The organism is Streptomyces sp. NPDC046985 (assembly GCF_040644415.1).
Lineage (GTDB): Bacteria > Actinomycetota > Actinomycetes > Streptomycetales > Streptomycetaceae > Streptomyces.
The window spans coordinates 110,922-166,837 of the sequence record NZ_JBEYWK010000015.1 but is presented as its reverse complement, the minus strand read 5'-3'; the positions used below and the strand labels follow the sequence as shown (position 1 = coordinate 166,837).

52 protein-coding genes and 1 pseudogene (1 of these 53 only partly in view) are annotated in these 55,916 nt (G+C 74.1%); 33 read left to right on the top strand and 20 right to left on the bottom strand.

Going from position 1 to position 55,916, the window contains the following annotated elements:
- Positions 1-268 precede the first annotated feature (268 nt).
- Together ABZ861_RS20745 and ABZ861_RS20740 are read left to right on the top strand one after the other, a co-directional pair.
- A complete protein-coding gene (locus ABZ861_RS20745) occupies positions 269-1,498 on the top strand; it encodes a glycosyltransferase (RefSeq protein ID WP_361632205.1) in 1,230 nt (409 codons plus the stop codon).
- Between the two features lie 741 nt (positions 1,499-2,239).
- Positions 2,240-3,346, top strand: a complete 1,107-nt coding sequence (locus tag ABZ861_RS20740) for an XdhC/CoxI family protein (protein ID WP_361632102.1) — start codon at positions 2,240-2,242, stop codon at positions 3,344-3,346.
- Between the two features lie 443 nt (positions 3,347-3,789).
- On the opposite strand, the gene ABZ861_RS20735 is transcribed toward ABZ861_RS20740, so the two are convergent.
- Positions 3,790-4,299 carry a metallophosphoesterase gene (locus ABZ861_RS20735; RefSeq protein WP_361632100.1) on the bottom strand — a complete coding sequence of 170 codons (510 nt, stop codon included), beginning with the start codon at positions 4,297-4,299 and terminating at the stop codon, positions 3,790-3,792.
- A 247-nt stretch (positions 4,300-4,546) separates the two neighbouring features.
- On the opposite strand from ABZ861_RS20735, the gene ABZ861_RS20730 reads away from it, so the two are divergent.
- From ABZ861_RS20730 to ABZ861_RS20720, 3 genes are read left to right on the top strand one after another with little or no spacing between them, the layout of a single operon-like run.
- Positions 4,547-5,008 (top strand): MarR family transcriptional regulator, encoded by a 462-nt coding sequence (locus tag ABZ861_RS20730; RefSeq protein WP_361632098.1) that lies wholly within the window; start codon positions 4,547-4,549, stop codon positions 5,006-5,008.
- Complete coding sequence (locus ABZ861_RS20725; protein WP_361632096.1) at positions 5,005-6,417, top strand: MFS transporter; 1,413 nt, start codon at positions 5,005-5,007, stop codon at positions 6,415-6,417. Before ABZ861_RS20730 ends, ABZ861_RS20725 begins: the two co-directional genes overlap by 4 nt.
- 3 nt (positions 6,418-6,420) lie before the next feature.
- Positions 6,421-7,002: an isochorismatase family protein gene (locus ABZ861_RS20720; protein WP_361632094.1), complete on the top strand. Its 582-nt coding sequence runs from the start codon at positions 6,421-6,423 to the stop codon at positions 7,000-7,002.
- Positions 7,003-7,184: 182 nt separating this feature from the next.
- Here the strand turns inward: ABZ861_RS20720 and ABZ861_RS20715 are convergent, their stop codons facing one another.
- Complete coding sequence (locus ABZ861_RS20715; protein WP_361632092.1) at positions 7,185-7,370, bottom strand: hypothetical protein; 186 nt, start codon at positions 7,368-7,370, stop codon at positions 7,185-7,187.
- Between the two features lie 119 nt (positions 7,371-7,489).
- Entirely contained in the window at positions 7,490-7,825 is a 336-nt protein-coding gene (locus tag ABZ861_RS20710; RefSeq protein ID WP_361632090.1) for a DUF6479 family protein, read from the bottom strand.
- Positions 7,826-8,101: 276 nt separating this feature from the next.
- Between ABZ861_RS20710 and ABZ861_RS20705 the strand changes: the two genes are divergently transcribed.
- Positions 8,102-8,392, top strand: a complete 291-nt coding sequence (locus ABZ861_RS20705; RefSeq protein WP_361632088.1) for a hypothetical protein — start codon at positions 8,102-8,104, stop codon at positions 8,390-8,392.
- 48 nt (positions 8,393-8,440) lie between these two features.
- On the opposite strand, the gene ABZ861_RS20700 is transcribed toward ABZ861_RS20705, so the two are convergent.
- A complete protein-coding gene (locus ABZ861_RS20700) occupies positions 8,441-11,041 on the bottom strand; it encodes a SpoIIE family protein phosphatase (RefSeq protein WP_361632086.1) in 2,601 nt (866 codons plus the stop codon).
- A gap of 476 nt (positions 11,042-11,517) precedes the next feature.
- Positions 11,518-12,840: a S1 family peptidase gene (locus tag ABZ861_RS20695; RefSeq protein ID WP_361632084.1), complete on the bottom strand. Its 1,323-nt coding sequence runs from the start codon at positions 12,838-12,840 to the stop codon at positions 11,518-11,520.
- 608 nt (positions 12,841-13,448) lie between these two features.
- Between ABZ861_RS20695 and ABZ861_RS20690 the strand changes: the two genes are divergently transcribed.
- The 8 genes from ABZ861_RS20690 (at position 13,449) to ABZ861_RS20655 (ending at position 22,874) form a co-directional block, all read left to right on the top strand.
- Complete coding sequence (locus tag ABZ861_RS20690; protein ID WP_361632082.1) at positions 13,449-13,664, top strand: type A2 lantipeptide; 216 nt, start codon at positions 13,449-13,451, stop codon at positions 13,662-13,664.
- Between the two features lie 94 nt (positions 13,665-13,758).
- On the top strand, positions 13,759-14,565 hold the full coding sequence (locus ABZ861_RS20685) for an HlyD family efflux transporter periplasmic adaptor subunit (protein WP_361632080.1): 807 nt from the start codon (positions 13,759-13,761) through the stop codon (positions 14,563-14,565).
- On the top strand, positions 14,562-16,778 hold the full coding sequence (locus ABZ861_RS20680) for an NHLP family bacteriocin export ABC transporter peptidase/permease/ATPase subunit (RefSeq protein WP_361632078.1): 2,217 nt from the start codon (positions 14,562-14,564) through the stop codon (positions 16,776-16,778). Before ABZ861_RS20685 ends, ABZ861_RS20680 begins: the two co-directional genes overlap by 4 nt.
- Before the next feature lies 1 nt (position 16,779).
- Positions 16,780-19,596 (top strand): NHLP bacteriocin export ABC transporter permease/ATPase subunit, encoded by a 2,817-nt coding sequence (locus ABZ861_RS20675; RefSeq protein WP_361632076.1) that lies wholly within the window; start codon positions 16,780-16,782, stop codon positions 19,594-19,596.
- A gap of 88 nt (positions 19,597-19,684) precedes the next feature.
- Positions 19,685-20,695: a Ppx/GppA family phosphatase gene (locus ABZ861_RS20670; RefSeq protein WP_361632074.1), complete on the top strand. Its 1,011-nt coding sequence runs from the start codon at positions 19,685-19,687 to the stop codon at positions 20,693-20,695.
- Between the two features lie 266 nt (positions 20,696-20,961).
- Entirely contained in the window at positions 20,962-21,975 is a 1,014-nt protein-coding gene (locus tag ABZ861_RS20665) for an iron-containing redox enzyme family protein (protein ID WP_361632072.1), read from the top strand.
- 40 nt (positions 21,976-22,015) lie between these two features.
- Positions 22,016-22,669 carry a HemK2/MTQ2 family protein methyltransferase gene (locus ABZ861_RS20660; RefSeq protein ID WP_361632070.1) on the top strand — a complete coding sequence of 218 codons (654 nt, stop codon included), beginning with the start codon at positions 22,016-22,018 and terminating at the stop codon, positions 22,667-22,669.
- 46 nt (positions 22,670-22,715) lie between these two features.
- A complete protein-coding gene (locus ABZ861_RS20655; protein ID WP_361632068.1) occupies positions 22,716-22,874 on the top strand; it encodes a CDGSH iron-sulfur domain-containing protein in 159 nt (52 codons plus the stop codon).
- Between the two features lie 172 nt (positions 22,875-23,046).
- Here the strand turns inward: ABZ861_RS20655 and ABZ861_RS20650 are convergent, their stop codons facing one another.
- Positions 23,047-23,484 (bottom strand): subtilase-type protease inhibitor, encoded by a 438-nt coding sequence (locus ABZ861_RS20650; protein WP_361632066.1) that lies wholly within the window; start codon positions 23,482-23,484, stop codon positions 23,047-23,049.
- 476 nt (positions 23,485-23,960) lie between these two features.
- On the opposite strand from ABZ861_RS20650, the gene ABZ861_RS20645 reads away from it, so the two are divergent.
- Positions 23,961-25,139 (top strand): lactate 2-monooxygenase, encoded by a 1,179-nt coding sequence (locus ABZ861_RS20645; protein WP_361632064.1) that lies wholly within the window; start codon positions 23,961-23,963, stop codon positions 25,137-25,139.
- 148 nt (positions 25,140-25,287) lie between these two features.
- Here the strand turns inward: ABZ861_RS20645 and ABZ861_RS20640 are convergent, their stop codons facing one another.
- The 3 genes from ABZ861_RS20640 to ABZ861_RS20630 all read right to left on the bottom strand — a co-directional run bounded on the left by ABZ861_RS20640 (position 25,288) and on the right by ABZ861_RS20630 (position 26,600).
- Positions 25,288-25,665 (bottom strand): toxin Doc, encoded by a 378-nt coding sequence (locus tag ABZ861_RS20640; RefSeq protein ID WP_361632062.1) that lies wholly within the window; start codon positions 25,663-25,665, stop codon positions 25,288-25,290.
- 3 nt (positions 25,666-25,668) lie between these two features.
- On the bottom strand, positions 25,669-25,914 hold the full coding sequence (locus ABZ861_RS20635; RefSeq protein ID WP_361632060.1) for a hypothetical protein: 246 nt from the start codon (positions 25,912-25,914) through the stop codon (positions 25,669-25,671).
- Positions 25,915-26,048: 134 nt separating this feature from the next.
- On the bottom strand, positions 26,049-26,600 hold the full coding sequence (locus tag ABZ861_RS20630) for an RNA polymerase sigma factor (RefSeq protein WP_361632058.1): 552 nt from the start codon (positions 26,598-26,600) through the stop codon (positions 26,049-26,051).
- Between the two features lie 46 nt (positions 26,601-26,646).
- On the opposite strand from ABZ861_RS20630, the gene ABZ861_RS20625 reads away from it, so the two are divergent.
- From ABZ861_RS20625 to ABZ861_RS20610, 4 genes are all read left to right on the top strand, one after another.
- Complete coding sequence (locus ABZ861_RS20625; protein WP_361632056.1) at positions 26,647-28,011, top strand: serine/threonine-protein kinase; 1,365 nt, start codon at positions 26,647-26,649, stop codon at positions 28,009-28,011.
- Between the two features lie 169 nt (positions 28,012-28,180).
- Positions 28,181-28,918 carry a DUF4232 domain-containing protein gene (locus tag ABZ861_RS20620; RefSeq protein ID WP_361632054.1) on the top strand — a complete coding sequence of 246 codons (738 nt, stop codon included), beginning with the start codon at positions 28,181-28,183 and terminating at the stop codon, positions 28,916-28,918.
- Positions 28,919-29,060: 142 nt separating this feature from the next.
- Positions 29,061-30,311: an SLC13 family permease gene (locus ABZ861_RS20615; protein ID WP_361632203.1), complete on the top strand. Its 1,251-nt coding sequence runs from the start codon at positions 29,061-29,063 to the stop codon at positions 30,309-30,311.
- Between the two features lie 30 nt (positions 30,312-30,341).
- Positions 30,342-30,893: a universal stress protein gene (locus tag ABZ861_RS20610; RefSeq protein ID WP_361632052.1), complete on the top strand. Its 552-nt coding sequence runs from the start codon at positions 30,342-30,344 to the stop codon at positions 30,891-30,893.
- Positions 30,894-30,918: 25 nt separating this feature from the next.
- On the opposite strand, the gene ABZ861_RS20605 is transcribed toward ABZ861_RS20610, so the two are convergent.
- The 5 genes from ABZ861_RS20605 to ABZ861_RS20585 all read right to left on the bottom strand — a co-directional run bounded on the left by ABZ861_RS20605 (position 30,919) and on the right by ABZ861_RS20585 (position 36,383).
- Positions 30,919-32,940 (bottom strand): ricin-type beta-trefoil lectin domain protein, encoded by a 2,022-nt coding sequence (locus ABZ861_RS20605; protein ID WP_361632050.1) that lies wholly within the window; start codon positions 32,938-32,940, stop codon positions 30,919-30,921.
- A 217-nt stretch (positions 32,941-33,157) separates the two neighbouring features.
- Entirely contained in the window at positions 33,158-34,126 is a 969-nt protein-coding gene (locus tag ABZ861_RS20600; protein WP_361632048.1) for an aldo/keto reductase, read from the bottom strand.
- Between the two features lie 61 nt (positions 34,127-34,187).
- Positions 34,188-34,775, bottom strand: a complete 588-nt coding sequence (locus tag ABZ861_RS20595) for a flavoprotein (protein ID WP_361632046.1) — start codon at positions 34,773-34,775, stop codon at positions 34,188-34,190.
- A gap of 186 nt (positions 34,776-34,961) precedes the next feature.
- Entirely contained in the window at positions 34,962-35,162 is a 201-nt protein-coding gene (locus ABZ861_RS20590; RefSeq protein WP_361632044.1) for a ferredoxin, read from the bottom strand.
- Positions 35,163-35,174: 12 nt separating this feature from the next.
- Positions 35,175-36,383 carry a cytochrome P450 gene (locus tag ABZ861_RS20585; protein ID WP_361632201.1) on the bottom strand — a complete coding sequence of 403 codons (1,209 nt, stop codon included), beginning with the start codon at positions 36,381-36,383 and terminating at the stop codon, positions 35,175-35,177.
- A gap of 523 nt (positions 36,384-36,906) precedes the next feature.
- Here ABZ861_RS20585 and ABZ861_RS20580 point away from each other — a divergent pair.
- Positions 36,907-37,356, top strand: coding sequence for a nitroreductase family deazaflavin-dependent oxidoreductase (locus ABZ861_RS20580; RefSeq protein WP_361632199.1), 450 nt, complete (start codon positions 36,907-36,909; stop codon positions 37,354-37,356).
- A gap of 303 nt (positions 37,357-37,659) precedes the next feature.
- Here ABZ861_RS20580 and ABZ861_RS20575 read toward each other — a convergent pair whose 3' ends face one another.
- Positions 37,660-38,571 (bottom strand): cation diffusion facilitator family transporter, encoded by a 912-nt coding sequence (locus ABZ861_RS20575; RefSeq protein ID WP_361632197.1) that lies wholly within the window; start codon positions 38,569-38,571, stop codon positions 37,660-37,662.
- Between the two features lie 243 nt (positions 38,572-38,814).
- Between ABZ861_RS20575 and ABZ861_RS20570 the strand changes: the two genes are divergently transcribed.
- The 3 genes from ABZ861_RS20570 to ABZ861_RS20560 all read left to right on the top strand — a co-directional run bounded on the left by ABZ861_RS20570 (position 38,815) and on the right by ABZ861_RS20560 (position 40,998).
- Positions 38,815-39,834, top strand: coding sequence for a glutathione S-transferase C-terminal domain-containing protein (locus ABZ861_RS20570; RefSeq protein WP_361632042.1), 1,020 nt, complete (start codon positions 38,815-38,817; stop codon positions 39,832-39,834).
- A 108-nt stretch (positions 39,835-39,942) separates the two neighbouring features.
- Positions 39,943-40,242: a DUF4235 domain-containing protein gene (locus ABZ861_RS20565; RefSeq protein WP_361632040.1), complete on the top strand. Its 300-nt coding sequence runs from the start codon at positions 39,943-39,945 to the stop codon at positions 40,240-40,242.
- Positions 40,243-40,584: 342 nt separating this feature from the next.
- Entirely contained in the window at positions 40,585-40,998 is a 414-nt protein-coding gene (locus ABZ861_RS20560; protein WP_361632038.1) for an anti-sigma factor antagonist, read from the top strand.
- Positions 40,999-41,008: 10 nt separating this feature from the next.
- Here the strand turns inward: ABZ861_RS20560 and ABZ861_RS20555 are convergent, their stop codons facing one another.
- Positions 41,009-41,980 carry a ribose-phosphate pyrophosphokinase gene (locus ABZ861_RS20555; protein WP_361632036.1) on the bottom strand — a complete coding sequence of 324 codons (972 nt, stop codon included), beginning with the start codon at positions 41,978-41,980 and terminating at the stop codon, positions 41,009-41,011.
- Positions 41,981-42,263: 283 nt separating this feature from the next.
- Here ABZ861_RS20555 and ABZ861_RS20550 point away from each other — a divergent pair, with 283 nt between their 5' ends.
- The 3 genes from ABZ861_RS20550 (at position 42,264) to ABZ861_RS20540 (ending at position 45,914) form a co-directional block, all read left to right on the top strand.
- Positions 42,264-42,929, top strand: coding sequence for a DUF4230 domain-containing protein (locus ABZ861_RS20550; RefSeq protein WP_361632034.1), 666 nt, complete (start codon positions 42,264-42,266; stop codon positions 42,927-42,929).
- A 1,094-nt stretch (positions 42,930-44,023) separates the two neighbouring features.
- Positions 44,024-44,518: a VanZ family protein gene (locus ABZ861_RS20545; protein ID WP_361632195.1), complete on the top strand. Its 495-nt coding sequence runs from the start codon at positions 44,024-44,026 to the stop codon at positions 44,516-44,518.
- 148 nt (positions 44,519-44,666) lie between these two features.
- Complete coding sequence (locus tag ABZ861_RS20540) at positions 44,667-45,914, top strand: lectin (RefSeq protein ID WP_361632032.1); 1,248 nt, start codon at positions 44,667-44,669, stop codon at positions 45,912-45,914.
- 41 nt (positions 45,915-45,955) lie between these two features.
- Here the strand turns inward: ABZ861_RS20540 and ABZ861_RS20535 are convergent, their stop codons facing one another.
- A complete protein-coding gene (locus ABZ861_RS20535) occupies positions 45,956-46,198 on the bottom strand; it encodes a hypothetical protein (protein ID WP_361632030.1) in 243 nt (80 codons plus the stop codon).
- 274 nt (positions 46,199-46,472) lie between these two features.
- A complete protein-coding gene (locus tag ABZ861_RS20530) occupies positions 46,473-47,288 on the bottom strand; it encodes an SDR family oxidoreductase (RefSeq protein ID WP_361632028.1) in 816 nt (271 codons plus the stop codon).
- Positions 47,289-47,661: 373 nt separating this feature from the next.
- Here ABZ861_RS20530 and ABZ861_RS20525 point away from each other — a divergent pair, with 373 nt between their 5' ends.
- The 4 genes from ABZ861_RS20525 to ABZ861_RS20510 all read left to right on the top strand — a co-directional run bounded on the left by ABZ861_RS20525 (position 47,662) and on the right by ABZ861_RS20510 (position 51,808).
- Positions 47,662-48,699, top strand: a complete 1,038-nt coding sequence (locus ABZ861_RS20525; RefSeq protein ID WP_361632026.1) for a PHP domain-containing protein — start codon at positions 47,662-47,664, stop codon at positions 48,697-48,699.
- A gap of 46 nt (positions 48,700-48,745) precedes the next feature.
- A complete protein-coding gene (locus ABZ861_RS20520; protein ID WP_361632024.1) occupies positions 48,746-49,402 on the top strand; it encodes an HAD family hydrolase in 657 nt (218 codons plus the stop codon).
- 314 nt (positions 49,403-49,716) lie between these two features.
- Positions 49,717-50,697 (top strand): SDR family NAD(P)-dependent oxidoreductase, encoded by a 981-nt coding sequence (locus ABZ861_RS20515; RefSeq protein WP_361632022.1) that lies wholly within the window; start codon positions 49,717-49,719, stop codon positions 50,695-50,697.
- Positions 50,698-50,779: 82 nt separating this feature from the next.
- Positions 50,780-51,808, top strand: a complete 1,029-nt coding sequence (locus ABZ861_RS20510; protein WP_361632020.1) for an SDR family oxidoreductase — start codon at positions 50,780-50,782, stop codon at positions 51,806-51,808.
- 156 nt (positions 51,809-51,964) lie between these two features.
- Here ABZ861_RS20510 and ABZ861_RS20505 read toward each other — a convergent pair whose 3' ends face one another.
- Positions 51,965-52,219, bottom strand: a complete 255-nt coding sequence (locus ABZ861_RS20505; protein ID WP_361632018.1) for a hypothetical protein — start codon at positions 52,217-52,219, stop codon at positions 51,965-51,967.
- A gap of 531 nt (positions 52,220-52,750) precedes the next feature.
- Here ABZ861_RS20505 and ABZ861_RS20500 point away from each other — a divergent pair.
- Positions 52,751-53,337: pseudogene (locus tag ABZ861_RS20500) on the top strand (recombinase family protein); the annotation flags it as partial.
- A 31-nt stretch (positions 53,338-53,368) separates the two neighbouring features.
- On the opposite strand, the gene ABZ861_RS20495 reads toward ABZ861_RS20500, so the two are convergent.
- Positions 53,369-54,709, bottom strand: coding sequence for a tetratricopeptide repeat protein (locus tag ABZ861_RS20495; protein ID WP_361632016.1), 1,341 nt, complete (start codon positions 54,707-54,709; stop codon positions 53,369-53,371).
- A 141-nt stretch (positions 54,710-54,850) separates the two neighbouring features.
- On the opposite strand from ABZ861_RS20495, the gene ABZ861_RS20490 reads away from it, so the two are divergent.
- Both ABZ861_RS20490 and ABZ861_RS20485 read left to right on the top strand, forming a co-directional pair.
- The gene (locus ABZ861_RS20490; protein ID WP_361632014.1) at positions 54,851-55,399 is read left to right on the top strand and encodes a hypothetical protein; all 549 of its coding nucleotides are present in this window, start codon (positions 54,851-54,853) and stop codon (positions 55,397-55,399) included.
- Positions 55,400-55,490: 91 nt separating this feature from the next.
- A protein-coding gene (locus ABZ861_RS20485) for a hypothetical protein (protein ID WP_361632012.1) crosses the window boundary here: on the top strand, positions 55,491-55,916 show its 5' portion. It continues 147 nt past the right edge of the window; only the first 426 of its 573 coding nucleotides appear in the window; the start codon lies at positions 55,491-55,493; the stop codon falls past the right edge of the window.

Below are 55,916 nucleotides of genomic sequence, written 5' to 3'. Positions count from 1 at the left end.
GCCCCGGGGCAGGGGGCGGGGCGAGGCAGGGGGCGGGGCGGCCTCCGCGGCCGGAGCGGACCCGGAGCGGGCCCGGACCGGACCCGGGCGGCCCTCGCCCGCACGCCGGGCGCATCCACGGGTGGGGGGCGACTGGAGCCCGCCGCCCCCGGCCCTCGCCCGCGCGCCGGGCGCGCCCGCCTCGGGGTGACGGCGTCGAGGTCAGACGGGTCGTTCGCGGGCCGTGGCGAGCGGCGCGGCCATACTGGCCGACGTGCGCGTAGCGATCATGACGGCGGGGTCCCGAGGCGATGTGGCCCCCTTCACCGGACTGGGGCACGGCCTGGCCCGAGCGGGCCATGCCGTCACCTTGGTCACCCACGCGTGCTTCGAGCCGCTGGTCGCGGGGTCGGGCGTGGGGTTCGCTCCGTTGCCGGTGGATCCGCGGGCCGAGTTGGAGTCCGCGCGCGGGCGGGGGCTGCACCGCAGCGGGACCGGTGCGGGCAAGGTGCTGCGAGGCGTCGTCCTGGCGCGGGCGGCTCTGGCCCGGATGACGGACGACCTGATCGCGGCGGCGGAGAAGAGCGACATGCTGCTGCTGTCCGGCTCCCTGGGGCCGGTCGGACACGCCATGGCCGAGGCGCTGGGCCTGCCCAGCATGAGCGCCCATCTGCAACCGCTCTCCCCCACCGCGGAGTTCGCGCCCGCGCTGCTCGGCGGCGGCCACTGGGGGGCGACGGCGAACCGGGTGGCGGGGCATGGGGTGAACCTCGCCGTGGGGCGGGTCTTCTCGGCCGCGGTGCCCGGCGTCCGCGCGCGGCTGGGGCTGCCGCCCGGCCGCGGCGGCGTCGTCCGCCGGATCCGGACCAGGCCGCGGCTGCCGGTGCAGCACGGCTTCAGCCCGCTGGTGGTGCCCCGGCCGCGCGACTGGGGGGACGGTCTCCAGGTGTGCGGCTACTGGTGGCCGTTCGACCGTGACGTCCGGCTGCCGGAGGAGGTGCGCGCGTTCCTGAGCGCGGGGCCGCCGCCGGTCTTCGTCGGGCTCGGCAGCGCCACGGTGCCCGACCCGGTCCGGCTGAGCGCGACGATCGTCCGCGCGCTGCGCCGTGCGGGGCTGCGCGGGGTGGTGCAGCGGGGCTGGAGCGGTCTCGCGGCGGCGGGCGAGGACATGCTGACCGTGGACGAGGTGCCGCACTCCGCCCTGTTCCCGCACATGGCGGCCGTGGTGCATCACGCGGGGGCGGGCACGACGGCGGCCGGGCTGCGCGCCGGAGTGCCCGCCGTGCCGGTGCCGGTCCAGTTCGACGAGGGCTTCTGGGCGGAGCGGCTGGTCCGGCTCGGCGTGGCCCCGTGTGCGGTACCGCTGCGCGGGCTCACCTCCGACGCGCTCGCCGCGGCACTCGCCCGAGCCGCCCGGGGCGCCGTGCACCGCGAGCGGGCAGAGACCCTGGGCGCCCTGATCCGGGCGGAGGACGGCGTGGCGCCGGTGCTGGCGGCGGTGAACCGGGCAGCGGGCTGACGCCCCGCCGCCCCCGTAAGCCCTGCCTCCGCACCGCACCGCCCCGTCGACTTCCCGGGCCGGTCACCCCCGCTCGCTGCGTTCGCCGCACACACGCGCCGTGGACCGGGCCGGGCTGTGGGGTGGCCGTCCCCACCCGGGCCGCCGATGCCGGGGGCGCCCCCGCTGAGGGCCGCCGCGACCGGGTGGCGCTGTCTGAGGCGGTCGACGCCGACGCGGTGGAGCGGGCCGCCTGGGGCAGCGCGGGGCACCCGGCCGCTGTGGGCAGCCTAGGCCGTGTCCGAGTACCGGACGCACCTCGCGCGGGTGCTGGCCCAGCGGACTGTAAGCGGCGATCTGCGGGCGGCGCGCAGTGTGCCGCAGGCGCTACGCGGTGACCTGCGCGCCGCGCGCGGCGCGCTGTAGGCGGTACGCCACGTACCGCAGGCGGTGCGCGGAACGCTGCGGGCGGTCCGCGGCGACCCACAGGCGGTGCGTCATGTGCCGCAGGCTGTACACAATGCGCCGCAGGCGGTACGCGGCGACCCGTGGGCGGTGCGCCGTTCGCCGCGGGTGGTGCGCGAGGCGCCGCGGCCGGGTGGTCGCCGCGGGCTTCGGCCCGGCGGGAGCGGTGACGGGGCCCGGGGCGTCGTACCGTGCACACAGAGCGGGCGGCCAGAGCGGGCGGGCAGCGCGGGCGGGCAGGCGCCGGTAGCCGCGCGGATCACCGCCGGGCACGGTCCCGCAGGAGAGGAGCGGAGTGTGCGTGACATCCTTCCGGCGCTCGGGCGCTGGTACGCGGCGCGGGCGCCGTTCGGGCTCGCCACGGTCGTCTCGGTCAGTCGCAGCGCACCCCGCGACCCCGGCGCGGCGATGGCCGTCGGGCCGGGCGACGAGGTCGTGGGCAGCGTGTCCGGGGGATGCGTGGAAGGGGCGGTCTTCGAGCTGGCCCAGCAGGCCGTGGCGACCGGCGAGGCGCGCTGGGAGACGTTCGGCTTCAGCGACGAGGACGCGTTCGCGGTCGGCCTCACCTGCGGCGGTGAGATCGGTGTGCTGGTCAGGCCGGTGACGCCCGAGTCGGACGCCGCCTTCGGCGCGGTCGCCGCGTCGGTCGCGCGCGGCGAGCCGGTGACGGTGGCGACGGTGGTCGACGGCCCGGCGCCGCGCGGAGCGACCCTCGCGGTGTGGGCCCGGAAGGTGAGCGGCGCCCTGGGCGAGCCCGGCCTCGACGCGGCGGTCACCGCGGACGCCCGCGGCGAGCTGGCCCTGGGCGCCACGGGTCTGCGCCACTACGGGCCGCGCGGCGAGCGGCGCGAGGACGCCGTCACGGTGTTCCTGCACTCCTTCGCCCCGCCGCCGCGGATGCTGGTGTTCGGCGCGATCGACTACGCCGCCGCCGTGGCCCGGATCGGCGCCTTCCTCGGCTACCGGGTCACGGTGTGCGACGCCCGTCCGGTGTTCGCCACGCCGAAGCGGTTCCCGGACCCCGTGGAGGTCGTCGTGGACTGGCCGCACCGCTACCTGGCGGGCACGGACACCGACGAGCGCACGGTGATCTGCGTGCTCACCCACGACCCGAAGTTCGACGTGCCGCTGCTGGAGGAGGCGCTACGCCGGCCGGCCGCGTACATCGGGGCGATGGGCAGCCGCCGCACCCACCGCGACCGGCTGGAACGGCTGGTCGAGGCCGGTCTGGCGCCGTACGAGCTGTCCCGGCTGCGCTCGCCGGTCGGGCTCGACATCGGCGCCCGCACGCCGGAGGAGGTGGCCGTGTCCGTCGCGGCCGAGATCGTCTCGCTGCGCTGGGGCGGCACCGGAACGCCCCTGACCGAGACCGCCGGCGCCATCCACGCGACAGGTTCCGTCTAGCGGCGAACAGCCCGCCAGGGAACGGCCCCCACGATGTCAGGGTGGACGGGCGCGGTAGTGGAGGGACACGGCGGCAGAACAGCCCACGGGCCGAACTCCCCGGAGCACCGGCTCATAGCCTTCCCTGCCACCGGACCGGCGGATTTCCGCACGGCACAGATTCTCGCAATTCATCCGATGAGGGATGGTTGGGGCACCACCCACCGGGTATGCGGCCTGACATCGGAAGAGGCGCCTACGCCTCGACAGCACATGTGCTATACCACCTCGCTTCGGAAGGAGGTCCGTGACAGCGTCTTCTCGCAGCTCCCGGTCCGCTTCCGCGCACGGAGCGGCCCGGATCTCGCCGCGAAGTCGGCTCGAGAAAGGGAAGTGACCCCGGGGCGGCCCCCCTGACGGGACCGCCCCTCCTCCACGTCCGGGGAGTCGGCGCCCGCTTCCGTCTACGCCTCCGAGCGGCGGGGCAGCCGGTGCAGTTCCACCTCGGCGAGGCGGCCTCCGGTCAGCGTCGCGGTCATGTACGTGCAGTGGGGCTGGCGGCGCCGGTCGGTCGGCGAACCGGGATTGAGCAGGCGCAGCCCGGAGGGCGCGACGGTGTCCCAGGGGATGTGGCTGTGACCGAAGACCAGGACGTCGAGGTCGGGGAAGCGGGCGGCGCAGCGGGCCTCGCGCCCGGCGGCCGCACCGGTCTCGTGCACGACGCCGAACCGCAGCCCGTCCAGTTCGGCGCGCGCCACCTCCGGCAGGCGGGCCCGCAGTTCGGGACCGTCGTTGTTGCCGTACACGCCGATCAGCCGGCGGCTGCGGCTCTCCAGCAGGTCGAGGGTGTCGGCGTCGACCCAGTCGCCCGCGTGCACGACGACGTCGGCGCGCGGGACCTCGGCGAGCAGCCGCTCGGGCAGCTCCTTGGCGCGCTTGGGCAGATGGGTGTCGGTCATCAGCAGGAGACGCACGGCGCCAGCGTATCGCCGGGCGCCCGGCGCGGCGCGAGCGGCGGATCTTCAGCGCGAGCGACGGATGCTCGGGGCGGGCAGCGGATCTTCGGCGCGGACGGCGGATGCTCGGCGCGGACGGCGGATGCTCGGCGCGGACGGCGGATGCTCGGCGCGGGCGACGGATGCCCGGCGCGGGCGGCAGTTCTTCAGGCTGGGCTGCACAGGCAAACTGGACAGTTTCACTTGATGGTTTTATCGTGGCGCCATGACCGACCAGTCCGTCCCCGCGCCCGAGGGCGTCTCCGCATCCGCCGCCATAGCCGCGCGCGACCTGCGCGTGGTGTTCAGCAGGCTGCGCCGCCGCATCCGCGAGGTCGCGCAGGACGAGGACCTGACGCCGTCCCAGGTGTCGGCGCTCACCCTGGTCGGCAAGCACGGCGCGGCCACGGCCAGCGCGCTGGCCTCCGCCGAGGGGGTCAGGCCGCAGTCGATGGCCGCCACGCTCGCCGTGCTGGAGCGCCGACAGCTCATCCGGCGCGCCCCCGATCCCGACGACGGGCGGCGGCAACTGGTCACCCTCACCGACGGCGGCCGCGAGCGCATCGAGGGCAATCGGCAGGTCCGCCAGGAGTGGCTGCCCCGGGCCTTGCAGGAGCGGTACAGCGAGGACGAGCGGCAGACCCTGATCGAGGCGTTCGCCCTGCTGGAACGGCTGACCCGGTCGTGAAGCCGAGGCTCACCCGCAGCACCGGCACCGCCGAGGCCGGTAGCCCGGCCCCCGACGCCTTCGACCGACGGCTCATCCCGCCGATGATCCTCGGCTCCGTCCTCAACCCGATCAACTCCTCGATGATCGCGGTGGCTCTGGTGCCGATCGGCGCCGCCTTCGGAGCCCCGCCGTCGCAGACGGTCTGGCTGATCTCGGCGCTGTACCTGGCGACCGCCGTGGGCCAGCCGGTCATCGGGCGGCTCGTGGACATGTACGGACCGCGCCGGCTGTATCTCTGCGGCACGGCGCTGGTCGGCGCGGCGGGCCTGCTGGGCGTCCTCGCGCCGTCGCTGGGCGCCCTCGTGGGCGCGCGGGTGCTGCTGGGGTTCGGGACGTCGGCGGCCTATCCGGCGGCGATGCAGCTCACCCGGCGCGAGGCCGAACGGACCGGTCAGGACAGTCCGGCGGGCGTGCTGACGGCGCTCGCCGTCGCCAACCAGACGGTGGCCGTGGTCGGGCCGGCGCTCGGCGGGCTGCTGATCGGCGCCGGCGGCTGGCGCGCGGTGTTCACCGTCAACGTGCCGCTGTCCGCGGCCTGTCTGGTGCTCGGCGCCCTGCGGCTGCCGAAGGAGCGGCCGGCCGCGGGCTCCCGGCGGGGCGTGGACCTGCTCGGCATGGCCCTGTTCGCCGGGGCGCTGGTGTCGCTGATGCTGTTCCTGACGGCCCCGCGAGCGGACCGCTGGTACCTGCCGCTGCTCGCCGCCGCGGCCGGCGCCGCCTTCACGGTGCGCGAACTGCGGGCGGCCCAGCCGTTCGTCGACCTCCGGGTGCTGAGCGGCAACGTCCCGCTGCTGGCCACGTATCTGCGGCAACTGCTCGGCTACACCGCGTCCTACGCCTTCCTGTACGGCTACACGCAGTGGCTGGAGGAGGGCCGGGGGCTCAGCGCCTCCACGGCCGGACTGGTGCTGCTGCCGTTGTCGGCCGCCGCCCTCGTCGTCTCCACCCTCACCGGGCGGCGGGAGGCGGTCCGGGCGAAACTCGTCGTCGGCGCCTCCGTCCAGGTCGCGGGCTGCGCCCTGCTGCTGTGCGTCGGCGCTGGCAGCCCTGTGTGGCTGCTGCTCGGCGCGGGCGCGGTGATGGGCGTGCCCCAGGGCCTGATCGGCCTCGCCACCCAGAACGCGCTGTACCGGCAGGCCGCTCCGGAGCGGATCGCCTCGGCCGCCGGGCTGCTGCGCACCTTCGGTTACCTCGGCGCGCTGAGCGCCTCCGCCGCCACGGCGGGGTTCTTCCCGCACCGCGCCGACACGGCCGGGCTGCACGGCCTGGCCCTGCTCATGGCCGCCGGATCGGCGCTGCTCCTGCTGAGCGTCCTGCCCGACCGGTCGCTCGCACGTCTCACCCCCCGCACCCTCCGAAAGGCCTGATCCATGGCAGTCACCGCACTCGACCCGCGCACCGCCCTCGTGGCGATCGACCTCCAGGCCGGCATCGTCGCCGCGCCGACCGTTCCCGTTCCGGGCGCCGAGGCGGTGGCCCGCACGGCAGAGCTGGCCGACGCCTTCCGCGCCCGTGGCCTGCCCGTCGTGCTGGTCCGGGTCTCCTTCGCGTCCGACTCCGGCGACATCCCGCCCGGCCGCACCGAGGGCGCCCCCCGCGTCAGCCGTGCGGAGGGCTGGGACGAGATCGTTCCCGAGCTGGCCGGGCATCCGGGCGACCTCACCGTCACGAAGCACAACTGGGGCGCCTTCCACGGCACCGACCTCGACGTCCAGCTTCGCCGCCGCGGGGTGACGCAGATCGTGCTGACCGGCATCGCGACCAGCATCGGCGTGGAGTCCACCGCCCGCGCCGCCTACGAGCACGGCTATCACGTCACCCTGGCCACCGACGCGATGGCCGACATGAGCGCCGAGGCGCACGAGAACAGCGTCACCCGGATCTTCCCCCGCCTGGGCGAGACCGGCACCGCCGCAGAGATCCTGCGGTCGCTGTCCACGACGCACGGCTGACGCGCCCGCGCGGAGGGCACACGGCATGCGCCCCGCACGCATGAAAGGCATACGGCGTGCAGCCCCGCACGCGTGCAGGGCGCATCGGGGTCGGCAGACCTGAGAAGGGCAGCCGACGGAGGCCAGTCGACAGGCCGACGCCAGTCCCCAGTGCTCAGCCCTCAGTGCTCAGCCCTCAGTGCTCAGTCCTCGCCCCGCACGATGTTCCAGTCGGCGCCGTTCTCCGGGCCGCCGCGCTCGCGGCGCGGACCGGTGGCGTCGATCGCCGGAAGGCAGGTGCGCACCCCGTTCCGACGCACCCGGCGGGCCGTCGCCCACCCCGTCTCGGCTCGCCGGACGTCCGGTTTCTCGGGACGGTGCACGATCACGACGTCTCATCTTCCTTCTGCTCTGCGGTCTCCCCCGCCATGGGGGCGTGCGTCTACGCCCCTTCAGGTGCCCGTGCGGGACCAGGGAAAACCCTCCCCCCGTCCCGTACGGGCACGGCTCAGCCGGAGTCGGACCAGCGTCGGCGGCCCTGGTCGTCGCTGCGCCTGGTCCCGGGCGAGCCCAGTTCGTGCGGCGTCAGGCGCCGCCCCGTCTCCTCGGCCCGCGGCACTTCGTCCGGTTCGCGTCGCTGCTGCGTCTCGTGCGCCGGACCGGAGTCCGGCAGAGTCGTCGGGTGCTTCCCGCCTCGCGACGTCCTCGACTCGTCCTGCTTGACCCGGATGCCGAGCCGGACGGCCCACACCAGGGCGGCCACGACGACGAGGGCGCCGACGACGATGACGACGCCCGCGAGGGCGGAGCCCGCGGCGGCTGCTTCGTATCGGCTGATGTCCATGGCGCGCGGGTACCCGTCCGGCTTCGACGGATTCGCCGGAGTTCGGATGAAGTACGGCGGCGCCGACGCGGAGGAGTCCGCCGAGGGCGCGACAGCGGAAGGAGCGCCTGTCGCACCGCGGTGGAGAGCGCCGCCCAGTTGCGGCGAAGGGAGCGCGCGGCGTGCCGCGGGAGGCGGTGGGCGCGGGGTCGCGCCACCCGCCACACGGGTGTGCCGTACCGGCGTCACGGCAGGTCTGAGCGCCCGCGACCCGGCCGGTGCTTAGGGTCCTGGGCTGTGGCACACACCTTCGAAGAGCTGGTGGCCAAGCATCGCGCGGCCGACGAGGCGCACCAACGGGTCGAGCAACTGCGGGAGGACTACGGGCCGCCCGCGCAGGAGCGCTGGACCGGGATGCAGACGGAGACGTACGAGACGGCATGGCGGGCCTGGCGCGACCTCGCCCGCGATCTCCAGGGCGCGCTGAACGAGTACGCGAGCGACGAGGGCAGGTCCCGCTCGGAGATCGAGGCCGACGTGGAGCGGGTCGCGGAGTCCGACGGCGGCGCCGCGTCGGACGGGACCTGAACCGCCGCGCCGCCGTCACCACCGGTCGCCTGGGACCGGCGGCCGCGGTCACCGGCCCAGGACCAGCTCGCACCACACCTGTTTGCCGCCGCTGACGGGAAGGCTGCCCCAGGCGCCCGACACGGCCTCGACGAGGAGGACGCCCCGGCCTCCGGTGGCCTCCCATCCGATGCTGGTCGGCTTGACGGGGGCGCGCGGCGAGGTGTCGGCCACGGCGATGCGCAGCCGGCGGTGCACCAGGGTGAGATCCAGACGGACCTGCCCCTCGGTGTGCACGAGGGCGTTGGTGACTAACTCGGAGACGACGAGGAGGGCGGCGTCGGCGTCCGCCGTCACGTCCCATGTGCGCAGGACGCGCCGGGTGAAGCGGCGGGCGTGCCGGACCGCCTCGGGCACCCGCCACACCGTCCAGCTCTCGCGCAGCGGGCGCACGGCGAGTCCGTCGTAGCGCATGAGCAGCAGGGCGATGTCGTCGTCGCGGCGGGCGCCGGTCAGCAGGGCGTCGGCGACCGGGCCGAGGCGGCCGGGGTCGGCGGCGGCCAGCCCCTCGGCGAATCGATTCATCCCCTCGTCGAGATCGGCCTCCGGCGACTCCACCAGGCCGTCCGTCGCCAGGGCGAGCACGGCGCCGGGCCGGAGCCGCAGCGGAGTCATGGGGAACTCGGCCTCCGCGAGCACGCCGAGCGGCGGGCCGCCCTCCGCCTCGACGGTCTCCACGCGGCCGTCGGGGCGGCGCAGCAGCGGCGGCAGATGCCCGGCGCGCACGCACCAGGCGAGACCGGCCTCCATGTCGACGTCGACGTAGGAGCAGGTCGCGAAGAGGTCGGTCTCCATGTCCAGCAGCAGTCTGTTGGCGTGCGAGACCACCACGTCCGGGGGGTGTCCCTCGGCGGCGTAGGCGCGCAGCGCGGTGCGCATCTGCCCCATCAAGGTGGCCGCGCCCGCGTTGTGGCCCTGGACGTCGCCGATGACGAGGGCCGCGTGGTTGTCGGGCAGCGGGATCACGTCGTACCAGTCGCCGCCGACCTCCAGTCCGGCGGTGGCGGGCAGATAGCGGGCGACGGCCTCGGCGCCGGGCAGCCGGGGCAGGCGGCGGGGCAGCAGGGTGCGCTGGAGCATGCCGACGAGTTCGTGCTCGGCGTCGAAGGCGTGGGCGCGTATCAGGGCCTGGCCGGCCAGTCCGGCGGCGGCGGTGAGCAGGGCGCGCTCGTCGGGGCCGAAGTCGTGCGGGGCGTTCCAGCCGATCAGGCAGGCGCCGGCGGTCCGGCCGCCCGCGGGCAGCGGCAGCACGGCGAGTCCGCCGGGCCCGACCCCGGCCAGCGCGGGCTCCAGGGCGGCCCCGGCGGGCCAGATCCGGGTGCGGCCCTCGCGCAGGGCGGCGGCCAGGGTGGGCATGGCGCGCACCGGTGCGTCGGGCCACTCGGCGCGCCACTCCTGGCGCCACAGGTCCGGCCAGGACGCGGGGGCGGCCGGGACCAGGACGGTGAAGACGAGCCGGTCGTTCTCCAGTTCGGCCAGTGCGATCCGGTCCGCCCGCAGGGGCTCGCGCAGGGCGGTGACCACCGCCTGGCTCACGTCGCGGACGGTGCCCGCGGTCGCCAGGGCGGCGGCGAGCCGCTGGATGCGGGCCACGTCGGTGCCGCCGGAGCGCAGAGTGGAGGCGTCCGCGACGGCGCCGGCCAGGCGGGCGGGGCGGCCGTCCGCGCCGGGCAGCAGCCGGGCGCTCAGCCGCAGCCAGCGGGGCGGTCCATGGGGCTGGACGACGCGGAACTCCAGCTCCCGGTCGCCTACGGTCATGTGGTCGGCCTCGACGACGGACATCAGCGCGGGCAGGTCCTCGGGCACGGTGAGCGCCAGCAGCGTCTCGACCCTGCCGTCGAAACCGGCGCGGCCGAGGCCGAACAGGGCGAGGACGGCGTCGCCCGCCTCCACCCGCCCGCTGTCCATGGCGAAGCGGAAGGCGTCGGGCGGCAGTTCCCCGGCGTCGGCGGTCTCGTCGGACGGCGGGTAGCCGAGGGCCCCGGCGATCAGCTCCAGGCAGGCACGGTCCTCGGCGTCGAAGCCGCCCGGACTCTCGGTGACCGCGAGAAGGCAGCCGTTCGGGCCGGGCAGCGGCAGGGCGGCCAGCGAAACGCCGTTCACGGGCGGCTGCCGTCCGTCAGCGTCGGCGGCGCGGGCGCTGTCGTCAGGATAGGCGCCGTCGCCTGCATGAGCGCCGTCGTCGAGATGAGCGCCGACGCCTGCATGAGCGCCGTCGTCGGCATGGGTGCCGTCGTCGGGATGAGCGCCGTTGCCTGCGCGGGCATCGGCGTCAGCGCGGGCGGCGGATTCTCCGGGGCCGAGCCACACCGCGCGCCGCAGGCGCAGGGCCTGGGCCGTCGCGGCGCCTCCGGCGAGGGGGTAGTCCTCGCGCAGGCCGTACAAGGTGTGCGGCACGCCCGCGGACTCCGCCAGGAGCAGCGTGTCGCCGGACAGGCCGAGGAAGTAGAGACCGGCGAAGGCGGCGCCGGCGAAGACGAGGGCCTGTTCCAGGACGCGGCGCGCTCGGCCGCTAGCGGGCGGCCCGTGAGCGAGCGTCCGCAGCGCAAGCTCGGCCTGGGCAGTCCTCGCTCCGCGTGCCGTAGCGCCCTCACTGACCACGTTGGCCATTACAGCGCGTATCTCCCTCGTGCGCAGCCCCTGTGACGGGCCTTGACTCGCCTCGGCTCGGCGGCGGACGCGGCGCGTTCCGGAGCCCGGGTCCAGGATGCGGGACGCGGACTCCGGGGTCCGGAACGCTGTGGGGGTGAAGTGGCCCCGCGGGCGTACCGCGGGGCCGGTACGGGAGCACCGCGGGCGCGGTACGGAAGCACCGCGCGCGGTACGGAAGCACCGCGCGCGGTACGGAAGCACCGCGGGCGCGGTACGGAGACGCCGCGCCCGTCCCCGACACACAGTCAGCCGCGCGCCGGGCAGTTCGCCGTGCGGCAGCCCGCCGTGGGGCAGCCCGCCGTGCGGCAGGCCGCCGCCAGGCCCCGGTGATGGATGCGGCCTCGGCGGCAACCCCGCTGTTCCTCCACGGGCCTACGCCCGGTCGCCGCCGGTACCGCTGGAGCGGTGAGACGGTGAGGCGGTATGGCGGCCGGTCAGGACCCCGCGCCCATGGCGGCGCCGCCCTGCGCGCCGGACGGGTCGGCGGACGCCGCCCCGGATCCGTCGGCGCCGGAGCCGTCCCCACCAGCCTGCTGGTCCCCGCCGCCCTGCTGGTCCGCCCCGGACTGGTCCCCCGCCCCGTTCGCGTCGCCGTTTCCGGCCGCTCCGCCGCCGTCGCCGAGGGTCGCGCCGGTGGCCTGGAGGGCCGCGGTGACCGGCTGGAAGAAGGTCTCGCCGCCCTGGGTGCAGTCGCCGCTGCCGCCCGAGGTGAGGCCGACGGCGCCGCCGTCCTGGGTGAACAGGGAGCCGCCGCTGTCGCCCGGCTCGGCGCACACGTTCGTCTGGATCAGGCCGTTGACGGTGTCGACGCCGTTCGGGTCGGTCTCGCTCTGGAAGTTGACCGTGGCGTCCAGGCCGGTCACGGTCCCGTCGTGCAGGCCCGTGGTGCTGCCCATCCGGAAGACGGTCTGGCCGACCGTGGCGTCCACCGCCTGGGTGATCGGGACGGTCTGGCCGTTCCCGGTGGCGACCTCGCTCGGCGCCTGGGTGTTCGGGTCGTCGTACTTGAGGAGGGAGAAGTCGTTGCCGGGGAAGGTCGCCTGGTCCACGGTGGCGACCGGCTGCCCGTCCTGGGAGTCGGCCCACTGCTTGGCCGCGACGCCGCAGTGACCGGCCGTCAGGAACGCCGGAGAGCCGTCGGACGCTTTCACGTTGAAGCCGAGGGAGCAGCGTATGGTGCCGCCGCCGTCGGCCTGGGCGAAGATGGCGTCGCCGCCGGAGGCGAAGGTCTTGAAGGCGCCGGCCGACCTCTTCAAGGTGGCCATGCCCGAGCCGAGGCCCTGGACGGCGGACTGGAGCCGGTTCCACCGGGCGCCGGTGACCGTGCGGTCGGCGGTGACCACGACCTTGTTCGTGCGCGGGTCGACGGCCCACGCGCTGCCGGGGACGGCGGCCTTGGCCTTCAGGGTGCGCGCGGCCGACTTGAGGGCGGCGGAGCTGTTGCCGACCTTGCGCACGGTCGCGCCCGCCTTCCGCGCCCGCATGACCGCGTCGTCCCCGCCGCCCGCCACGTCGACGACGAGCTGTCGCTTGGCGCCGTCGTAGTAGGAGCCGGCGAAGGCGTCGCCGAGGGTGTGGGCCAGCCGCGAGGCGACGTCCGAGGCGTCCTTCGCCTGGAGGGTTCTGGGGGCGGCCTGGTCCGCCGCGCCGCCTTGGGAGGCGTGGGCGTTCGGCAGCAGTATCGCCGCCGCGCCGAGCGCCGCCACGCCGCCCGCCGCGACTGCGGCCCTACGCTTCGGAATTCGCTTGTGACTCACGCTTCTCGACCTCCCGGGGACGCGGCCGTGCCGCCGTCCGGCAGTGGTTGGGCCCTGGACGGCCGTTGGTACGCACGACGGGAGTGGGGCGTTCAACTCCCCTTGCCGACCAGCCCGGTTCAGCGCGGAACCGGCCATCGGACACGACGTGTGACGAACCGGCCACGCAGCGTCGACGAACTACCCCTGGACAGGGGCGGAATGCTTGCTTCAGCGAATCTGCACAGCGGCTTCCCAACGGGGTCACCGCGTCCGGCGGATCTGCACAATCAGGGGTGGGGGCCCGCGCCTTTGGAGCGGAGTGCCGGATTCCGCCCTGTTCGGGCGACGGCTCGAACGGGGCCGCCCGGCAAGGCTTGTGAAGAAGTGGCCGACGACTCGTGCCCGCGCCTGCACGACTGACCCGCCAAGGCCGGCAAGTCCGCAGGCCGGAGCGTTCGTTGAGTGGAAGCCCCGGGCGTCCGCGTGCTTTGATCCATCGCACCGCGGGGCACGCCGGGCACTGGCAGGAACGGCGCCGGGCGCCCGTGGCCGCGGCCATTCCCCCGTCTTTCGACGAGGGCGGCGCTCACCCCTTTTGCCATCCCCACATGAAGGGAAGTTCCCCCATGAACTCCACCCCCCAGGTTGCGACCGCTGAGATCTCCGACGCCGACCTCGACAACGTGTCCGGCGGTCTGTCCGTGAACGCCCTCGGCGCCGTCACGGGCGTGGTGGACGGCATCGCCCCGGTCACCGGCGTGGTCGACACCGCCGTCGGCACCGTCGAAGGTGTGACCGGTCTGCACACCGCCCCGATCACCAACCTGGTCGCCGGTCTCTGACCGCACCGCATCACCGTCGAGTCCCGGAGCCGTAGACGGCTCCGGGACTCGACGGGCATCCCGAAACGTCTCAGCCCCGGTGAGGGAAGGTTCCGTGCAGTTCCGCCAACAGGCCCTCGCCAAGCTCCAGTCGCCGGAAGAACTCGATCTTCCGGTCCGGCTCGCCCGACCGCAGGGCTGGCTCGTGCTCTCCGTGACGCTGGTCGCGACCGCCGCCGCCTGCCTGTGGGCCGTGACCGGCTCCGTGGCCTCCACGGTGTCCGCGCAGGCCGTCCTCACCCACGGGCAGGGCAGTTATCTGCTGCAAAGCCCGGTGGCCGGCCAGGTCACCGCCGTGCTCGCCGAACAGGGCGAGCAACTGCCCGCCAGCGCACCGGTGGTGAAGGTGCGCACCGGCCAGGGCGAGTCGGTGGTCCGCACGGTCGCCGCGGGCCGGGTCACCGCGCTCGCCGCCGCCCTCGGGCAGATCGTCTCCACCGGCGCGGACGTGGCCGCCGTCGAGAAGGTCGCGCACCGCTCCGACCCGCTGTACGCGACGGTCTACGTGCCCGCGCAGAACGCCTCCGCCATCCCCGCCGGCGCCGCCGTCGACCTCACCGTCTCCTCGGTCCCGGCGCAGCGGTACGGCGTGCTGCGCGGCCAGGTGAAGGCGGTGGACCGCGCGGCCCAGTCGGCGCAGCAGATCGGCGCCTACCTCGGAGACGGCCAGTTGGGCGAGCAGTTCACCCGCTCAGGGCGCCCGGTCGCCGTGCTCGTACGGCTCGACGCCTCGTCCGCCACGAAGAGCGGTTACCGGTGGTCGTCCGCCGGCGGGCCGCCGTTCCGGCTCGACTCCATGACCCTGGCGTCGGCCTCGATCCGCCTGGCCGACCAGCGCCCCGTCGATTGGCTGCTGCCGTGACCACTGCCCAGGAGACCCGCCGTCGTCGGGCCGCCCCGCCGCGGCGCCCGGTTCCCCGGCGGCGCGCGCGGACCGTCCGCACGCCCACCGTGCTCCAGATGGAGGCCGTGGAGTGCGGCGCCGCCTCGCTCGCCATGGTGCTCGGCCACTACGGGCGGCATGTCCCGCTGGAGGAGCTGCGCATCGCCTGCGGCGTCTCCCGGGACGGCTCGCGCGCCAGCAACCTGCTGAAGGCGGCGCGCGGTTACGGCCTGACGGCCAAGGGCATGCAGATGGACACCGCGGCTCTCGCCGAGGCGGCGGCGCCCGCCGTCCTGTTCTGGGAGTTCAACCACTACGTCGTCTACGACGGCATGGGCCGCCGTCTGGGACGGCGCGGGGTGTACGTCAACGACCCGGGCAAGGGACGCCGGTTCGTGCCCATGGAGGACTTCGACACCAGCTTCACCGGCGTGGTGCTGGTGCTGGAGCCCGGCGAGGGCTTCGTCCGGGGCGGACGGCGGCCCGGCGTCCTGGGCGCGCTCCCGGCCCGGCTGCGCGGCACCGCGGGCGCGCTGCCCGCCTCGGTGCTGGCCAGCCTGCTGCTGGTGGTGGTCGGCGCGGCGGCGCCCGCGCTCAGCCGCACGTACATCGACGAGTACCTGATCGGCGGGCAGACCTCGCTGCTCGGCGTGCTGTTCGCGTCGATGGGCGCGTGCGTGCTGCTCACGGCGGTGCTGACCTGGCTCCAGCAGGCCAACCTGCTGCACGGGCGGCTGGTGTCGTCCACCCTGACCGGCGCCCGCTTCCTGCGCCATCTGCTGCGCCTGCCGGTGACCTTCTTCGCCCAGCGCAGCCCGGCCGACCTGGTGCAGCGGCTCCAGTCCAACGACCAGGTGGCCGAGACCCTGGCCCGCGACCTCGCGGCGGCCGGCGTGGACGCGGTGGTCGTCGTGCTCTATGCGGTGCTCCTGTACACGTACGACCCGCAGCTCACCTTCGTCGGCATCGGGGTCGCGCTGCTCAACATCGCGGCGATGCGGGTGGTCGTACGGCTGCGCGCGACCCGGACGGCGAAGCTGCGCGCGGACACCGCGCGGCTGACCAACACCGCCTACACCGGCTTGCAGTCGATCGAGACGATGAAGGCGACCGGCGGCGAGGACGGCTACTTCCGCACCTGGGCGGGGCAGCACGCCGCCACCCTGGAGGAGCAGCAGCGGCTCGGCGTGCCGAGCGCCTGGCTGGGGGTGGCAGCTCCGACCCTGGCCACTCTCAACAGCGCGCTGATCCTGTGGATCGGCGGGATGCGGGCGGTGGAGGGCCACATCTCGGTCGGTCTGCTGGTCGCGTTCCAGGCGCTGGTGACCCGGTTCACCGCGCCGCTGACCCGGCTCAACGGCGTCGCGGGCCGCATCCAGGACTTCGCGGCCGACGTCGCCCGGCTCAAGGACGTGGAGACGTTCCGCGCCGACCCGGTCTACGCCCGCCCCGGCGGCGACTCGGCCCGGCGGCTGCGCGGCCACGTCGAGCTGGAGAACGTCACGTTCGGCTACAGCCCGCTGGACGAGCCGCTGCTCGCCGGCTTCGACCTGACCGTGGGACCGGGACAGCAGGTGGCGCTGGTCGGCGGCTCGGGCAGCGGCAAGTCCACGGTGTCCCGGCTGATCTCGGGGCTGTACACGCCGTGGGAGGGGGTGATCCGCATCGACGGGCGGCGGCTGGAGGACATTCCTCGCGCCGCCCTCGCCGCCTCGGTGTCCTTCGTCGACCAGGACGTGTTCCTCTTCGAGGGCTCGGTCCGTGACAACGTCGCCCTGTGGGACCCGTCGATCCCGGACGAGGCCGTGGCGGAGGCGCTGCGCGACGCCGCCCTGTATGACGTCGTGGTGCGCCGCCCCGGCGGCGTCCACAGCAAGGTCGAGCAGGACGGCCGGAACTTCTCCGGCGGGCAGCGGCAGCGGCTGGAGATCGCCCGCGCTCTGGTGCGCCGGCCCAGCATCCTCGTGCTGGACGAGGTGACCAGCGCGCTGGACGCCGAGACCGAGCAGATCGTCATGGACAACTTGCGGCGGCGCGGCTGCGCGTGCGTGGTGATCGCCCACCGGCTGTCCACCGTGCGCGACAGCGACGAGATCGTGGTGCTCCAGCACGGCACGGTGGTCGAGCGCGGGCGGCACACGGAACTGGTCGCGCGCGGCGGCGCGTACGCGGCCCTGGTCAGGGAGCGGTGAGATGACAGCCGTGGAGGAAGGCGACCTGGTGCTCGGGTCGCTGGGCGGGCTCGGCACGCCGGTCGACTGCGCGGGCGTCGGGCGGCTGGACCTGGAGGGCCCGCAGGTGCTGTGGCTGGTCGCGTCCGGCGCGGCGGACCTGTTCGCGGTGGACGCGGCGGAGCAGGGCCACTGGCACCACCTGGGCCGGCTGGAGGCGGGCGCGCTGGTGCTCGGGCCGGTCGCCGGGCCGCGGCACACGCTGGTGGCGCGCCCGCTGCGGGACTGCGCGGTGCGCCGCGTCGGGCTGCGCGAGCTGCACCAGCCCGCCGGAACCCAGACCTGGTCGTACGACGAGTACGGCAACCCGCAGTACGTGCCGCCCACGACCAGTGCGCTGGAGTACGCGCTGGCGCTCGGCGCGGGGCGCGGGCTGTCCGTGCTGTTCCAGGCGCCGGTGGCCGAGGACCGCTCCACGGCGCCCTCGGACGACGACGTGTTCTGGATGCGGGTGCCGCCGGGCAGCGTGCGGTACGGGGCGGACTACGGCGCCGACGCGGCGGCCGACCTGCTGATGGACCCGGGACTCTGGCAGAGCATGGTCGACCAGCAGTACCGGCTGCTGACGGCGCTGGACCGCTGGATCGAGGAGCGCGAGCGCACCCACGAGACGCGGACGGCGGCGGGCATCGCCGCAGGCGAGGCGGTGCGCGCCCAGGCCGACCAGACGCTGCTGGCCTCCATCGGCCGGTCCTCGCAGCGGCGGGTCACGGCCGCCGACGCCGACGCCGCCTACGCGGCCTGCGAGCTGGTGGCCCGCGCCGCGGGCGTCACGCTCGCCGCGGCCCCGCAGTCCGGCACGGTCAGCGACCGGCTCGACCCGGTGGAGCGGATCGCGCTGGCCTCCCGGCTGCGGACCCGGGCGGTGCGGCTCCAGGGGCGCTGGTGGCGGGAGAACGTCGGGCCGCTGGTGGGCTGCCGGGAGCTGTCGGGCGCGCCGGTGGCGCTGCTGTGGCGGCGCGGCGGCTATGTGGCCGTGCATCCGGCGACCGGGCGGGAGACGCCGGTCGAGAAGGCGAACGCCCGGGAGTTCGAGGAGCGCGCGGTGATGTTCTACCGCCCGCTGCCCGACCGCAGGCCGAGCCCGCTCGGCCTGGTCCGGTTCAGCCTGCGCGGGACCCGCGGCGACCTGCTGAACCTGATGGTCAGCGGACTGGTGACGGTGGCTGTCGGCGCGCTCGTGCCGATCGCCACCGGCCGGGTGCTCGGCCAGTTCGTGCCGCGGGCGCAGGAGGGGCCGATCGGGCAGGTGTGCCTGGCGGTGATGGTCAGCAGTCTCGTGGCGGCGGCCTTCATGCTGCTGGAGAACCTGACGATCCTGCGGATCGAGGGGCGGATCGAGGCGACGTTGCAGCCCGCGGTGTGGGACCGGCTGCTGCGGCTGCCGACGAAGTTCTTCACCGAGCGGTCCACCGGGGAGCTGGCGAGCGCCGCCATGGGCGTGAGCGCGATCCGCCGGCTGCTGGCGGGGGTGGGGCCGGTCGTCGCGCAGTCCCTGACGGTGGGGGTGATGAACCTGGCGCTGCTGTTCTGGTACAGCGCCTCGATGGCGCTGGCCGCGATGGGCATGCTCGTCGTGATCGCCGCGGTGTTCCTGGGGCTCGGGCTGTGGCAGGTGCGCTGGCAGCGCCGGCTGGTGGTGCTCACCAACAAGCTGAACAACCAGGCGTTCCAGACCCTGCGCGGGCTGCCGAAGCTGCGGGTGGCGGCGGCCGAGAACTACGCGTACGCCGCCTGGGCCGAGAGGTTCGCGCGCAGCCGCGAGCTCCAGCAGAAGACAGGCCGGATCAAGAACATGACCACGGTGCTGGGCGCGGTGTATCTGCCGGTGTGCACGCTGGTGATGTTCATGCTGCTGGCGGGTCCGGCGCGCGGATCGATGTCGGCGGCGGCGTTCCTGACCTTCAACGCCTCGGTCACCATGCTGCTGACCTCGGTCACCCAGCTCACCGGGGCGTTCGTCTCGGCGGTGGCCGCGCTGCCGCTGTACGAGGAGATCAGGCCGGTGCTGGACGCGGCGCCCGAGGTGCGCACCGGGAGCACCCGGCCGGGTCCGCTGTCCGGGGCGGTCGAGGCGCGGCGGCTGTCGTTCCGGTACGCCGACGACGGGCCGCTGGTCCTGGACGACGTGTCGTTCCAGGCGCGGCCGGGCGAGTTCACGGCGATCGTCGGCCCCAGCGGCTGCGGGAAGTCGACGCTGCTGCGGCTGCTGATCGGCTTCGACCGCCCGCTGTCGGGCGGTGTGCTCTACGACGGTCAGGACCTCGCCGCGCTCGACCAGTCGGCGGTGCGCCGGCAGTGCGGGGTGGTGCTCCAGCACGCCCAGCCGTTCACCGGGTCGATCCTGGACGTCATCCGCGGCGCCGAGCCGTGCTCGCCGGAGGAGGCGATGGCCGCGGCGGAGATGGCGGGGCTGGCCGAGGACGTACGGCGGATGCCGATGGGCCTGCACACCCTCGTCTCGGGCGGCGGCGCCGTCTCCGGCGGCCAGCGGCAGCGGCTGATGATCGCCCAGGCGCTGGTGCGCCGCCCCCGGATCCTGTTCTTCGACGAGGCGACCAGCGCGCTGGACAACGACACCCAGCGGATCGTGATGGAGAGCACCCGCAAGCTGAACGCCACCCGGATCGTCATCGCGCACCGCCTGTCGACGGTGCTGGACGCCGACCGCGTCGTCGTCCTGGAGGACGGCCGGGTCGCGCAGCAGGGGCCGCCGGCCGAGCTGCTCGCGGACACCGGCGGCAGGCTGCACGAGCTGGTGCGGCGCCAGCTCGCGTGACGGCCGTCGCCGCCCGGCGCCGGCGCGACTGCGCGTGACGGGTGATCGACGGGGCGTAGGACGCCGCGCGAGGGGTATCAACCGGCGCATGCGAATCGGCGTGATGGACGTGGGGTCGAAGACGGTGCGGCTGGTGGTGGCGGACGCGGAGGGCGGGGCGCCGCTTCCGGTGCACACCGCCAAGTGGCGGCTGAGACTCTCGGAGCAGGTGAGCCCCGGGGAGAGCATCCCGGCGGAGGCGGTGGAGGGGCTGGTCGGGGCGGTCGCGGAGGCGAGCGGGACCGCGGCCCGGTGGGGGGCGTACGGTCCGCTGGCCTTCGCGACCGCCGTGGTCCGCGGCGCTCCCAACCGGGCGGAGGTGCTGCGCGCCGTCCGGACGCGCACCGGCGTGGCGCTGTGCACCCTGCCCGGTGAGATCGAGGCCGAGCTGGCGTTTCTCGGCGCCCGGCGCTGGATGGGCTGGCGGTCGGGTCCGCTGGCCCTGCTCGACATCGGCGGCGGCTCGCTGGACGTGGCCTTCGGCCGCGGCCGGCTGCCCGACTTCGTGGCCTCGCTGCCGCTGGGCGCCGGGCGGCTCACGCACGAGTTCTTCCCCGACGGGGACCCGCCGTCCCCGGAGCTGCTCAGGGCGCTGCGGCGCCGGGTCCGGCACGAGCTGCGGGACGCGGCCGCCCGGATCCGCTGGGAGGGGCCGCGCACGGCGGTGGTCACCTCGCGCACCTTCCAGCAGCTCGGGCGGCTGTGCGGGGCGGCTCCCGGACGGCACGGGCCGTTCGTGGAGCGGGAGTTGCGTCGTGCGGACCTGAGCCGGGCGGTCGGCAGGCTCGCCGCCCTGCCCGCCGCCGAGCGGGCCTCGCTGCCCGGCATCTCCGCGCCGCGCGCCGCGCAGAGCCTGGCCGGGGCGGTGGCCGGGCACACCGCGATGAAACTGACCGGCCTGAAGACGGCCGCCGTCTGCCCGTGGGCGATCCGCGAGGGAGTGATGCTGCGGCACATCGAGGACGGACCGTCCTGGTGGGCGGAGGTGTCCCAGGCCAGCGACCAGCCCACCGCCTCCGACCCGCCGCCATTGCGCGTGGCGGCGGCCGCGTCAGGCTGAGCGCCGGGGCAGCCGGGCTGCGGCCGCGTCAGGCTGAGCGCCGGGGGCTGCGGCCGCCCCGAGGGACGCCCTGCGGACACCGGCGTCCAGTCGGCCCCGTAAGGTCGATGTCCAGTCGGCCCCCCACGGCCGTACGCACGCGTCGGCGGCCGGACGCGCGGGTGACCGCGTCCCACGCAGGCGACCGCGTCCCACGCAGGCGACCACCCGCGCGGGCGACCACGTACCGCGCGGGTGGCCGCGTCCGGCTCGGGTACCCGGCGCCCATGGACCGCGATCGCCGAGGACCCGCGCTGCCGGCCGCCCGCGGGCCGGTCTCCGCCGCCGTGACGGCGTATCTGCGAGGCGGGGCCGCGCCGCCCCGCGACGAGGACGCCGACCGGGCGCCGGTGTACGGGGACGACCTGCACCTGGCCCTGTACCTGTGCTACGAGCTGCACTACCGCGGCTTCGCGGGCGTCGACGCACGCTGCGAGTGGGACCCCGCGCTGCTGCGGGTGCGGGCCGCGCTGGAGCGGCGCTTCCTCGCCGCGCTGCGCCGCGACGCCACCCGCCACGACGGCGTCGACGACGCGCTCGCCGACCTGCTCGTGGAGCCGGTGCGGGGCACGGGCGTCTCGTACTTCCTGCGGGAGGCGGGCGAGCTGTGGCACCTGCGCGAGTACGCCGCCCAGCGCTCGCTGTACCACCTCAAGGAGGCGGACCCGCACGCCTGGGTGCTGCCCCGCCTCCGGGGGCGGGCCAAGGCGGCGATGGCGGCGGTGGAGTTCGACGAGTACGGCGGGGGCCGCGCCGACCGGGTGCACGCCCGGCTGTTCGCCGACCTGATGACCGACCTCGGCCTGGACGCCGCCTACGGCCGCTATCTGGACGCCGCCGGCGCCGAGGCGCTGGCCACGGTGAACCTAATGTCCCTGTTCGGTCTGCACCGCGTGTTGCGCGGCGCGCTGGTGGGGCACTTCGCCGCGGTGGAGATCACCTCGTCCCCGGGCTCGCGACGGCTGGCCGAGGCGATGCGCCGCACGGGCGCCGGTCCTGCCGCCGAGTTCTTCTACGACGAGCACGTCGAGGCGGACGCGGTGCACGAGCAGGTGGTCCGGCACGAGGTGATCGCCGGTCTGCTGGAGGAGGAACCGGAGCTGGCGCCGGACGTCGCCTTCGGCATCGACGCGACCGGGTTCCTGGAGGACCGCCTCGGCGCTCGTCTGCTCGCCGACTGGCGCGCGGGCCGGTCCTCCCTGCGCAGGCCGCTCGAGACGGCGCCGGTCCCCGCCCGGTGACCGCCCGATAGGCCCGGCCTGTGCGGGGTACTCGCGGCACGTGAACGAACGGGTGCTTCCGGGCGTGTACGCGCCGCAAGAGGACACGGCGCTGCTCGCGGAGGTCCTGTCCGCCGAGCCGTTCGGGCCGGGCGCTCAGCTCCTGGACGTGGGCACCGGCAGCGGCGCGCTGGCTTTGGCGGCGGCGCGGCGGGGCGCCCGGGTCAGCGCGGTCGACCTGTCCTGGCGGGCCGTGTGGACCGCCCGTCTCAACGCCCGGCTGGCCCAGCTCCCGGTGCGCGCCTACCACGGCGACCTGTTCGGTCCCGTGCGCGGACGCGTCTTCGACGTCATCGTGGCCAACCCGCCCTACGTCCCGGCACCGCACGCCCGGGGCGCGCCGCACGGCAGGTCACGGGCGTGGGACGCCGGGCGCGACGGACGGCTCGTGCTGGACCGGATCTGCCGGGAGGCGTGCGGGCTGCTGCGGCCCGGAGGCGCCCTGCTGGTCGTGCAGTCCGCGCTGAGCGGGCCCACCCGCAGCCTGGGCCTGCTGCGCGGGACCGGTCTGAAGGCCGCCGTGGTGCGCCGCCGCTGGATCCGGCTCGGTCCCGTGCTGCGGGGGCGGCGGGAGTGGCTGCGCGAGCGCGGCCTGCTGGGGTCGGCCGACGAGAAGGAAGAGCTGGTGGTCATCCGTGCCGAACGACCCCTCTGATCCCCCTCGGGACGCCCCCCGTCCCGCACCGCCGTGCCGGGTGACGATGCGGCGGCGCGGTCCGATCCTCGTCGACGGCCCCGTCGAGGTGGAGCTGGAGGACGGGTCCGTGGTGTCCTCCGACCGGTTCCGGGTCGCGCTGTGCACCTGTCGGCGCAGCCGCCGCTATCCGTGGTGCGACACCAGCCACCGGGAGCGCGCCTGACGCACCGCGGCGGGCGGGGACGGGGACGGACATGCCAGGGGCCGGCGAGCGGCCCCACTCCGCCCTGCCGGCCCCTGGTGCGAGATCGCCGCCGGTCTTCCGCGCAAGGCGCCCGCGCTCCCCAGCCATGGGCCCCTGCCGTGCCGCGCGGTGACCGTGCGATCCCGGTCTCTCAGAACGCGAAGACGCTGCTCACGGAGGCGTTCTTCACGCACGCGTTGGAGAAGGTGTGCTCGTAGGAGACGCGCTTGCCCTGCCAGACGCCCTCGGCGGTCACGGTCACCGGGCTGTATTCCTTGGTGCACATCACGTCGCCGGGCGTCGTCAGCGCGGCGAAGTCTCCCCCGGTGGAGCGCAGTTCGGCGCAGGCGGTGGGCGCCGCGGGGTGGGTGCCGGAGGCCCCCGGGGCGCAGGAGAGGGTGACGGCCCGCTCGGGAGCCGAGGCGGCGGCGCTGTTCCCGTGGCCGACGGTCAGCACCAGGGCTGAGGGCGCGTACAGCGAGGCGGGGTGGGCGGCGGTCGGGGCGGCGAGGGCGGAGCCGGTGAGGGTTCCGCAGACGGCGGTGGCCGTCAGTCCGAGAGTCGCTGCCCAGCGCGCGGTGTTCCGCATTGTGTGCTTCCTTCCGCAGGAGGTCGATGAGAGATGCCTGCCGCGACGCGGTCGGCGTCGGTTCGGCGAGCGCGAGTCTGCCGAGTCCCGCGCCGAAACACACATCGAACCCACAGGTTTGAGTAACCTTGCGTATTGAATCAGTGGCGCGAAGTCACGGACCGTGCGCCGTACAGCCCGGGAACCACGGGCCCGTCGGCGACCGGATCCCGCCGAATGGCCGGTTCTCCCCGGTTCGTCAATCGTCTTGAAACATTCCCGAAACGCGAGCCGGCGTCTATTCCGGTTCACCTTCCGGTCGCCGGATCGTGTCCTGCCCTTCCCGCCGGATCGGCGGGCGGCCTCCGGTCGTCCGGTCCGTGTGCGCGTCAGGCGTCCGGTTCCGGGCTCCGCCCCGGGGCGGAGCCCGCCGGTACCGGTCAGTAGGGTCGGCTGCGGCACGGACCGGACCCGGCGAGGAGAGGCGGGAGCCACGGATGGCGCAGCACTGGGCGGACTTCCAGTACGAGATCTACCTGAACGGGCTGACGGGCGCCGTCCCGCGGCTGCCCACCGATCTGACCCGGCTGGAGGAGCTGACCGAGCGGCGGCTCGGCCCCGGCCCGGTGGGCTATGTGGCGGGCAGCGCGGGCGACGGCAGCACGGCGCGCGCCAACCGGGCGGCCCTGGAGCGGCGCCGGATCGTCCCCCGGATGCTGCGCGACGTGCACGAGCGCGACCTGTCGGTCGAGGTGCTGGGCCGGACGCTGCCCGCCCCGCTCGCGCTCGCGCCGGTCGGCGTGCTGTCGCTCATGCACCCGGACGCGGAGCCCGCCGCCGCGCGGGCCGCCGCGGCGCAGGGCGTGCCGTTCGTCCTGTCGTCGGCCTCCAGCACGCCCATGGAGGAGGTCGCGCGGGCCATGGGGGACGCCGAGCGCTGGTTCCAGCTCTACTGGGCCAAGGACCGCGAGGTCACCCGCAGCTTCCTGCGGCGGGCGAAGGACTCGGGCTTCTCGGTGCTGGTCGTCACCCTGGACACCCCGCTGCTGGCCTGGCGGCCCCGCGACCTCGACCAGGCGTATCTGCCGTTCCTGCACGGGGTGGGCACCGCCAACTACTTCTCCGATCCGGCCTTCCTGGCGGGTCTGGCCAAGCCGGTGCACGAGGACCCGAACGCGGCGGTGCTGCGCTTCGTCAGCATGTTCGCCGACCCCGGCAAGACCTGGCCGGACCTGGCGTTCCTGCGGGAGAACTGGGACGGCCCGATCGTCCTGAAGGGCGTCCTGCACCCGGACGACGCCCGCCTCGCGGCGGATGCGGGCATGGACGGCGTGGTGGTGTCCAACCACGGCGGACGGCAGGTCGCCGGCGCCGTCGCGGCGGCCGACGCGCTGCCGGGGGTGGCGAAGGCGGTCGGCGACCGGCTCGCGGTCCTGTTCGACAGCGGCGTGCGCACCGGCGACGACGTGTTCAAGGCGCTGGCGCTCGGCGCTCGGGCGGTGCTCCTCGGCCGGCCGTACGCCTACGGGCTCGGGCTGGACGGCCAGGCGGGCGTGGAGCACGTGATCCGCTGCCTGCTGGCGGAGTTCGACCTCACCCTCGCGCTGTCCGGCCACGCCGTCCCGGCCACCGTGAGCGCCGCCGATCTGGTGGAGCGGAGCGCGGACGCGCTCTGAGCCCCGCGGAAGGGCGGACGCCTCGCGGCGCCCGCCGGACTCGCGGCGTCCGCCGGGCTCGGGGCGCCAGCCGGGCTCGCGGCACCCGCCGGGCTCGCGGCGCGCCGGGTGCGCGCGGCTGGGGGGGCGGGGCCGCCTCCAGGGGCCGTCAGATCTCCCAGGACCGCAGCGTGTCGGCGGCGCCGTAGACGTCGGTCTTGCCGGACATCAGGTCGCGGGCGAGATCGACGAGGGCGCCGTAGGGCGGGTCGATGCCGACGCCGCTGACGAACATGTACGCCACGGCGGTGGCGCAGGCGAAACGGGCGTTGGCGGACGGCAGGGGCTTGAGCACGGCCAGGGTGTGCAGCAGCGCGGCGGCGCGCCAGGCGGGGTCGGAGTCCACGCCGAGCCGCGGCGGGTCCACGCGGTGGCGGGCGACGGCGGCCACCAGGGCCGAGAAGTCGTCGACGGTGGGCTGGTCCGGCAGTACTTCCTCATGCCGCTGGAGCAGCCAGGGGACGTCGATGTGGATGACGGAGGCCATCGGTCAGGCGGCCCGTCCCTCGCCGTCGCGGGACGGCTCGTCCTCGGGGAACGCGGCGGCGAACTCCTCGGCGTGCGCCGTGAAGAACCGGCGGAACGCCTCGGCGCCCTCCTGGAGCGCGCGGTGCCGGGCTATGTCGGCGGCGGCCGCCTCGCGCACGAGCGCCTTCATCGACGTACCGCGTTCCTTGGCGATCTGCCGCAGGTCCTCTAGCTCGCGGTCGCTGAACTCCACATTGAGCGCTGGCATGCCCCATACGGTACCGCTCGGGTACTTTCCCGTAAATACCAGCAGGTCACGGCCAGGAGGGCACGGTACCGGCAGGGCGAGCCAAGCCGAGTCCGCACAGCGCACCGAAGTGCGAGGACCGGCGGGGTCCGCTCTCAGGACGCGTCGGTCAGCCAGGGCCTGACCTCGCGGCGCGCCTGGTGCAGCCGGGACTTGAAGGTGCCCAGCGGGACGCCCGTGCGCTCGGCGGCCTCGGCGTAGTCCAGGTGGCAGATGTCGCGGTAGACCAGCGGCGCGACCAGGTTCGGGTGCTCCCGCTCCAGCCGCTCCAGGGCCTCCAGCAGATCGAGCCGGGAGCCGGCGATGACGCTGGTGGTGCGCGGATCGACGTGCTGCGCGGGTTCGATGACGGCGGGCTGCTCGACGGCGCGCCGCTTCAGTTCGCGGTACTTCTGGCGGCAGCAGTTGGCGACGACCGTGTACAGCCACGTGCTGAAGCGGCTGCGGCCCTCGAACGACGTGATCCGCCGCGCGACCTGGAGCAGCACGTCCTGCGCGGCCTCCTCGGCGTCCTCCCGGCAGGGCAGGAAGCGCCCGCAGCGCCGGAGCACCTCGGGACGGATCTCCTGGAGCAGTTCCTCCAGCGCCGCGCCGTCTCCCGCGGCGGCCCTGCGGGCCAGGTCTTCGGTCGGCGCCGGATCCGGCACGGCAGGCCCTCCTTGGAGTCGATCTCAGGCCAGGCATGATAGTCGTATGCACTCCGTCGAGCGGATCGGCCGCTACCGTGTCGAACGGCCCTTGGGCGCCGGAGCCTTCGGCACGGTGTGGCTCGCCGAGGACGAGGACCTCCAGGCCCCGGTGGCCGTCAAGGTCCTCGCCGACAACTGGTCGCACCGCCTCGACGTGCGCGAGCGGTTCCTGTCCGAGGCGCGGCTGCTGCGCAAGGCGGGCTCGCCTCGGGTGGTGCAGGTCCACGACATCGGCGAGCTGCCCGACGGCAGGCCGTACTTCGTCATGGAGTACGCCGACGGCGGCACGCTCGCCGACCTGATCGCCTCCGGGCCGCCGGCGCCGCCCGAGGCGCTGCGGCTGACTGCGCTCGCCGCGCGCAGCGCGCACGCCCTGCACGAGGCGGGCATCGTGCACCGGGACGTCAAGCCGAGCAACGTGCTGCTGCGCACGGGAGCGGACGGCGCCCGGCGGGTGCTGCTGGCCGACCTCGGACTCGCCAAGAGCCTCGCGGAGGCGTCCGGGCTGACCGTGGCGGCGGGATCGGCGGGGTACCGGCCGCCGGAGCAGGCCGAGCCCGGCGCGGGCATCGACGCCCGAGCCGACGTCTACAGCCTGGGCGCGCTCGGCTACGAGCTGGTCACCGGCACGGTCCCCGCCGAGCCGGGAAAGGTGACGCCTCCCGAACGGCTGCGCCCGGAGCTGAACCCGGCGGTGTCCCGGGCCCTGATGCGCGCGCTCGAACCGGACCGGGCGCGGCGCTGGCCCAGCGCGGAGGCGTTCGCTCAGGAGCTGGAGCGGCTGGCCGGGTCGGGGGCGTCGTCCGGTGCCCGCGTCCGGCGGCGAGGGCGGGTCGTCGCGCTGGCGGCGGCGGTGGCCGCCGTCACCGCCGCCGCCCTGGCCCTGGCGCCGGGGTCCGCACCGGACTCCGGGCTGCGGGTCGCGGACGCGACCGGGCAGATCGAGGTGCGGGTGCCGGACGGCTGGGGGCGCCAGCTCCGGGACTCGGGCTGGAACCCGGACGCGCTGGGCCTGCCCGCCGGGCACGAGCCGGGGCTCACCGTCGGAGACGACCTGTCCCGCTGGCAGGATCTCGGCGCCGACGTGCGCGGCGTGTTCGTCGGGCTGAGCGAGCGCGGCGACGTCGCCGCCCGGGTGGACGCCGTCAGCCACCGCGGCTGCCGCGACAACGGCGGCCGGGACTACGCCGACGGCCCCTGGAAGGGCCGGGTCCGGACCTGGAGCGACTGCCCCGGCGGCGGCCGGGTCGCCGAGGCGGCGCTGACCCCGTCCGGATCCGCCGCCCAGCCGCAGGTGTACGTGCAGGTCCGGCAGCACGGCGGCGACGACGCGACCGAACGCATACTCCGCTCGCTGCGGGTCACCTGACTCTTTACGGGTGAGCACGGACCGGGGCGTACGGGCTGGGTGCGCTCGGGCGGGAGAAGCGCGCGACGCCGCGAACTTTCCGCCCGGTCCGTGCATCGAACCCTCATGTCGGCGCAGAGAGCGCCGGACGCACGCCGCGCGCGTGCGACGACCTCCAGGAGCGTGGATCATGGCGCACACCTCCCCGTCCCGCCAGCGCGCGGCCCTGCTCGCCGGCTCGATCGCCGTGCTGGGCCTGCTGACCGGCTGCGGCCACGACACCGGCGGCTCGCCGCAGAAGGTCCCGGGGACCGCCGCGCCCGCGACCGACACCACGGCGACCGGCGCGGCGTCCTCCCCCGGCGCCTCGCCGAGCAGCGGCGGCGCGCCGAGCGGAAGCGCCGGGCACGCGAACCCCGCCCCGCCGTCCTCCGGCGGCGGCGCCGGTACCGGCGCCACGGGCGGCGCCCCGTCCGGCGGGCACACGGGGTCGGACACGGCCGCCCAGAGCAGCCGCTGCCACACCTCGCAGCTCCGGGCCTCGGTGGGCCGCGACGACCCCGGCGCCGGGCAGGAGAACTTCCCGGTCGTCCTCACCAACTCCTCCGGCCGCACCTGCACGGTGCGCGGCTTCCCGGGCGCCGCCTTCGTGGACGCCTCCGGGCGGCAGCTCGGTCCCGATCCGCGGCGCTCCTCCGGCTCGGCCGGCACGGTGACGCTCGCTCCGGGCGCCAGCGCCTGGTCCGGCCTGACCTTCTCCAACCCGGGCGTGAGCGGCGCGCGGACGGCCACCCCCGCCGCGCTGCTCGTCACCCCGCCCGACGAGCGCGACCACCTCACGGTGAAGTGGACGTCCGGCGCGGTCCCCGTGGGCGGAAACGCCTCCTCGGTGTCTCTGACGGCGTTCAGCCCCGGCACCGCTCCCTGACGCGGACCGGCGACGCGCGGACCGGCGACGCGCCGGGCGGGAGCCGACGGGCGCACGTCAGCCGGAAGGGGCCGGACGCGGTTTGCTTTGATGTGCTGGGCGCCGTGCCGGCCCCGCCGACCGCGCCCGAAGGAACGAACCGCTGAACACCCCGCTCGCAGAGACGCTGTCCGTCGTCCTGCTCGTCGCCGTCCTCGCCTGGGCCGTCATCCGGCCCTTCGGCCTGCCCGAGGCCGTCATGGCGGTCCCGGCGGCCTTCCTGGCCGTCGCCGCCGGCGCCCTCTCCCCGGCGCACGCGGCCGAGGAGGCGGCGCGGCTGGGGCCGGTGGCCGGCTTCCTGGCGGCAGTCCTGGTCCTCGCCCACTGCTGCGACGTCGAGGGGCTGTTCCAGGCGTGCGGGGCCTGGACGGCCCGCCGGGCGGGCGGCCGTCCAGTACGGCTGCTGACGGCGGTGTTCGCGCTGGCCTCGGCGATCACCGCGGTGCTCAGCCTGGACGCCACGATCGTGCTGCTGACGCCGGTCGTGTTCGCCACCGCCGCGCGGACCGGCGTCCGGCCCAAGCCGCACGTGTACGCCTGCACGCATCTGTCCAACACGGCGTCGCTGCTGCTGCCGGTCTCGAACCTGACCAACCTGCTGGCGTTCGCGGCGAGCGGGCTGAGCTTCACCCGGTTCGCCGCGCTGATGGCGGCGCCCTGGCTGGTGGCGATCGGCGCCGAGTACGTGGTCTTCCGCCGGTTCTTCGCGCGGGACCTGGCCGCCGCGGCGCCCGCCCCGGAGCCCGGCGAGGCGCCCGCGCCGCCCCTGTTCGCGCTGGTCACGGTGGGCTGCACGCTGGCCGGGTTCGCAGTGACGTCCGCGTTCGGCGTCGACCCGGCGTGGGCGGCGGCGGCCGGGGCGCTGGTGCTCGCGGCACGCGTGCTCCTGCGGCGCGCGGCGGGACCGGTGACCGTGCTGCGCGCGACGGCCCCGGCGTTCCTGGCCTTCGTCCTCTCCCTCGGCGTCGTCGTCCGGGCCGTGGTCGACAACGGGCTCGCCGGCGCCCTCGGGCACGTCCTGCCCACCGGCACGGGCCTGCCCGCGCTGCTGATGGCGGCCGCGGTGGCCGCGGTGCTGGCCAACCTGATCAACAACCTGCCGGCGGTGCTGGTGCTGCTGCCGCTGACCGCCCCGGCCGGTCCGGGCGCCGTCCTCGCCGTGCTGCTCGGCGTGAACATCGGCCCGAACCTGACCTACGCGGGTTCCCTGGCGACCCTGCTGTGGCGGCGGATCGTGCACCAGCACGAGCACGGGGTGGACCTCGGGGAGTTCACCCGGCTGGGCCTGCTGGCCGTGCCGTCCGCGCTGGCGCCCGCCGTGGTGGCACTGTGGGGGGCGCTGCACGTCGTGTGAGCCGCGCGTCGCACCGGAGGGAGCCGCCGCATGCGCGTGATCGTCTGGCTGGTCGAGGGCACCTGGCCCGCCTGCGTCGACGCCGTCTGCCGCCACGCGCCGGACGCGTCGGAGGTGGTGCTGCTGCACGTGACCGGCCCGGACGTGCCCGGGGTGGCGCACGGGGCGTTCGCCGGTCTGCTCGGCCGTGGGCGCACCGAGCGGGACCCGGGCGTCCGTCTCGCGGATCTCGGCGGCGCGTCGGCGCGGGAGCTGCTCGACGCGGCCGAGGCGCGACTGGGGCGCCGGTGCACCCGGTGGGAGCGGGCGGGACGGGTGGAGCGCGAGGTGGTGGCCGCGGCCGAGGGCGCGGACCTGCTGGTGCTGGCCCGCGACGGCGACCGCGCCCGGCTCGGCCCGCACAGCCTGGGACCGGCCGTGCGGTTCGCCGTCGACCACGCGCCGTGTCCGGTGCTGCTGGTGTGGCCGGAGGCGGCGCCCGGCCTCGCGAGCATGCCGCCGCCTCCGCCGTCCCCGCCCGCTCCCACGCCGCCCGCACCGCCTGAGCCGCCCGCGCCGCCCGCATCGCTTGGGCCTCGCTGACGCGGCTGGGCCGGGCGCCGAGGTCTCAGCGTCCCAGGCGGCCGCCCGACGCCCGCCCGTGATCCGCGTCCCAGTCGGCCACGTCCGTCCGGGGGGTCGGGGAGGTCGGGTCGATCCTCCAGCGCTGGAGGTCTCCGGCGGCGCGGGTCTTGAGCACCAGGGCGCCGCCGCCGTCGGTGGCGGCCGGTGTCAGGGCCAGGTCCTGGTCGAAGCGCGGCACCAGGGTGCCCTGGAGCGTGAAGTCGTAGCGGACGTTCCGGCCGCCCGGCGCGGAGGCTTCCACGCACCGGGCGAGCAGTACCGAGTAGCCGAGGTGGGAGTCCAGGCACAGGCCGGGCGCGGCGCCGCTGCGCATCAGCCCGTCGGTCTCGTACGCCCACTGCTGGCCGGGCGCGGAGGAGCAGTGCTGCATCTCGGTCTCGGCGCCCTGCACGGCGTGGCCGCCGGTGATCCCGACGCACAGCCCGGAGGCGGCGTCGGTCAGCCGGCCCCGCGCAGTGGTCTTCCCCGGTGTGCCGCCGCTGGTCCAGGACGAGGGCGGGGGCGTGGTTCCGGCGGAGCGGCCGGGGCTGCCGGAGGGCTGCCCGCCGGGGTGCGGCGAGGCGCCGTCGCCGGGGCCGTGGACCGTCCAGAGCACCACGGGCAGGACGACCAGTCCGCTCACCGCCGCCGCCAGCGCCAGAGTGCGGGGGCGGACGGCGGGCCCGGCCGCCCGGTGACCGGACCCGCGGGCGGCGGCGCGACGGCCGGGAGCGGCGTCGGGGTTTTGGCCCGACCGTCCGGGCGCCGCCGCACCCCGGGCGCGGCGCCGGGGCCGGCCCTCAGTCAGCGGGAGCGTGTCGTCGTCCTGCTCGGCGCCGGCCTGGTCAGGCGCGGAGGGGACGGGAGCGGCGCCGCGCGGCCGGCGCGCGGAGCGCGGCCCGGCCGGGGCGGCGCCGGGCGCGCCTGCGCCGGAGGGGGCGGGCGGCGGGCGGAAGGCGTCGAACGCGGCGGCGCCGTCCAGCGCTTCGGCGGGCCGCTGCGGCGCGGGCGGCAGAGGCGGGGCCGTGGGAACGGGCGGTACGAAGGGAGCTGGGGGGACGGGCCGGGCCGACGGAGGGGGCGTCGTGGCGGGGAAGGACGCGAAGGGCTCACCGCCCCGGGGCAGCGGGGCCGCGCCCGGGTCGTCCCCGGCGGGGCGCTCGGCGCTGCTCAGCCGCAGTTCCCGGTACGTCCGCGCGCCCCAGCCGAGGACGCTCTCGGCGAGGGCTGTGCCGAGGTCGTCGCCGAACTGGGCGAGCTGGTCGGCGGTGTGGCGGCAGTGGGCGCACCCGGCCAGGTGGGCGGCCAGGTCGGGGTCGACCTCGACGCCGCCGCGCCGCCAGGTGACGTCCAGCAGCCGGACGTAGCGCAGGCAGTCCTGTTCGGGAGCGCTGTCGCGGTGCGCCTGAAGGCATTCCTCGCGCAGCCGCTCCGCCGCCCGCCGCAGGCCGATCCGCGCGTCCTCCTCGTCCAGGCCGAGCAGGCGGGCCGGGGCCGCGAGGGGCTCGGCCTCGACCTCGGCGTGCCACAGCAGGGCGCGGGCCGTCTGGGGCAGCCGGTGGAAGGCCTGGGAGAGCAGGCGACGGTCGGCGCGCGGCAGCAGGCGGCCGGCGATCCGGTCGGCGGCTCCCGCCCCGGTCGCGGCCTCCCGCCGGAGGTCGGGGTGCAGCATCTCCCACCGGTGGTCGGCGCTCCACTCCGCGGCGATGCGCCGTACGGTCAGCAGCAGGTGCGGCCGCCACGCGGCCCCCGGACCCGACTGCCGCAGCGCCTGCCCGAACAGCCGGGTGAACGACGCGGTGGTCAGCATGCCCGCCGGGTGCGGACCGTCCGTGCACAGCCGGGCGTAGGCGAAGGCCGCCTCCCAATGGCGGTCGAGCAGTTCCCCGACGGGGCCGAGTGCGGGCGTGGCGCCCGTCCACCTGCTCAGTTCGGCGTTCAGTTGCTGGTCGGTCGTGCCGAACGGACCGGGCGATCCGGGAGAGTCGAGTGCGTCAGACGACGACGAGCGCCCAGGGTCTCTCACGGTCGCCATTCCTCCAGGACCCTCGTCTGCACGCGAACGGCCCACACCCTCGCACAGGCCGGAGCGGAGCGACAGGGGATCACCCCGCCATTCCCCGATTACTCTGTGAATTAGCTGTGTTGACGCACTGTCAGCTTCTTGGGACGTGACATATCGAGCGTAATCCGGCCGCCCTCCACAGGCGGCCGGACATGCCCCCTCGGAAGCCGGTGGGCGCTCAGTGGCCGCTGATCTCGTGCGGGGCGTAGGGCTGCTGGAGCTCCTCGATCTCCTTGTCGGACAGCTCCAGTTCGACGGCGGCCACGGCGTCCTCGAGGTGCTGGGGCTTGGACGCGCCGACGATCGGCGCGGTCACGGCGTCCTGGTGCAGCAGCCAGGCGAGCGCCACCTGGGCGCGCGGCACACCGCGCTCCTCGGCGATGCGGGTGACGGCCTCGACGATGGCCCGGTCCCCCTCCGCGTACAAGTGGCTGCCGAACTCGTCGGTGTTGCTGCGCTGCGTGGCCGTGCCCCAGTCGCGGGTGAGACGGCCGCGGGCGAGCGGGCTCCACGGCAGCACGCCCACGCCCTGGTCCGCGCACAGGGGGAGCATCTCCCGCTCCTCCTCGCGGTACAGCAGGTTGTAGTGATTCTGCATGGACACGAACGGCGTCCAGCCGTGCAGCAGGGCCGTGTACTGCATCTTGGAGAACTGCCAGGCGTACATCGAACTCGCCCCGACGTACCGGGCCTTGCCCGCCTTCACCACGTCGTGCAGCGCCTCCATCGTCTCCTCGACCGGCGTGTGCGGATCGAAGCGGTGGATCTGGTACAGGTCCACGTAGTCCACGCCGAGCCGACGCAGACTGTGGTCGATCTCGCTCAGGATCGCCTTGCGGGACAGGCCGCGGCCGTTGGGCCCGGGGCGCATCGCGCCGTTCACCTTGGTGGCGAGCACGACCTCGTCGCGGCCGGTGAAGTCGCGCAGCGCCCGGCCGACGATCTCCTCGCTGCTGCCGTCCGAGTACACGTTCGCGGTGTCGAAGAAGTTGATCCCGGCGTCCAGCGCCTGCCGGATCAGCGGCCGTGACGCCTCCTCGTCGAGCGTCCACTCGTGCGCGCCGCGGTCGGACACGCCGTAGGTCATACAGCCCAGACAGATCCGCGACACGTCCAGACCCGTCGCACCGAGCTTCACGTACTGCATCGTCACTGCTCCCGCCATCGTCAGCTAGGGGTGGTCCGTCCCGAGCGTAGGCCGTCGCCGATCAAGAGAGCAGGTCCAGGGCACGCTCCCAGCCGAAGTCGGGTCGGCCGCCGTCCGGTTCGGGTTCCCCGGTGTACGGGGCGCCGAAACGGACGCCCATCGCGCTCAGGCGCGCCAGACTCTCCTGGTAGGCGGGGTGGGCGGCCAGCGCGTCGCCCACGCAGGGCAGGACGGCGACCGGGACGCCGAGGCCGTACGCCTCGCACAGGGTGGCCACGGCCAGGGTGTCGGCGAGCCCGGCGGCCCACTTGTTGACCGTGTTGAAGGTGGCGGGCGCCACGGCCACGGCGTCCGGCGGCGGGAACGGGCGGGGGTCGGCCGGCGTGCGCCAGGCGGAGCGCACCGCACGGCCGGTGCGCCGCTCTGTCTCGGCGACGTCGAAGAAGCCGCCGAGGGCGACCGGCGTGGCGATGACGCCGACGTCCCAGCCCCGCTCCTGCGCGGCGGCGATCAGCCGTCCGACGCCCGCGGCGACTCCGGCGGCGCAGACGACGACGTAGAGGAAGGGCTTCTCGCCGGGCGTCCCGGCGTGTGGGGAGCGGGGCGTCCGGTCCTGTGGGGCGCGGGGCGTCCCGGCCTGTGGGGTCATCCGGCCGACCCTACTGAACGGGCCGAGGCCGCCGGACGACGGTCGTCCGGCGGCCTGGGCCCGTTCCCTGTCCCCCGCCGCCGACGACTGCTTGGCCGAGCGCTCCCGTCCCGCGAGCCGCGGCGGGACGGCGACGCGGGTCGGTGCGACGGCGAGCGGGCGGAGGCGAGGCGGCCGGCGGCGCCGTCAGCCCGCCGTCGCCTTGACGGTGATCGCGCCGACGGGGCAGGCCCGCGCGGCCTCGCGGACCATGGGGTCGTCGTCGGCGCCCTCCGCGCCCGGCAGCAGCATACTGAAGCCGTCGTCGTCCTGGGTGAACACCTTGGGAGCGGTCAGCGCGCACTGCCCGGCGCCGATGCAGAGATCCTTGTCGATGTCGATGTGCATGGCGGCAGCCTCTTACCAGGTCACGGGGAGTTCCAGCATCCCCTGGATCGTGTCGCCGGGTTTGAAGGGGATCTCGTCCGGCGGAGCGGCCAGCCGGAGGCCGGGCAGCCGCGCGATGAGGCTGCCGAGGGCGATCTCCAGCTCGGCGCGGGCGAGGTTCTGGCCCAGGCACTGGTGGATGCCGAAGCCGAAGGCGACGTGATGGCGGGAGGGGCGCTGGAAGTCGAGGGCGTCGGGGGCCGCGTAGACGTCCTGGTCGCGGTTGATGACGGAGGTGGAGAAGACCACGCCGTCGCCGGCCCGGATCGTGGCGCCGGCCGCCTCGATGTCCTCGGTGGCCACGCGCAGCAGCCCGTCCGCGATGGACAGCAGCCGCATCAGCTCCTCCACGGCCGCGGCCAGCAGGCTCGGGTCGGCGCGCAGCTCGGCCAGCCGCTCGGGGTTCCGCAGCAGGGTGTAGGTGCCCAGGGAGATCATGTTGGCGGTGGTCTCGTGTCCGGCGACGAGCAGGATCAGGGCCAGCGACACCAGTTCCGCGCGCTCCGGCGTGCCCTCGCTGAGCTGCTGCCGGACCAGGTCGTCGATCACGCCCTCGCCGGGCGCCTCGCGCTTGCCGTCGATCAGGTCGCCCAGGTAGGTCTCCAGGCGTTCCCGCGCCTTCTCGGTGGCGGCGACGTCCGGGCCGCGCAGCATCTTGCGCGACTGCTCCTCGAAGAACTCGTGGTCGGCGTAGGGGACGCCGAGCAGCGCGCAGATGACCGTGGAGGGCACGGGCAGCGCGAAGTCGCCGACCAGTTCGGCGGGCGGCCCCTGAGCGACCATCGCGTCCAGCAGGTCGTCGACGGTCTTCTGGATCTGCGGCCGGAGTCCGGCGACGCGCTTGACGCTGAAGCTGGGGATCATCATGCGCCGTTGCGTGCGGTGCACCGGGTCGTCGACGCCGAGCAGCGCAATGGTGCGTCTGCGGACCGTGGAGAAGCGCGGCGTCGTCATGGGGAAGCCGTCTTGGGTGCGGTCGGTGGACAGGCGCGCGTCGATCAGCAGGTCGCGGGCGAGGGCGTGCCCGGTGACGAGCCAGGCCGCGCGGCCGTCGTAAAGGGTGACGCGGGACAGCGGGCGCTCGGTGCGCAGCGGCGCGTAGCCGTCCGGCGGCTGGAAGGGGCAGGTGCGGTCTTGCGGGAAGGCTACGGACGGGGACTGGTCGGTGATCAGGTCCGGCATGGAGACCTCGCAGACGGATGGGTGCGTCGTGGCGATCTTCATTAGATGCCTGAGGCACCTATGGTGCGACGCCAAGTTAGGCCACATCGGCGACCGGGGGAGTCTGGCCGGGATGCACCTCCTCTGCTTCCCATTTGACCCCTTTCGCCACCTTACTTCCAAGAAAGCGGTCCGTCGGGGGAAACAGGTCGCCGCTTGCGAGCCGGGCACCGCATGATCCGTCCATGCCCCTCCTCGTCGTGTCCGCGCCGCCGTCGCCACCGCGGACGGCGTGTACGCGCTGGCGGCCGCGCTCGGCGGGACCGTCCTGGCGGACGCGCTGCGCCCGGTCTTCGGCCCGCTGCGGTGGGCCGCGCGCACCTGGCGCGATCCGAGCGCCCGGCGGACGTGTCGCCCGGCCGGGGAGCGCCGTAGCACGCCGGGGAGCGGGGACGCCGACGCGCGGCAGGGACGAATCGAGCGGGCGCAGGTGTTGAATGTCGGTGAACCACACGTCACAAGACGCGAGGAGAGGACGTACGCCATGCCTCTGGAGGGCGAGTACGAGCCCAGCCCGGCCCAGTGGGTGCGGGATCAGGTGGAGCTGTACGAGAGCTCCGGCGGGACGAAGGGCACCACGCTCATGGACACCGGCATGCCGGTGATCCTGCTGACCACGCGGGGAGCGCGCAGCGGAAAGATCCGCAAGACGCCGCTGATGCGCGTGGAGCACGACGGGCGCTACGCCGTGGTGGCCTCCCAGGGCGGGGCGCCCGAGCACCCGTTCTGGTACTTCAACCTCAAGGCCGATCCCCTGGTGGAACTCCAGGACGGACCGGCCAAGCAGGAGATGACGGCTCGCGAGGTCACCGGCGCGGAGAAGGCCGAGTGGTGGGACCGGGCGGTCGCCGCGTTTCCGCCGTACGCGGAGTACCAGGAGAAGACGTCGCGGCAGATCCCCGTCTTCGTACTGGAGGCGCCACGGGGGCGGTGAGCCGCCCGGCGCCCGGTACGGGGGCGCCGCAAGCGCGGTGAGCCGTCCGCCTTCGCGCCGGGGGCGCCACGGGGGCGGTGAGCCGCCCGACATGGCGCGGGTGCCGCCACGGGGGCGGTGAGCCGCCCGGCGTGGTGCGGGCGCCGTCACGGGGGCGCCGGGTCAGGCCGCCCGGCTGAGGGGCGGGCCGGCCCCCGTCAGCCGGTGTGCAGCCGGGATCGGGCGGGATTCGTGCCGTTCCGGCACGGGGGATTCCGCGCCGTCCCGGCATGCGTGGAACACGGCCGCACGGGCAAGCGCGTCTCAGGCCCCGCCGCGCTCCCCCGTCGCGGCGGGGCTTCCGTGCGCCTCGCCGGCCGGCCCGTCGGTCACGTCCAGGAAGATCTGCCCCACCTCGGGGACGGTCCGGGTGATCGAGTCCTTGATGCGCATCGCCACCTCCTCGACCTGCTCGCTGTCCATGCCGGGGGCCAGGTCGACGCGGGCGGCCACCAGCACGGAGTCGAGCCCCATCTTCATGGTGAGCAGCTCCTCGACGCTGTCGATCTCCGGCTGCGCCCGCAGCAGGGAGCCGATCCGTCCGCTCACCTCCGAGTCCGCCGCCTCGCCGATGAGCTGGTCGCGGGCGTCGCGCCCGAGCCGGTAGGCGACGTACACGAGGAGGGCGCCGATCGCGAGCGAGGCCGACGCCTCCCAGACGACCTGACCGGTGGCCATGTGCAGCGCCATGCCGATGATGGCCAGCGTGACGCCGAGCACCGCGGTGCCGTCCTCGGCGACCACCGTGCGCAGCGCCGGGTCCCGCAGTCCGCTCTTGCCGCCCTGCCGGCGCACCTGGAGCACCGCGCGCATCAGGGAGACGCCCTCGGCGACGAGCGAGACGCCGAGCACGACGAAACCCACGATGTAGCCGCGGAAGTCCTCGTCCGCCCCGTCGCGCAGCGCCTGCACACCTTGGAAGACGGAGAAGCAGCCGCCCATGACGAAGATTCCGACGGCCGCGAGGAGCGACCAGAAGAACCGCTCCTTGCCGTAGCCGAAGGGGTGGCGCCGGTCGGCGGGACGGCGGCTGCGGCGCAGCGCGGCCAGCAGGAAGACCTCGTTGAAGCTGTCGGCGACGGAGTGGGCGGCCTCCGACAACAGCGCCGGCGAATGGGCGATCAGGCCGCCCACGGCTTTGGCGACGGCGATGACCAGGTTGGCCGCGAGCGCCACGAGGACGGTGACACGGGTGTGGTGGTCGGAGGCCGCTCCGCTGGACGCCTCGGCGTCTGGCTCATCGCTCCGGTTCTCGGGGGGTTCGATGGGTTTCTCCTCGGGTGTCCGGCTCACCCCCGCCGACTGCCCCGGTCGTTGCGGATCACACCGTGCCCTCGGCTGATTTCGGGGAACGCGTCCACCAGGGCGTTCGCACGCACGCGCCCGACGCAGAGCCGAGCGGCAGAGGAGGGAGCAGGCATGAGCGAGGGCGGCGACGGCAACAGCGGCTACGGCCACAAGGCGTTCAAGCGCTCCAAGAGCCACTTCGCGGACCGGATCACCGCCGACGGCCGCGACGGCTGGCCGGTGGCGGCCGGCCGTTACCGGCTGGTGGTCAGCAGGGCCTGCCCGTGGGCGAGCCGGGCGCTGGTCTCCAGGCGGCTGCTCGGCCTGGAGGACGCGCTGTCGCTGGCGGTCGCGGACCCGATCCAGGACGACCGGAGCTGGCGCTTCACGCTCGACCCCGGGGGCCGGGACCCGGTGCTGGGCATCCGCTTCCTGAGCGAGGCGTACGACCGGCGGGAGAGCGGCTACCCCGGCGGGGTGAGCGTGCCCGCCGTCGTCGACGCGCCCAGCGGCGAGCTGGTCACCAACGACTACCAGCAGATCACCCTCGATCTCGCCACCGAGTGGAGCGAGTTGCACCGGCCCGGGGCGCCCGACCTCTACCCGCGGGCGCTGCGAGACGAGATCGACACGATGATGGCCGAGGTGTACCAGGACGTCAACAACGGCGTGTACCGGGCGGGTTTCGCCGCCGGCCAGGAGGAGTACGAGGCGGCCTGCACTCAGTTGTTCCGGCGGCTGGATCTGCTCACCGCCCGGCTGGCCGGGCAGCGCTACCTCGTCGGCGACACCCTCACCGAGGCGGACATACGGCTGTTCACCACTCTCGTACGTTTCGACGCCGTGTATCACGGACACTTCAAATGCAACCTGGGGAAGCTGGCGGAGAATCCGGTGCTGTGGGCCTACGCCCGCGATCTCTACCAGACGCCCGGCTTCGGCGACACGGTCGACTTCGACCACATCAAGCGGCACTACTACCGGGTGCACACGGGCATCAATCCGACCCGTATCGTGCCCCTCGGCCCCGACCTGTCGGGCTGGCTGACGCCGCATCACCGCGAGGAGCTGGGCGGCCGTCCCTTCGGCGAGGGCACGCCGCCGGGCCCCGTCCCCGACAGGGAGCGGATCCCGGCGCGGGGCACGCCCTGAGCACACCGGGCCCGACAACCAGAGCGTCCCGAGGGCGCCGAGAACCTTGAGTGTTCTGGGCATCCCGAGGGCCCCCGATAACCCCGACACTCCCGAGAAGGAGAGACAGTGGCCAAGAAGAAGCACAAACTCCCGGTCGTCTACCAGCCCGTGGGCTTCCTGCTGGGCTGGGTCGGCGGAGCGCTGGCCGGGAAGGCGTTCCAGGCCACGTGGAAGGCCATCCGGCACGAGGACGACGCCCCCGACGCGCTCGACGCGGACCGCGGCTGGGGCGAGATCCTGCTGGCCGCGGCGGTCCAGGGCGCCATCTTCGCCGTGGTGCGCAGCGCCGTGGACCGGGCGGGCGCGACGGCCATCGAGCGCTCCACGGGCGTCTGGCCCGCGAAGGACAAGGACGGCCGGGACTGAGCCGCCCGGCCCGCCGGGTGCTGTGCCCTGCCCGGCGGGCCGGCCGCCCGGCGCGGCAGCGCCTCGCACGAGGCCGCGCCGTCGCCGGAGGCGTGCGATCCGCCGGAGGCGTGCGATCCGCCGGAGGCGTGCGATCCGCCGGGAGCGCGCTATCTGCCGGGAGCGCGCTATCTGCCGGAGGCACGCGGTCCGCCGCGGGACCGAGAGGGGGCCGCCCTGTGCATACATATGTCAAACGAACATGCTGGAATCCCTCCCGACGGGGTAACTTGCAGAGCAGGAGCGGGTGTTGGGCCCTGAGCCACGACCCCGCCGCAGCAGCGGCCTGTGGGAGGCGACGTCGTGGCGGCGAACGAAGGCGCGTCCCCCACCCGGCATCTGCGCGTCCACCGGCAGGGCGGGCACACGGTGCTGGCGTTCCGCGGCGAGATCGACATCGTCGCCTCGGCGGACATCGCCCCGTACCTGGACCGGGCGACCGACCTGTCCGGCGCCCGGCTGGTCATCGACCTCAGCGGAGTCGACTTCTTCGACTGCTCCGGACTGCGCCTGCTCTACCGGGCCCGCGCCCGGGTCCTCGACCGGGGCGGCGAACTGCGCCTGGTGTGCGCCCACCCGCTGACCCTGCGCGTCCTCAGAGTCACCGGTCTCGCCCGGCTGCTCCCCCCGCGCCCGACGCTGGACGCCGCCCTGTCGCACGCCGAGGCCGCGTCCGGTCCGGCCGCCTCGGGTTCCGCCGCGCCCGGTCCGGGCTGATCCTCCGCCCTCAGTCGCGGCCGGGGGCGTCGAACAGCGCGCTCACCGACTGCCCGTTGTGGATGCGGCGCACGGCCTCGGCGAGCGCCGGGGCGATGGACAGGATCCGCAGCTTGTCCTTGAACTCCCGGTGCCCCTCGGGGTCCTCCACCGGCGCCGGCACGGTGTTGGTGCACACGATCTCCAGCACGTCGGGCTGCTCGGTGAGCCGCTTGAGCGCGCCCCCCGCGAACAGGCCGTGGGTGCAGGCCACTCGGATCGAGCGCGGCCCCGACTCGCGCAGCCGGTCCAGGAGTTCCAGCACCGTGCTGCCCTTCGCGATCTCGTCGTCCAGCACGATCACGTCCCGCCCGGCCACGTCGCCGATGACCGAGGTGATGGTCACCCGGTCGTCGGCGTAGCGCTGCTTGGCCCCGGCGGCCACCCGGGCGCCGATCATCCGGGCGAAGGCGGCGGCCTCCTTGGCGTTGCCGAGGTCCGGCGAGACGACGGTGGTCCGGGACAGGTCGTACTGCCGGAAGTGCGCCGCCAGTTCGCGCAGCGCGTGCAGATGGTCGACGGGCACCGAGAAGAAGCCGTGCACCTGCGGCGCGTGCAGGGTCATGGCCAGCACCCGGCCCGCGCCCGCCGCGACGAGCAGGTCGGCCACCAGCCGGCCGCCGAGCGAGATGCGCGGGGCGTCCTTCTTGTCGGAGCGGGCGTAGGAGTAGTGCGGCATGACGACGGTGATCCGCCCGGCCGAGGCGCCGCGGGCGGCGTCGCACATCAGCAGCAGCTCCACCAGGTGCTCCTGCACCGGTCTGACCAGAGGCTGGACCAGGAACACGTCCCGCTCGCGGCAGTTGGCCTGGAGCTGCACCTCCAGGCAGTCGTTGGCGAACCGGCTGACCCGGGTCGGGCTGAGCGGCACGCCCAGGTGCGCGCAGACCTCGCTCGCCAGCTCGGGATGGGCGCTGCCGCTGAACACCGCGATGTCTCGCACGGTCCGCTCCTCATGTGATCGCCGACGGCTGCCTGGCTCATGCTACTGACGCGTCGTCCGCGGGCCGGTCGAGGCGCGGGCCGGGCGCACCAGTGCCCCTCACCCCTACTCGCACCCGCACCCCCACCCCTACTCGCGCCCGCACCCGCGGTTCGCCGCCCGCTCCGTCACGGAATCAGAACCAGAGCCCAACGAACCGCTAACAGACCGCCCGACAGCGCGAACACGCTGTCTGGAGCGGGCTTCCGAGGGCAGGATCAGGGGGAGGAAGGAGGGCTGTCGCATGACGACGTCCAACGAAAGACGCCCGCCCCGTCGCGTGCCCGGCTGGGCGAAGGCGGTGGCCGCGCTCGTGCTGGTGCTCGCCCTGCTGTTCGCCGGCATCGGACTGGCCGTGCTGCCGGGCATCAAGGACCTGTTCGGCACCGAGTCGCACGACCGCTCGGGCCCCACCCTGCTCAAGTCGATCCAGGACATGAGCCGTTATGAGGCGGCCTCCGGCAACTTCCAGGTCGTGGTGGACCTGGAGCGGGACGCCAAGTACCTGCCGGACGCGATCCGCGGCACCCGCACCCTGTACGTCGGGGCCGGCACGGTCGACGCCTACGTCGACCTCGGCAAGGTCGGCGACCACGACGTGACGGTGAACAGCGACCGCACGTCGGCCACGCTCCGCCTGCCGCACGCGCAGCTCGGCAAGCCTGCGCTGGACGCCGACCACTCCTACGCGGTCGCCAAGCAGCGCGGGCTGCTCGACCGGCTCGGGGACCTGTTCTCCAGCAACCCTGACAGCGAGCACGCCGTGCAGCAGCTCGCGGTGCGGCACATCGGCGACGCGGCGAAGAGCAGCGGTCTGACCGCTCGGGCCGAGAAAAACACGACCGACATGCTCCAGGGTCTGCTCAAGTCGCTCGGCTTCAAGGACGTGCGCGTCACCTACGGGAGCTGAGGAGCGCGCGCAGGCGGCGCGGGGGGCGGCGGGCGAGACCCCGCCGCGGGACCTCCCCGCGACGCCGGGCAGGGCCGCGTCACGCTGGGAGGGACCGCGATGCCGGGAGGCGCCGCGATGCCCCGCCCGGCATGGCGCGGCCCCGCGCGGACGGGATCACCGGCGGTCCGGGCACGCAGTCGCCAGCGTGCCCGGACCGCCGCCGTGTGAGCGGCGGGGCGCGCGTCAGCCCGGCGGCCGTCGAGCAGCCCCCGCGACCGGGCGGGGCAGCCCGCTGCCGGGCAAGCCGCGGCCGGAGAAGGCCGCTTCCATGTCGCGCGGGACGCGGCCGGAGAAAGCCGCTTCCGCGCCGGGGGGGACTCAGCCGGAGAGGACCGCTTTCGTACCGGGCGGGACTCGGCCGGAGAGGACCGCTTCCGTGCCGGGCGGGACGCCGCCGACGAGAGCCGCTTCCGCGCCCGGCGGGACGCCGCCGGAGAGAGCCGCTTCCGCGTCGGAGGGGATGCGGCCGGAATCGACTCGTTCACGCACCGAGCGCGGCCCCGCGTCTCATTCCGTCCGGTGAAGCGGCGGCCCGCCGCATTGTCGCGCCGTTCGGGGGTAAGCGGCTGGCCAGTCGCGGAACATCACAACTGGAGGACCTCATGGCGCGGGTCGCGCTCCGTCCGCTCACCGCTTTCCGGCCCCGCACGGCGAAGACCGAGCGCACCGCCGCATCCGAGGGCGCGGACACCGCCGCCCCTGCCACCGGAGGCGAGGGCGCGTCCCGGTCCGGGCGCTGGTTCCAGGTCGGCGGCCCGTCCGCCTCCGCCCAGCCGTCCGAGGCGCGGCGCGCGGACACGTCCCCGCCCGAGCCCAAGGGCACGCCCCGATCCCGCCGCTGGTCGCGGACCGCGTCCGACGAGCCGTCCCGGGCGGGACGCGCGGACACCGCCAAGCTCGCGCCCGAGGCCGACGGCGCGTCCCGGTCCGGCCGCTGGTTCGGGACCGGGGCACGGTCCACGTCCGCCAAGCGGTCCGACACCGGGCGCGCGGCCGAGGAGCGGGAGCCCGTGAAGGCCCGGCGCGGGTTCTTCTCGCGCCGCCCGGCGACCATCGGGAGCAGTCCGGCGACCGACGTCCGCAAGCCGCTTCCCTGGCCGCTGAGGCTGCTGGCGATGGCGGTCGCGTTCGCCTTCATGGTCGCGTTCGCCGTGGTCCTGGCCAAGCTCACCCTCCAGCCGTCCCCCGCGTCGGTCTCCCTGGTGCACACCAATCTGCATCCGGGCCGCTCGCTGCGCGCCTACATGGAGGCGCCGGGCCTGCGGGACGCGGTGAAGCAGATCGGCGGCAACGTGCTGCTCGGGGTGCCGTTCGGCGTGCTGGTCCCGGTGGTGGCCCCCCGGGCCCGCGGACTGCTGCGCGTGCTGCTGCTGACCGCGATCGTGATGCTGATGGTGGAGTTCGCACAGGGGGCGCTGATCACCGGGCGGGCGTTCGACATCGACGACGTCATCCTCAACACCTCCGGCGCGCTGCTCGGGCATCTCCTCCTCGGGCGGCGGCTGGGCCGGGCCGTGCACGCGCGCAAGATCCGCGAGCGGGCGTGAGACCGTAAGACCGTGAGACATGGTCAGGACTGGTCCAGACCAAAGTATTGACGACCCCTCACTTCATTCCTTAGATCAAGGGCGACACTCTTTCCCCCCACGACTGTCGGCGCGCCCGCCCAGCGGGCCGCCCACGGAAGGGAGAGCCGTGGCCCGCCCACGCCTGCTCCGCAGATGTCTCCTCGCCGCGCTGTCCGCCGCGCTCGTCGGCTCGGCCGCGGTCGGCGCCGCCCAGGCGGCCGCGCCCAGGGCCGCCGCCCCGGCCGCCGCCATATCGACGTTCTCCGACACCTTCGACGGACCCGCGGGCGCGGGCGCCGACTCCTCCAAGTGGCAGACGGAGACCGGCGACAACGTCAACAACCACGAACGGCAGTACTACACGTCGGGCACGAAAAACGCCGCCCTGGACGGCCAGGGCCACCTGGTGATCACCGCCCGGCGTGAGAATCCGGCCAACTACCAGTGCTGGTACGGCTCCTGCCAGTACACCTCGGCACGGCTGAACACCTCGGGCAAGTTCTCCGCGCAGTACGGGCACGTCGAGGCGCGCATGAAGATCCCGCGCGGGCAGGGCATGTGGCCGGCGTTCTGGATGCTCGGCGACGACATCGGGCAGGTCGGCTGGCCGAACTCAGGCGAGATCGACGTGATGGAGAACGTCGGCTTCGAACCCTCCACCGTGCACGGGACGATCCACGGTCCGGGCTACTCCGGCTCGGCCGGCATCGGCGCGCCGTACTCGCTGCCGGGCGGCCAGGCGTTCGCCGACGCCTTCCACACCTACGCCGTCGACTGGGCGCCCGGCTCCCTCACCTGGTCGGTGGACGGCGTCGTATACCAGCGGCGCACCCCGGCCGACCTCGGCGGCAAGACGTGGGTGTTCGACAAGCCGTTCTTCCTGATCCTCAACCTCGCCGTGGGCGGCTACTGGCCCGGCGACCCGGACGGCTCCACCGCCTTCCCGCAGCAACTGGTCGTCGACTCGGTCTCGGTCACCACCGGCGACTCCCCCGGCGGCGGGGCGATCAGGGGGCTGGCCGGCAAGTGCGTGGACGTGGCGGGCGCGAACCCCGCCAACGGCACCCCCGTCCAGCTCTACGACTGCAACGGCACCGGCGCCCAGCAGTGGACGGTCGGCGCCGACGGCGCCCTGCGCGCGCTCGGCAAGTGCCTGGACGTGACGGACAATCGCACCGGGGACGGCTCCACCGTCCAGTTGTGGGACTGCACGGGCGGCCCGAACCAGAAGTGGGCGATCTCCTCGGCCCACGACATCGTCAACCCCCAGGCGAACAAGTGCCTGGACGTGACGGGGAACGACTCCGCCAACGGAACGCGTCTACAGATCTGGACCTGCACGGGCGGCGCCAACCAGAAGTGGACAGTGGGATGAGCTGACCCGCCCGCGCAATGCCGCCTCCCCCGCGCCGGGGGCTACACCCGGTGCGGGATCCAGGTGAACTTGTCGCCGCCGACCCAGCGGACCACGTCCGGGTCGTCGAGGTCGTGGACCCGGATGCCGAACGCCGCGGCGGCCCGGAGGACGTCGGTGACGGTACTCGCCTCACCGACGACCTCGCCGTCGACCTGCACGATGCGGAACGGTGGGTGCCCCGGCTGCACTCCGAGCACCGTGATGCGCGGCTGTGAGATGTAGGGGCTCGCACTTTCGGTCATACGCCCAGCCTAAGCAGAGTCCGACAATTCCCGCCGGATCAGCGGGCGGCGCCCGGTGCGGTGGGTAGCCAGGCGGAGGATCGCCCGCGCACCCGCCGTACTCGGCCGATCCGGCGACGCCACGGGGCGCCGCGCCGGACCTCGGCCGCCCGGAGGGAAGGCGTGCCGGACCTCGGCCGCCCGGAGGGAAGGCCGGACACAGCCCCCGGGCCGTGTCACCGCGGCGCCCGCTCGCGCGGCGACGGCTCGCGGCTCGCGGCTCACGGCTCACGGCTCACGGTCGCCGCCAGTCGTCGCCGGTCAGGTGGGAGCCCGCCATCGGGCCCATAAGCATCATGCCGCCGTCCACGCTCCAGGACGCGCCGGTGACGTAGGACGCGTCGGGACCGGCGAGGAAGGCGATGACGGCCGCCGCCTCGCGGGCGTCGCCGGGACGGCCCAGGGGCACACCGGGGCGGGACACGGTGCGCACGTCCGTGTCCTCCTGACCGGTCATGGGCGTGGCGATCTCGCCGGGCGCCACCGCGTTCACGGTGATGCCGTGCTCGGCGAGTTCGAGGGCCATCGCCTGGGTGAGCAGCCCGAGGCCGCCCTTGGCCGCGCAGTACGGGGCGGCGCCCACCCGCGGCTGGTGCTCGTGCACCGAGGTGACGTTGACGATCCGGCCGCCTTCGCCCCGCGCGATCATGCGCCGGGCCGCCCGCTGCGCGCACAGGAACGGCCCCACCAGATTCACGTCCAGCACCCGGCGCACGTCGTCGAGCCCGAGGTCGAGGAACGGCACGGCGCTGCCCGTACCGGCGTTGTTGACCAGGACGTCTACCCGGTCGCCCAGCTCGTCGGCGAGGGCGTCGACAGTGTCCGCGGCCTCGGGCAGCCGGGTGAGGTCCATCCGGGCGACGGCGGCCAGGCGACCTCGCTCCCGGACCTCCCGCGCGGTGCGCTCGGCCCCGGCCTCGTCGGTGTGCCAGGTGATGCCGACGTCCATTCCGGCCTCGGCCAGCCGCACGGCGGCGGCGCGGCCGATGCCGGAGTCGGCGCCGGTGATCACGGCCGTCTTCACGGCGGCGGGCTCGGGAACGGCGGACATGAGGGGCCTCCTCGCTGCGGCGACGCGCGGACCCTGGGCGGCCCGCGCGTCGGGGCACCGCAGTACCCGGCGGCGTACCGGGCAAACCGGCGCCTTGTGCGGTCGGCGGTCGACACGGCTGCCTGCGCGGCCGACGACCGGGGGCTGCCTGCGCGGCCGGCGGCCGGCGCCGCTGACTGCGGGGTCGACGGCTGGCGCCGCTGACTGCGGGGTCGACGGCTGGCGCCGCTGACTGCGGGGTCGGCGGCCGGCACGGCCGCCTGCGCGGACGGCGGCCGGCGCGGCTGTCGGCGCGGTGCGGTCGGCGCCCGGTACGGACGTCGACCCCGTGCGGTCGCGGCGACGGTGGGCAACCCTGGGGGTGGAGGTGGCGATGGACCCCTTGGAGGCACTGGACCGGATCGCCTTCCTGCTGGAGCGGTCCCAGGCGCCGACGTACCGCGTCCGCGCCTTCCGCACGGCGTCCCGGGTGCTGTCGGACCTGCCCGCCGGGGAGGTGGCCGAACGCGCCGGGGCCGGAACCCTCGAGTCGCTCAAGGGCGTGGGGCCGAAGACTGCGCAGGTCGTCCAGGAGGCGCTGGCCGGGGACGAGCCCGGTTACCTGAGCAGGCTCAGACAGGAGGCGGATCAGCCGCTCGCCCCGGGCGGCGAGGCGCTGCGGGCGCGGCTGCGCGGGGACTGCCACCTGCACTCCGACTGGTCGGACGGCGGCAGCCCGATCGCGGAGATGGGCCGGACCGCGGCCCGGCTCGGGCACGAGTGGGCGGTGCTCACCGACCACTCGCCTCGGCTGACGGTGGCCCGCGGCCTGTCCGCCGACCGGCTGCGCGAGCAACTGGACGCGGTGGCCGAACTGAACGAGACCTGGGCCCCGTTCCGGCTGCTGACCGGCATCGAGTGCGACATCCTCGACGACGGCTCGCTCGACCAGGAGCCGGAACTGCTGGAACGGCTGGACCTGGTGGTCGTCTCGGTGCACTCCAAGCTGCGCATGGACGCCCGCGCGATGACGCGCCGCATGGTCGCCGCGGTCCGCGACCCGCACTCCGACGTCCTCGGCCACTGCACCGGGCGGCTGCTGGACGGGCGGGGGCGGCCGGAGTCGGCGTTCGACGCGGACGAGGTGTTCGCCGCGTGCGCCGAGACCGGCACCGCCGTGGAGATCAACAGCCGTCCGGAGCGGCTGGACCCGCCCCGGCGGCTGCTGCGCCGCGCGGTCGAGGCGGGCGTGCTGTTCGCCGTCGACACCGACGCCCACGCGCCCGGACAGCTCGACTGGCAGATCGGCGGCTGCGCACGGGCCGAGGAGTGCGGCGTGCCGCCCGAGCGGGTGGTGAACACATGGTCCCGGCAGGGGCTGCTGGACTGGACCCGCGAGCGCCGGACGCCCACAGGAGTAGCCGAGGGCTGACGTGGTACCCGGGCGGCCGGCCAGCGAGCGAAAGGGGCCAGAGCGGATGGACCGCGCCGCCGTCTTCGACGTCGACGGAACCCTCGTCGACACCAATTACCTGCACGTCGTCACCTGGTGGGAGGCATTCCGGCAGGCGGGACACTCCGTCACCATGCGCGCGGTCGCCCGGTCGGTGGGGCTCGGCTCCACGGATCTCATCGCGCACCTGCTCGGCGACGACCGCGACGAGGACGCCGACTCGGCGCTCAGCGCGGCCCACTCCACGCTGTACGGCCAGTACTTCGACCGGCTGCCCGCCTTCGCGGACGCCGGACGGCTGCTGAAGCGGCTGCACCGGGACGGCTGGTCGGTGGTGCTCGCCACCTCGGCGGGCGGCGCGGAACTGGGCGCGCTGCGCCGTGCGATCGACGCGGACGACGCGATTGCCGCCACGGCGAGCGCCGACGACGTGTCCGAGGGCAAACCCGCGCCCGAGCCGGTCGAGCAGGCGCTCGAACTGGCCGGCGTGCCCGCCGAGCGGGCGGTGTTCGTGGGCGACACGGTGTGGGACATGCAGGCCGGCTGCCGCGCCGGCGTGCGCTGCGTGGGACTGCTCTGCGGGGGCATCCCGCGCGAGGATCTGGAGAAGGCCGGCGCGGACACGTTCTACGACGACCCCGCGCACCTGCTGGCCTCCCTGAAGGACAGTCCCCTCGCCTGACCTCCGCTGTGACCGGGGTCACCGTCTGACCTGGGGGACGCCGGAACACCGGGCGCGGGCCACTCGTTGAACCGGTCGTGGGTGCGGAGGGGACGGTGTCCCCGGGCCTCGCCTACCGCCCGCAGGGACGATCGTCCGGCTGAAGCCCTGCGGAGCGACTCGCCGAGAGGCGACCGCCCTGCGCGCCCACACCCGAACGCCCCGGTCGTGATTCCCCCGTCGCGGCCGGGGCTCCCTCCTGTCCCGAGCCAGACGCGGCCCGCCGCCGGTCCGCGCTTGACTTCGAGAGCACTCCAATTCGTAGCGTGCTGTGCATGAGCCTTACGCCACAGCAGAAGATCGGTTCCGGATTCGGCGCGTCGAGCACCGCCGACGACGTCCTGCGGGGCGTCGACCTCGCCGGGAAGCTCGCGATCGTCACCGGCGGCTACTCGGGCATCGGCCTGGAGACCACCCGGGCCCTGGCCAAGGCGGGCGCCCACGTGGTCGTCCCCGCCCGGCGACCGGCGTCCGCGCGGGAGGCGCTGGCGGGCGTCGACGGGGTCGAGGTGGACGAGCTGGATCTCGGCGACCTCGACAGCGTCCGCGCCTTCGCCGACCGGTTCCTGGCCTCCGGGCGCACCGTCGACGTCATGATCGACAGCGCTGGGATCATGGCCTGCCCGGAGACCCGGGTCGGACCCGGCTGGGAAGCCCAGTTCGCCACCAACCACCTCGGGCACTTCGCCCTGGTCAACCGCCTGTGGCCGGCGATCGAGCCGGGCGGCGCCCGGGTCGTCTCGGTCTCCTCCGCCGGCCACCGCCGCTCCGGCATCCGCTGGGACGACGTCCAGTGGGAGCGGGGATACGACAAGTGGGGGGCCTACGGGCAGGCGAAGACCGCGAACGTCCTGTTCGCCGTCCGTCTGGACGAGCTGGCCCGGGACTCGGGCGTCCGGGCGTTCGCCCTGCACCCCGGCGGCATCCTCACCCCGCTCCAGCGGCACCTGCCGAAGGAGGAGATGGTGCGGCTCGGCTGGATCGACGAGGACGGCGAGCTGCGCGACCCGCAGGCGTTCAAGACGCCGGAGCAGGGCGCCGCCACTCAGGTGTGGGCCGCGACCTCGCCCCAGCTCGACGGTCTGGGCGGGGTGTACCTGGAGGACTGCGACATCGCCGAGACGCATCCCGGGGACGAGGGGAACGCCACGGCCGCCGGCGTGCGGCCCTGGGCCGTCGACCCCGACCAGGCGGCCCGCCTGTGGGACCTCTCCGCGGAACTGACGGGCGTCGACGCCTTCGCCTCCCGGGGCTGACCCCGCAAGGCCCCCGGGGTCGATCGGGCGGGACCGGGTACCCGGCTGCCCGCACTGGTCGTCCCCACCGAAGGAGCGCAGGGTGAGCAGCATGTCGGGCAGCAGGGTCGTCGTCACAGGCGCCACCGGCAACGTCGGCACGAGCGTCGTCCGCCTCCTGTCGGAGGATCCGGACGTCGCCTCGGTACGCGGCCTGGCCCGCCGGATCCCGCAGTGGTCGCCGCCGAAGACGGAGTGGGCGGCGGTCGACGTGGCGTCCGAGCAGGCCGGGCTCGCCGAGCAGTTCGCGGACGCGGACGCCGTGATCCACCTGGCCTGGGCGTTCCAGCCGACCCACGATCCGGCGACGACCTGGCGCACCAACGTGCTCGGCAGCATCCGGGTCTTCGAAGCGGTCGCGGCCGCCGGGGTGCCGGTGCTAGTGCACGCCTCGTCGGTGGGCGCGTACTCGCCGGGGCCCAAGGACCGCGCCGTGGACGAGTCGTGGCCGACGCACGGCTGGCCGGACGCCGCGTACACCCGGGAGAAGGCGTATCTGGAGCGCGCCCTGGACACCTTCGAACGGGACCACCCGGACATCCGAGTGGTGCGGATGCGCCCCGGCTTCCTCTTCAAGGCGGAGTCGGCGAGTGAGCAGCGGCGCATCTTCGGCGGCCGGTTCCTGCCCGGCCCGCTGGCGCGCCCGGAGCTGCTGCCGTTCCTGCCGGACGTCCCCGGGCTGCGGGTGCAGACCCTGCACAGCGACGACGGGGCGCGGGCCTACCTGCTGGCGCTGCGGCGCGAGGTGCGGGGCGCGTTCAACCTGGCCGCCGAGCCGCCGCTGGACGCCGAGGTGCTGGGCGAACTCCTCGGCGCCCGGCCCGTGCGGCTGCCGCGCACCGCCGTCCGCTCGGCGATCGCCGCCGCCTGGAACCTGCGTCTGCTGCCCGCCTCGCCGCACCTGTTCGACGCGGTCCTGCGCCTCCCGCTGATGGACTGCACACGAGCCCACACCGAACTCGGCTGGCGCCCGCTGCGTACGGCGACCGAGGCCATCGAGGAGTTCCTGCTCGGTTTCCAGCGCGGCGCGGGCGCGGAGACGGCCCCGATGCAGGGGCACAAGGTCGGCTGAGCGCCGGGCGCACGTGAGTCCCGTGGGTCGTCGTGCCCACGGGACTCACGTACGCCGGGCGGAGCGGCCGTGCGGCATCAGTCAGCGGGCTGAAGAATCAGTCAGCCGACTCGGAGATCAGTCAGCGGGCTCGGGGATCAGTCAGCGGCTCGGGGATCAGTCAGCCGGCTCGTCCGGCACGGGTTGCTCCGGATGCACGGCGCCGGTCTGCGGAGCGCCCCGGCGCCCGGTGCCCGCCTCGTCGGTGTCGGGGACGTCCTCGTCGGCGCCGGACGCCGACGGCGCCGTACCGCGCGCCTCGGTCTGGGCGGCCTCCCAGGGGTCCTCGCTCGTTCCGGCCTGCTGGTCGGGCATGTCCCGGGGAACGGGCCGGCCGTTTCCCCCGGAAGCCTCGCGGCGATGATCGGTCACGGCATGCTCCTCTCCGGTCTGCACGGACCCCACCGGTCTGTTCCGGCACGCTCCGATCGGCCTGCGCGGGTCCCGCCGGATTCACCCGACGTGCCCCACAATGCCGCCTGCTGCGTCAGGCGCGAGTACCGTGCCCATGACCCGCGAAACACCCCGGGCCCCTCCGACCGCAGGGGCCCGCAGGGGCCGACCGCACGGGGGACGCCGATTGGGACGCGCCCCGGTCAGAGGGGCGGAAGTCGAGGACGCAGGAGGCAGAATTCGTTGCCTTCCGGGTTTCCCAACACTCAGAACTAGAGGTTCTGGAGTGTCGGCATGGTGGCATCGGACCTGGTCAAGCCTGGTGGCGGGAATCCGTTGGTCCCTATCACTTCCATCGAGAAGGAAGCAGGCGCAACACCCTCGGTCCCTACACGTGGGGTGAAGAAAGAAGAACGCGGGAACCCTCCGCGCTCCACAGAGACCGTGAAAGCAGCGCAGGAACCCCCGAACCCTTTCGCGGGGACGGTCTACACCGAGACCCTTCGGGGCGTGCAGTGTGTCCGTCTGTCGGTGTTCACCGACGAGACCACCAGCCCCGACCGGCAGCGCGAGGCCGACGACCAGGCGGCAGCCGCGGACAACATCAGCTTCGGCGAGGGTGGCACGCTCCGCGAAGCGGTGGACCTTGATGTATCCGCTTCCAAGATCAGCCCGGTCGACCGTCCCGCCCTCGGCGGTTGGCTCGCCCGCCCGGACGAGTTTGACGCATTGGTGTGGTGACGGTTCGACCGTGCGATCAGGTCTATGGCCGACATGCACGAGCTTGCGAAGTGGGCCCGCACGCACCGAAAGGTGTTGGTGTTCGCCGAGGGCATCGGCGGGGGCGGGCGCATGGTGTTCGACTTCCGTAATCCCATGGACCCGATGGCGGAACTCCAACTGACCATGCTCGCCTTTGCCGCTCAGGTAGAGGCGCAGTCCATTTCCGACCGTGTTACCGGGGCTATGGCTGCCATCCGCAAGATGGTGCTGCGGTGGCGCGGTTCGCGTCCGCCGTACGGCTACATGCCCGCTCCTATGCCCGAGGAGCACGGCGGGGTGGGGGGACGCTCGTCCTCGATCCGGCTGCGGTGAAGGATGGGTGCGGGGGATTTCTTGTTTTTACGCTCAGACCGCAACCGATGGCGGGGTGACGAGGCGTGCGCGCTCGTAGAGACTCCGGGCAGCCTGATTCTTGAGGTAGGGCCGAATCCGAGCCTGCATCGTCGACATGGCCTTATCGCACTGTCCCGATTGAACGTCGGGGTAAATTTCCACCACCTTGACCCATGTGGCACACGCGCTTTCGAGGTGGCCGATTTCTAGCTGACGTTCGGCAAGCATGGACAGGTAACGAATCCGGTTCCTCTTGAACGAGCTATGCCGCAGTTTGTCGGATTCCTCTAGATCTTTGACTGATCCCTGAATGTCACCCAGTTCGTACCGAACCTGCCCGGCGTGATATGCCAGAGAAGACGGGTTGTATGAGCCGAACGTCTTGGTTTGGGATTCGGCCTTTTCCATTGCCACTTCGGCCTCTCGCAGATACATAAGCGCCTTTGTGCGCTCGCCGAGCTGTGCGGAGGCGTGCGCTTGCTGCCCCGCCAGAAAGGCGCGCATTCGAGGACCAGCTTGCGGAGATGCTGACGCGGCTGCGTCAGCAAGACGCATCGCAGTCTTCCCGTGGCGTAGATCAACTGCCTGAACGCTCATTCCCCGTAGGGTTGTGCAATACGTGAGGTGGTCTTCCGAGGCGCCTGCTAGCTCTAACGCTTTCAGGTAATACTGTTGCGCCAGGCCGTGAACCCCCTCGTCCACAGCCATATATCCGGTGAGATAGCAGAGATCGGAAGCCGCTGACATCATCGCCTTGCGGACTTCCTCTGTCGCGTCGGCTCGAAGGTAGGGGGCTACCGTATTCACGAGGAATGCTGCCGCCATCGGGCGAGCGTGCCGACCTCCGAATTGGTCGTCCAAGTCAGACACGCGCTCTGTCATGGCGATGACCATGTTTACGTCGGCCATCCCTATGCGTTGGGTCTTTCCCGACTGAACCGCTTCCATGCGCCCCACGACATCCGGCCACCCAGGAACGGTAAGTGCCACGGAGAACAGTCCCGCACTCAGGACGCTTCGGCGTGAGGGGTCCATGTCTTGCCTTCCGAGGTCTACCAGCCCTTCAACGGTAGTCGGGTGACTGTTGGACTCTTCCGGGGGTGCCGGGAATCCTGCATCGGCGTGCGTAATGGGACGGAGCAGTCTCCGGGCGAGTGCTTCCAAAATCAGCGGGCGCACAGCTTCTTTCGGCAGGTGGCCACTCAACCACTGGTGCACTGAGGGCTGTTGGTACTTAAGGGGGGTCCCGCGCTCGGTCCCGATGCGGTTGACCTCTTGAGCGAACTGCCGCAGGGTCCATCCGCTTTCGCGGTACAGCCGCTCAAGTCCGGCGTTCGGCTGTCGTGTCGTCACTGGTCCCCAACTCCCGTGCTCTGACTGCTTAACGCTCTTAAATCCTGCCCTCTTCCCAAAGGTACCGCTGTGCGTGGTCGGGCGGTTGCCTAGTGCGAGCACGGACACCGCAAGGGATGACACCGCAGGGAGGGCCCGGACATGGAGAAGCACGCACGAACGGCCACGGAGAACCCCGAGCGGTCCAGCGCGGGAATACCGGCTCGGGCCTACTGGTGCGAAGTGCTCGCGGAAGGTCAGGTGTACGGGACGCGCGAGACAGTCCCGTACGTCCTCGGTACCTTCCAGACGGTCTCGCCGAAACTCGCGCTGCGGTGGTTACAGGGCGAGGCCGCGCGCATCGCGGACCGGCTCGACCCGGACCCGGAACGCTCGGCGTGGGTCAAGCCCTGTATGCGCGTGGACACCGTGCCCAAGCCCGACAGCCCCACGGAGTTTCGGTTCTGGAGTCTCGACCCCGAGGAGCACCAGGCCGCGCGGGACCAGCTCAAGGAAGGTGCCCCGTTCTCCAAGGTCATCCCTGACAAGAGGTGCCGCTTCACCTTGACCGTGTGGCCCGTGGTCGTGCCTCCGTCCGAGTCCGGCCCGACACTGCCCGCCGATGACGGACAGTCCACATGCCCCCGCCCTGGTCACACGAGCCACAGGAAGCCCCGGCGCTCGTCGGGGTGGCTCGTCCCCTTTCTGTGACAAGGGCGGGCCGCTCGGCACCGCATGACCGACAAGGCGGAGCCGAGCACCGCGAACCTCAACCGCGCACCATGACCGAAGGAGAACAGTCGTGAACACCCTTCCCCATGCCGAGCGCACCGCAGAGCGCGCACGGGAGATCCTGACGGCCATCGAGGCCGATCCGGAGTTCGCCGCGTTCAGGGCCGCGAGCCTGCGCTACGACGAGGACTGGACGTGCTTTACGGGCGGTCCGGTCATCAGCGAGTACGACCAGACCGACGACGCGGCTCCGCTGTTCATCGAGGGACTGCGCGCGCTCTGCCTCAAGGCCGCTGTGTTCGAGGCGACCGGCGACGAGCGCGCGGCGGAAATCCCCGTCGCCGTGCCCGTGGACGAGATGACGCACGCGATGATCGCTCAGCCGCAGATCCTCGCCCGGATCACGGCGCGGGTCGGCGCACAGATCATCCACCAGACCGACCAAGAGCACACCGACTGGACGCGAGATGACTTCACGCACCAGGCGTACCGCGCC

Bases quoted from the DNA above. Each gene is read 5' to 3' on its own strand.
- ABZ861_RS20745 (WP_361632205.1), top strand. From the start codon at position 269: ATGACGGCGGGGTCCCGAGGCGATGTGGCCCCCTTCACCGGACTGGGG.
- ABZ861_RS20730 (WP_361632098.1), top strand. From the start codon at position 4,547: ATGACCGACCAGTCCGTCCCCGCGCCCGAGGGCGTCTCCGCATCCGCC.
- ABZ861_RS20720 (WP_361632094.1), top strand. From the start codon at position 6,421: ATGGCAGTCACCGCACTCGACCCGCGCACCGCCCTCGTGGCGATCGAC.
- ABZ861_RS20710 (WP_361632090.1), bottom strand. From the start codon at position 7,825: ATGGACATCAGCCGATACGAAGCAGCCGCCGCGGGCTCCGCCCTCGCG.
- ABZ861_RS20700 (WP_361632086.1), bottom strand. From the start codon at position 11,041: ATGGCCAACGTGGTCAGTGAGGGCGCTACGGCACGCGGAGCGAGGACT.
- ABZ861_RS20690 (WP_361632082.1), top strand. From the start codon at position 13,449: ATGAACTCCACCCCCCAGGTTGCGACCGCTGAGATCTCCGACGCCGAC.
- ABZ861_RS20675 (WP_361632076.1), top strand. From the start codon at position 16,780: ATGACAGCCGTGGAGGAAGGCGACCTGGTGCTCGGGTCGCTGGGCGGG.
- ABZ861_RS20670 (WP_361632074.1), top strand. From the start codon at position 19,685: ATGCGAATCGGCGTGATGGACGTGGGGTCGAAGACGGTGCGGCTGGTG.
- ABZ861_RS20665 (WP_361632072.1), top strand. From the start codon at position 20,962: ATGGACCGCGATCGCCGAGGACCCGCGCTGCCGGCCGCCCGCGGGCCG.
- ABZ861_RS20655 (WP_361632068.1), top strand. From the start codon at position 22,716: ATGCGGCGGCGCGGTCCGATCCTCGTCGACGGCCCCGTCGAGGTGGAG.
- ABZ861_RS20650 (WP_361632066.1), bottom strand. From the start codon at position 23,484: ATGCGGAACACCGCGCGCTGGGCAGCGACTCTCGGACTGACGGCCACC.
- ABZ861_RS20645 (WP_361632064.1), top strand. From the start codon at position 23,961: ATGGCGCAGCACTGGGCGGACTTCCAGTACGAGATCTACCTGAACGGG.
- ABZ861_RS20640 (WP_361632062.1), bottom strand. From the start codon at position 25,665: ATGGCCTCCGTCATCCACATCGACGTCCCCTGGCTGCTCCAGCGGCAT.
- ABZ861_RS20635 (WP_361632060.1), bottom strand. From the start codon at position 25,914: ATGCCAGCGCTCAATGTGGAGTTCAGCGACCGCGAGCTAGAGGACCTG.
- ABZ861_RS20625 (WP_361632056.1), top strand. From the start codon at position 26,647: ATGCACTCCGTCGAGCGGATCGGCCGCTACCGTGTCGAACGGCCCTTG.
- ABZ861_RS20620 (WP_361632054.1), top strand. From the start codon at position 28,181: ATGGCGCACACCTCCCCGTCCCGCCAGCGCGCGGCCCTGCTCGCCGGC.
- ABZ861_RS20610 (WP_361632052.1), top strand. From the start codon at position 30,342: ATGCGCGTGATCGTCTGGCTGGTCGAGGGCACCTGGCCCGCCTGCGTC.
- ABZ861_RS20600 (WP_361632048.1), bottom strand. From the start codon at position 34,126: ATGCAGTACGTGAAGCTCGGTGCGACGGGTCTGGACGTGTCGCGGATC.
- ABZ861_RS20595 (WP_361632046.1), bottom strand. From the start codon at position 34,775: ATGACCCCACAGGCCGGGACGCCCCGCGCCCCACAGGACCGGACGCCC.
- ABZ861_RS20590 (WP_361632044.1), bottom strand. From the start codon at position 35,162: ATGCACATCGACATCGACAAGGATCTCTGCATCGGCGCCGGGCAGTGC.
- ABZ861_RS20585 (WP_361632201.1), bottom strand. From the start codon at position 36,383: ATGCCGGACCTGATCACCGACCAGTCCCCGTCCGTAGCCTTCCCGCAA.
- ABZ861_RS20580 (WP_361632199.1), top strand. From the start codon at position 36,907: ATGCCTCTGGAGGGCGAGTACGAGCCCAGCCCGGCCCAGTGGGTGCGG.
- ABZ861_RS20570 (WP_361632042.1), top strand. From the start codon at position 38,815: ATGAGCGAGGGCGGCGACGGCAACAGCGGCTACGGCCACAAGGCGTTC.
- ABZ861_RS20550 (WP_361632034.1), top strand. From the start codon at position 42,264: ATGACGACGTCCAACGAAAGACGCCCGCCCCGTCGCGTGCCCGGCTGG.
- ABZ861_RS20535 (WP_361632030.1), bottom strand. From the start codon at position 46,198: ATGACCGAAAGTGCGAGCCCCTACATCTCACAGCCGCGCATCACGGTG.
- ABZ861_RS20530 (WP_361632028.1), bottom strand. From the start codon at position 47,288: ATGTCCGCCGTTCCCGAGCCCGCCGCCGTGAAGACGGCCGTGATCACC.
- ABZ861_RS20525 (WP_361632026.1), top strand. From the start codon at position 47,662: ATGGACCCCTTGGAGGCACTGGACCGGATCGCCTTCCTGCTGGAGCGG.
- ABZ861_RS20520 (WP_361632024.1), top strand. From the start codon at position 48,746: ATGGACCGCGCCGCCGTCTTCGACGTCGACGGAACCCTCGTCGACACC.
- ABZ861_RS20515 (WP_361632022.1), top strand. From the start codon at position 49,717: ATGAGCCTTACGCCACAGCAGAAGATCGGTTCCGGATTCGGCGCGTCG.
- ABZ861_RS20490 (WP_361632014.1), top strand. From the start codon at position 54,851: ATGGAGAAGCACGCACGAACGGCCACGGAGAACCCCGAGCGGTCCAGC.